The organism is Photobacterium sp. GB-1, from assembly GCF_003026165.1.
GTDB lineage: Bacteria > Pseudomonadota > Gammaproteobacteria > Enterobacterales > Vibrionaceae > Photobacterium.
On the sequence record NZ_PYOB01000011.1, the window covers coordinates 57,672 to 114,101 of the forward strand.

Genomic DNA, 56,430 nt, shown 5'->3' on the forward strand with positions numbered 1-56,430 from the left:
TTATTATTGTTGGTTAACGCATTTTGCTACGCTTATATCGGGTGTGTTAGCCGATATCACCGCTGTGTTTCTGTGCTCGTCTCCGCCTTTTTTACATGTATGTTTATCCGTGAATTAGGTTCATTTTTTGATTAATATATTCATCATAGTTTTTGGATCGCATCTGCCTTAATCGTCGTTATTTCCGCAATAGGGTATGCACTAACGGATAGAAAAAACACACTATTAAATTTAGAGTTTTTTTTATAAATAATAGCTTCTCATTACATTGTTTAGGTCTTGAAATATTATTTGTCTTTTCTGTTTATTTTTAATGGGCAGTTTTTTCTTAGGCAATGGGTGATTATTATATAAGGGTTGTGAAAAGTATAGAATAATAAATGTATTCAAAATTGACATGGTTGTTATTAATATATTGAATATTTCAATTAATGAGAAATTCTACCTATTTAGAAAAAGAATGGAAAATAATGTTATATTATTTTCCATTTTTCATATTTTCCATCTTGAATTAAAAGAGATTTAATACCTAAAAGTAATAAATTGACCTATTATTGACTTGGAAATGACGTCATTAAGACATAGGTTTATCTAGTAGATAGATACTGTCAGGGTCATATTAAAACAGTATTCGTTACAGGGGTTTGTATGAAAAAAACAATTATCGCGATGACTATTGCAGGTTTATTTTTAGTTGGTTGTGATCAGGCAAAACAAAATACAGCTACAGATAGTACATCTGCTGCCCAACATTCAACCGTTGAAATGAAAGATAAAGTGACGGAACAATCAGGTACGGCGTTAGATGCAACTAAAAATACGGTGTCCGATGCTGCTGACGTAGTCAAAGATCAAACCAACAAAATGGTTGATAAAGCGGCTGAATTAAGTGATTCAGCGGTTACAAAAGCGTCGGAGATGACAGATGCTGTAAAAGAGAAAACAACTGACATGGTTAATAAATCAAAGCAAGTTGTTGATGATTCTGTTGATTCTATGAAAGAAAAAGCATTTGAATTGAAAACCTCTTTAACAAATTCATCAGCCGATGAAAAGACTTCTGCGGCAGTTGCAGAAATGAATAGTTCAGTATCAGAAGTAAAAGATACTGTTGCTGATGATTCAAAAGCGTTAATAGATGTGACAAAAGAAAAAGCAACTGAAGCGTCTGATGCGGTCAATAAAGCTGAAGATTCCGCGGATCATTCAATGGATGAAATGAAACATTCAGCGACAGAAATGAAAGATGCTGCAGTGGATAAAACAGCAGTGACAGAAGATAACGTAAAAAATGCCGCAAATGATGCAATGAAGTCTGTCGATGATTCAGCTCAAGCTGCGCAAAAAAAAGCCGCTGAAATGACCGATTCTGCTGTTGATAAAACAGAAAATGCTGCTGATGATTTAGAGAAAAAAGCATCAGATTTACTAAATTAAGCGTCCTAAAATTTCGAATATTATAGCAAGATACCTTGAAACTCTCAGTTGAGAGTTTCAAGGTATCTTGTTTTTTCTAAGGAGATTAAGATGAAAAAAACATTATTAGTTGCTGCAATTCTCGGTTTAGCACTTGTTGGCTGCGACCAAAGCACAGATAAAACCGCGACAGATATGCAAAACAAGGCATCAGATACCGCAACACAAGTGATTGATTCAACCAAAGCAGTTGCCAATGATGCTGTTGATGCCACAAAGCAAGCGGCTGACGATACAGCAAAAGCGGCGAATGATGTTGCAGATAAAGCAGTTGATGCCACAAAAGAGATGGCAGATGATGCAGGCAAAGCTGCGGACAATATGAAAGACGCAGTTAAGGATGCAACTGCTGAGTAATTGATAACATAGTTTATTATGGTGTTCTGTTTTATGACGTGTACATATCCATAATATCTTGTGTTATTTCAAGGAGATTAAGATGAAAAAAACACTTTTAGCTACAGCCCTTCTTGGTTTAGTACTTGTGGGTTGTGATCAAGCTTCAGATAAAACGTCATCAACGGCATCTGCGGCGAATGATCAAGTTACAGAATTATCACAGGCTGCTGATAATGCGAAGAACTCACTTGATTGGATGGGGGAATATACAGGTATTGAGCCTTGTGCTGATTGTTCTGGAATTGAAACAAGCTTAACGCTAAAAGACAATGGCACTTACATTTTAGATCAAACTTATCAAGATAAAGAAACCAAACCTTTAACTACAGAAGGTAAGTTTGACTGGAATGATAAAGGCGATACGATCACCTTGAATTTAGGTGGTGGTCAAACAGCTCAGTATTTCGTGGGTGAACAACGTATCTTCCATTTAGATAAAGATGGTAAGCGTGTCCAAGGTGATCTTGCTGATGCGTATACATTAAAAAAACAAGATCACAAATAACCCATTATGCTCGGAACACTTTGTTGTTAGCATATATATTAAGCCCTGATCACAGGGCTTAATTATATCTAGTGCTAGGATAGGCGATGAAGATCGCGAGTACTACTGAGAGCGTTGGATTTCATCATCTACCCAGCGTAAGAGTTGCTTAATCGCTCGTGAAAGCACTTGGTTTTGACGCACGATATATCCCAAACTGGTTGTCGGGAAATCAGGCAGTGGTGTTATTTGTGTTTGTAAGTGTGGTTTTGAATGTAAAGAAAAACTCGGTACTATTGCGACACCAAATCCCGCTTCCGCCCAATCAATCTGCGCATCTACACTGCCTACTTCCATTACATGGTATTTTTTTAATTTTAATAAAGGCAATGCCATATCAATTAATTCACGGGTTCGGGTATCGTGGCCGAGCAAAATCAATGTTGGTTCTTCTGCTGCGAGAGGTTCGGCTGGGATGATTTGTGAAGGGTTAGCCGACAATGCCTGCCAGCGTGATAAGCCATTACCTAATGCGCACCATTTAACTTGTCGTAATTCAGTAAAATGCAGTGGTTGACTCTCTTTCTGTGCAATAACGAACCCAAGATCCGCCTTCGCGCTTTTGACTAACTCGGTTGCTTGAGATGAAGTGGTATTAAAAAGAGACAGATCAATCCCTGGATATTCTTTCTTGAAAGACTGAAAAGGGCTAATTAATAACAAACGAGAAATAATATCACTGGCTGCTATGGTTAAAGTACCGCGATTAAGCTCATTGATAGCGTTCAGATCGGCCTGACAAATTTGCAGTTCCATTAAAGTATTTTCTGCACTTTGTAACAGACGTTCACCGGCTTGAGTTAAACGAAAAGGGTTACGCTCAATTAACTTAACCCGCGTGGTTTGTTCTAATTGCTTGAGATGAAGGCTTACATTAGGTTGCGTCATATGTAGCGCAGCTGCAGTTTTACCAAAGTGCTGGTGCTTTGCCAAAGCGACAAAGGTATTGAGCCAGTGGATATCAATCATATTCGCAATGATTTCCTAAGCAGTAGATGATATTTATTATCATACATAACATATTGAGTAGAGAAGATTAACCATACTCCATATATGATATTCTTATCAAGTTAATAACGATTATTAATTATTCTTATTGACTAGATGAGCATAGGATAGGTGTCATTGCTTTTGAGGAGATTTAAATTATGTCGTCTATTGTTGTTGTTGGTGCTAACTGGGGTGATGAAGGTAAAGGTCGTATTGTTGATTATTTAGCAGACCAAGCTTCAGCAAGTATCCGTTTCCAAGGTGGTAATAACGCAGGTCACACTGTTGTTAACGATTTTGGTACGTTCAAATTGCACCAATTACCTAGCGGCGTATTTAATCCTGATTGTATTGCTGTGTTAGGCCCTGGCATGGTGATCAGCCCTGAAAAACTGTCTTTAGAAATCGAAGAAGTAGCAACATCAGGTGTTGAAGTGAAACTTTGCATCTCAGATCGTGCAACATTATGTCTACCGCTTCACGCACTGGAAGATACCTTAGAAGAACAACGTCTAGGTGATGGTGCTTACGGTTCAACACGTCAAGGTATCGCTCCTGCATACGGCGATCGTGTAATGAAAAAAGGTATTCTTGTTGGTTGGTTAAAACAACCTGCAGTGTTACGTGAACGTATTCAATTCATGATGGATTGGAAACTTCCTCAACTTAAAGCGCTATACCCATCATTTGAATTCACCCAAACAGCAGAAGAAATGACAGAGTGGCTATTAGAGGTTTCTCAACCTTGGCGTGACAGTATTTGTAACGTAACAGAGCCACTTAAAGCACTACAAAAAGAAGACAAAACGTTGTTGTTTGAAGCACAACTGGGTGCGGGTCGTGACTTAGTTTACGGTGAATACCCATGGACAACATCTTCAAACGTAACTGCAGCTTACGCTGGTATTGGTAGTGGTTTACCTGCTCTTCATCCTGAGCGTGTTATTGCAGTAGCAAAAGCATTCAGCTCTTCAGTAGGTACGGGTACGTTGATCACTGCAATGGAAGATCAAGATCAATTCCGTGAAGATGCAAAAGAATTCGGTGCAACAACCGGTCGCCCACGTGATATGGGTTACTTCGATGCAGTGGCTACTCGTAACGGTGTTGAACTACAAGCAGCAACTGAAATTGCACTAACTAAGATCGACTGCCTAACAGGTATGAAAGATCTGAAAATCTGTGTGGCTTACAACGGTGAGCATACTGAAAACCCAATTTGGCCTCAAACTGCATCACTAACGGCTGTATACGAGCAAATGACTGGTTGGGAAGAAGATATTACAGGTTGTCGTACATTTGAATCGCTACCTAAAGGTGCACAAGAGTACGTACTTCGTATTGAAGAGCTAATGGGCGTGCCAGTTAAAATGGTTTCTGTTGGTCCTGAGCGTGATCAAATGATCCTTCGCTAATATACGTTCAAAGTAAAAAATAAAAACAGCGGTCGTGTTAATTATTAACACGACCGCTGTTGTATTTGTTATTCTAAGCCGCCGCTGTTACTGTTTTTTTCTGTTGTATCTTTTGCATAAATAATACGCGTTAATTTAGGCGCAATAAGTAATGTAATTAGAGCTATTGCGGCTGTACCAACACCAATTTCATTAAACACTTTGCTATATATGATAAGTGTCTGATGTGGGTCATCAATATTACTCGGTACTGCTGTTAATGATGCTACCCAGCCACCGATAACAGCCGCTGTTGCAGAGGTTAAGAACCACATTCCCATAGCAAAGCCCATCATACGTTGTGGTACAAGCTGTGCCACCATGGCTAAACCTAGACCTGATACCAATAATTCACCAATAGACTGGAATAGGTAAGAGACCACTAGCCAACCAGAATTAATAATGCTTTGGCTATTTGCAAACTTAGCACCTACTGGAAGGACTAAGAAAGCAAGGCTACATAGCACCATACCGAATGCAAATTTGAACGGCATTGAAAAGCGTTCGCCTAGCTTATTGTAAAGAATCGCTAATAGTGGGCTTGCAAGCATAATCCACATTGGGTTTAGTGCTTGGAATTGTTCTGGAGCAACGGATATTCCGAAGATGTTATGTTCAACATTGTGAATGGCGAAGAAGTTCAATGATGTCGGCATCTGGAAGTAAAGTACGAAGAACACAACCCCCTGAAGCATAAGTACAAAAGCAACGAGCATTTTTGCTCGTTCGTTGCCTGATGTTGAAAAAGCTTCTTTAAAGTACAGTGAAACAATAGCAATACCTGCAACGACTAGAATGGCATGTGCGTAAAATAAATGCTGAAGCAAGAATGAACTCACAAAGCTTAAAGCGACTGTACCAATAACAACACATAAAAAGTAAAAGCTATTCATGGGTTTCATATCAGCTGGGGAGCCAAAATCTTGAACGGTTTTTTTGCTCACAATAAAGTTTGCAATGGTAATGATTAAACCAATAGCACTCACTGAAAACGCAAAGTTATAACCGAATTTGTCAGCAATCCATGGTGTTAAAAGCATTGAAAAGAACGAGCCTAAGTTAATCGCCATGTAATACATGGTAAAAGCACCATCTAAGCGAGGGTCATTTTCACCGTATACTTTCGCCAGTAAGCTTGAAGGGTTAGCTTTAAATAAACCATTACCCATAGCAATGAAACCCATTGCGATATAAATCATAGATGGGCTACCATTACCGTGACTCGCTGAAAGACCAAGTAATGCATAACCTATTGTCAGGACGATTGCACCAAGCGTAATTGTACGTTTGGTTCCTAAAACTTTATCACCAACCCAACCGCCAAGCGCTACTGAACCATATATCAATGCTGTAAAGGCACCAAATAATGTAAAGGAAGCAGACTCTGGCATATTAAGAATTTTGACCATATAAACAGTCAAAATTGCATTCATTCCATAAAAGCCAAAGCGTTCCCAAAATTCGATGGAGAATATCAAATAGAAGGGTTTTGGTTGTTTAAATATATTAACGTCAGACATTACATTCCTTAGTTTGCATTGTTATTTTTTTGTATCTTTGTTGTGATAAGGTTGCATTCTTGACGAAGCTACTATTTTGAATAGTCATCAGCAATTGGGTAAATATAAGTTATTATTTTTGGTTGATTGCAATTAATGGCTTTATGTTTTTTATTTATAACATAAAAACAATAGGTTACATTTATAATGGTCAACTTTTTTATTGTTAAAATATAATAGAGAAAAAAGTTATAAATATCGAGTGACTGAAAAATATCAATTACACAGTGTTTAATAGGTTGTGTATTACTTAAAATTGCACCAAAAATGAATAAATATAAAACTTTGTTTTATATTGGGAGCGATGCGTAATAGGGGGAGGTAATAGGTTTATATAGGTTTAAAAAAGCAGAGTGATTTCCGAATTAATGATAGCGAAGTAGCTAATATGCAATATTGAGATGGCCTTTGTTATCACAATAAATGAGCGTGTTAATTATCAACTCGCCCATTTTCTTTAAACTAATGAAAAGAAGGGAAGATATTCCATTCTTTCATTTTTATGAATACCTAGAAGGTGATACCTGCCTTCATTACTATGCCTACCATCATGGCAAAGTAAGCGAGAAATCCTAAAAAATTACCAACCCAAATTGTCGGGTTTTTATGGTAGAGACCATAAATAAACCAGAGCAAAGAAATAAGCGCATACATAGACCAGGTGGTTAACGATAAACCATGGGCATGATTGGGATGGGATATAAAAAGCTTATATAACTGAGGCAATGTTGCAATTGGGCTTACTAACCCCATAAACAACATGAGCGGTTCAAGTTTCTTCCCTAAACTCTCCAACAGCGACATATGAATTAAACTCCTAAACAACTAATAATAAATAATATTTTTAAAAGTTTAGCTATATTGCTGATAAAATGCTAAAAATATACCCAAGTAATTTCAAACTACAAGGCCTATCGTATTATCAAAACCTGTTGTTTGAAGCTGCTTGGGTACATTGTTCAAATTTTCGTTAAAAGAAATCGCTAGAAAATATTATGCTGCAGCAGTTTCTTCTGTTGTCTCTTTAGCGTAGATCACGCGTGTTAGTTTTGGCGCAATAATTAGGGTAAGTAGAGCAATCGCGGCAGTAACATAGCCAATCACCCCAAAGACATGGCTATAAATGGCTAATGTTTGTTGTGGATCCACAATCTTGCTTGAATCTGTTGTTAGTGTTGCTACCCAGCCAGCAAGAACCGCAGCCGTTGCTGATGTTAAGAACCACATACCCATCGCAAATCCCATCATACGTTGAGGAACAAGCTGAGCGACCATCGCTAATCCAAGACCAGATACTAGCAGCTCACCAATAGATTGGAAGAAGTAAGATAACACTAACCAGTTAGAGCTGATAACACTTTGGCTATTGGCAAAGTGCGAACCAAAAGTCAGTACTAAGAAAGAAAAGCTACATAGCACCATGCCGAGTGCAAATTTGAATGGCATAGAGAAACGATCACCAAACTTATTATAAATAATGGCAAGGACAGGGCTAGCAATCATGATCCATAGTGGATTCAGCGCTTGAAATTGTTCTGGCGCAACACTAATACCAAACAGATCATGAGAGATATTATGGATAGCAAAGAAATTAAGCGAGGTTGGCATTTGGAAATACAGTACAAAGAAAACAATGCCCTGTAACATTAATAAAAATGCCACCAACATTTTAGCGCGTTCAATACCAGATGTTTTTAATGCTTCTTTGAAATACAACGCAACAATAGTGATTCCCACTACCACCAAAATAGCGTGTGCGTAGAATAAATGTTGTAGCAAAAAAGCACTGACGAAGCTCAGCACAATTGCACCGACTAATACACTAATATAATGCACAACATTAACAGGCTTCATATCAGGTTTTGAACCAACGTTTTTCACGGTAGAGTGACTGATTATAAAATTCACAATCGTGATCACCAAGCCGATAGCACTGACGGAAAACGCCAAATCATAGCCAAATTTTTCTGCAATCCAAGGTGTTAATAGCATTGAGAAAAAAGAGCCTAAATTTATCGCCATGTAATACAAGGTAAAGGCACCGTCTAAACGGGGATCATTCTCGCCATAAACTTTGGCTAATAAACTTGAAGGGTTCGCTTTAAATAAACCATTACCCATAGTAATAAAGCCCATCGCCATGTAAATCAGCATTGGACTGCTATTTTCATGGCTGGCTGAAAGCCCAAGAAAAACATAACCCGCAGTAAGAATAATGGCACCCAGTGTGATTGTACGCTTGGTTCCTAATACTTTATCACCCACCCAGCCGCCAATCGCGACAGATCCATACACCAGTGCTGAAAAGGCACCAAATAAAGTAAATGACGCAGATTCCGACATACCAAGAATTTTAACCATATACACAGTTAAAATCGCTTGCATACCATAAAAGCCAAAGCGTTCCCAAAATTCAATTGAAAATATTAAATAGAAAGGTTTTGGTTGTTTAAATATATTTACTTCGGACATTGCGTACCCTTAAATTTTATAATTATTTTATTTTCTGTATTTTTAGCTATTCAGTGTTAGAAAAAGACACCTATTTGAAAAAGTACTAGTATTATCCGTCATCAGCAATTACCTAAATATAAGTTGTTAATTTTGGTTGGTTGCATTTAGTTGTCACTAGTTTTTATGTGTAGTTAAAACAATGGCTTGTGTTAGTTTTTTAGCTGCAATCTTATTATTAAAATACAGTAATAAAAAAGAGTTAAAAAATTCGAGTGGCTGCCAAATATCAGAAAACAAATGGCGAAAAATATAAAGGCGAGCATGTGTGAACGATTGTGTATTAGCTATATATGCAAATAAAGTGGGTAATTATTAAATATAGTTATACGTTTTAACGAGGGATGTAAAGAAGGATGTTAATAGGTTGAATATGGATTTAAAATAATAGCAGAGCGATTTACGATTACGAATTAACGATAATGATTAGCTAACAATGGATAGGAATTACCTAAGATATTTACTTGCAAAGATGCTCGGGCTTGTCTAACACTCTTGATAGGTGCCGATTGAACGACACCTATATTTATCTGTTAAGCAAGTGTTCCTGCAATCAGTGAGGTTTTTTCTAGCCACTTTAATACCGCTAATGCAGCGGTAGAACACAGGCTTTCATCGGTACTATCAATGAATCTTTGTTCTTCGATTTCAGCTGCAGGTATAAGATCCCCAGAATAATCAGCAAAGTAACACGTCAGTTTTACTGAGATGCCTTCTGCCTTACCATCGGCCTGAGCCGTAAATGTTTCCATGTACTTAATGCTGTTTGGTATAAGATCAACGGACAGTTCTTCTTTGATTTCACGGGTTAGTGCTTCAATGTCACTTTCACCGGCTTCACGTTTACCACCAGGAAGGTAAAACAGCGCTTTACCTTGAGATCTTACTACTAAAAATTTACCGTCTTGAATTAAAACCCAAGCGAGCTTATCAATTACTTTACTCATTTATTTACTCAATAATTTGCTGTAAAAACGTTGCGCCATTTTTCATTCTTATAGTTTAAGCACTTAGACAGGTCATTACTTCTTCTATCACAGCTGCAACGCGGTTAGGAATAAATCGGTTGGCGTGAGTGCCTAAGTATATATTCTCGCTGACTTCATTGTTAAATAAATGGATATTTACATGCGCTTTATCTTGAAAGGCATCCACAGCGTAACGAGGTAAAATAGTAAACCCTAGTCCTCGTTTCACGGGTTCTAAAATAAGGTTAATTTGGTTAGAAAATCCTGACCGCTTAAATTGGTTAATATGCTTAAACTCAGGGTAATTAACACTGAGTAACTGGCTTGCATGATAAACCCCATCAGGGTGATCAATAAAACCTAACTCAGTAAGCTTGTCCCAACTTGGCGATGAAATAGAGGCTGGCGTAACCAGCAAAAGCGCTTCTTTACCCATGGCATTCAGGGTTATATCGGCTTTATTTGAAAGGCGTGTCATAAAGCCAATATCGATACGCTGCTCTGCAAGTAAGGTTTCTATTTCATGGTTAGGTGCAAAGCGATAATCAATAACTAATTCAGGATATTGTTGTTGAAAAGCCAGCAAATGAGGGTAGAGCTTCAAACCAATGCTACCAGGAGAAGCAATGCGTACCATGCCTTCATAACGAGGATCAATACTGATCCTTTTATCTAAATCTGTAAGCGACAATACAATTTGGTTAGCTTCGTTGTACAAGCGTTCACCAGCGTGAGTCAACGTGAATTTTTTTCCGTGGCGAGTGAGCAGAGGTTGCTCTAAATATTGCTCTAATTTCTTTATATGTTGGCTGACACCGGATTGCGTCATATAAAGCTTTTCAGCGGTATGAGTAAAATGTCCAGTTTCTACCAAAGTACAAAAGCTACGTAACCAAATGGGATTAATCATTACAAAACGTACTCATTTTTATTATGAATGATAATTTTACTTAATAACATGTGATTTGTAATCTACTCACATCAACAATAACGATGAAGAGAACAAACCATGACAAATCAGACTTACCCACGTAGCTTTTCTCATATTGGTATTTCAGTACCTGACCTTGATGCTGCGGTTAAGTTTTACACCGAAGTTCTGGGGTGGTATGTGATCATGGAACCAACAGAAATTATTGAAGATGATTCCGCGATTGGTGAAATGTGCACAGATGTTTTTGGTAGTAACTGGGAGCGTTTTCGTATTGCACATTTATCAACAGGTGATCGTATTGGTATCGAACTGTTTGAGTTTAAAAACCAAACCAATCCTGAAGATAACTTCGAGTATTGGAAGACAGGGGTATTCCACTTTAGTGTTCAAGATCCTAATGTTGAAGAGCTTGCAGAAAAGATCGTTGCAGCTGGCGGTAAAAAACGTATGAAAGCACCACGTTTTTATTACCCTGGTGAGAAGCCATACCGTATGATTTACATGGAAGACCCATTTGGTAACATCATTGAAATTTACTCTCATAGCTATGAATTACACTACAGTGCTGGTGCATATAAATAAGCGTTAAGTGTTAGCTTTGTTGTAAATAATACGGTGTTGTTATAACCAAAATCCGGCTTTACATTTTCTTTGAGGAAAGGTAAATGAGTCGGATTTTTTATATTTCAGTATTTGTTTTGGTTAATCAGCTTTAATAAAAGAGGTGACTTCGTCTTTGGTTAGGTAACGCCATTGCCCGACTTCAAGATCAAGCGTCACCTCGCCAATCGCTTCACGGTGAAGAGACACGACGCGATTACCAACAGCGGCAAACATGCGCTTAACCTGATGAAACTTGCCTTCAGTAATCGTCAGCAATACTTCTTTCACTGAAATAATGGTTAATATCGCTGGTGCGGTTAACTTTTGTTCGCCTTGTAATTTGATCCCTGCTTTAAATTTTTCGGCCACGTCTGCCGCAATATCTCGAGACAAACCAACCCGATAAACTTTACTGCATTTTTGATTTGGTGATGTGATGTTAAATGACCAACGCCCATCATCAGTGATCAGTACCATTCCTGTGGTATCCGCATCTAAACGCCCTGCAATGTGTAATTCAGCGATATTTTCAATATCAAGGTAGTTAAATAGAGAGGGATAAACTTCATCAATATTTGAGCAGATAGTGCCCGCAGGTTTATGCATTAGGATATAGCGAAACTCACGCGCAATTAGCCTTTTGCCATCCATGATAACGGTATTATTCTCATGTACTTGTGTTGTTTCATTGATAATTACAGCATCGTTGACGCTAATATTACCGGCGTGTATTCGCTCTATGGCTTCTGCTTTAGTCAGTTGGGTACTTTTACAAATAAATTTATCAAGACGCATAACACTGAACACAAGTAGGGAAACAAGCGCATTATTATCCGTTATCATTTCTATTTAGCAATCCTGAACCTTAATTTAGCGAGTGTTTTTTATGCGAAAGAGCATTATCACTTTACAGGTAAATATCCATTTTTATCTTCTATGCGAATAAATATAGTGGTCTGATACACAAACACTGACAAAGTTGGTTAATAAATTGTTACTTATTTGTTTGTTATGCTAAAAACAACTTTCCTCATCGAGCGAATAACCATGAAAAAAACACCAAATAAAAATTGGAACCCCATGATTATTTTACTTCACTGGTTGGTTGCGCTGACTGTCGTTGGATTATTTGCGCTTGGCTGGTGGATGGTTGATTTAAATTATTATCATGCTTGGTATAACACTGCGCCTGATACTCATAAGAGTACTGGTTTGATCTTATTCTTTGTATTGATCGTAAGGTTGCTATTAAGAGCATTAACTGACGCACCAGCCACTCTTTCTAGTCATGCTCAATGGGAGCAATGGCTCGCACAAAAAACGCATTGGCTATTGTATCTGCTGTTATTTGTGGTGATGTTCAGTGGTTACTTGATCTCAACTGCCGATGGAAGAGAGATCAGTATCTTTGGTGTATTTGATATTCCAGCAACGCTTACAAGTATTCAAAATCAAGAAGATATCGCGGGTACTATTCACTGGTATGGTGCTTGTGTGTTGATTGGTTTTGCTCTTTTACATGCTATTGGCGCGTTAAAACATCACTTTATAGATAAAGATAACACGCTAAAACGCATGCTAGGCAAAGCATAATGACAAAATTAGATAAGACGTATTACGACATAAACGGAGATTATGATGAAAAAGCGCCTACTAAGATCTTTTATTCCTTGCACACTTTTGGCTGCGGCTAGTATGTCATCAGTAGCGCTAGCAGACGATTATAAAATCGATACTAATGGCTCACATGCATCGATTCAATTTCGTATCCAGCATCTTGGTTACAGTTGGTTGGTAGGGCGTTTTAATACCTTTGATGGTGAGTTTAGTTATGATGAAAAGCAGCCTGAAGCATCAAAAGTTAAAGTGAATATAGCAACGGCGAGTGTGGACTCCAACCATGCTGAGCGTGATAAACATTTACGCAGCAGTGATTTTTTAAATGTTGAAAAATTTCCAGAAGCGACTTTTGTTAGTAGCTCTTTTAAAGAGTTGGGGGATGGCAACGCTACCATGACAGGTGATTTAACGTTAAATGGCGTTACAAAGCCGGTTACGATTGATGTTAAACATGTTGGTGCAGGTAATGATCCGTGGGGCGGCTATCGTCGTGGATTTGTTGGTACTACAATGATCTCATTGAAAGATTATGATATTAAAACAAATTTAGGCCCTGCTTCTACAGAGGTTGAGTTAGAACTCAATGTTGAAGGGATCCGCCTTTAATTGAGTAAGGTAGACGAGTTAGCATTTATATAAAATGTAAGCGCTAACTCGTTAGTGATAGATATTGGAGCTATAGAAATTCAGTACGCTCATCAACACATTCGTAAGAGCCCATTTCAAATTCGCGGCAAATCCAAGGACGGTTTTCATAAATCGTACACATGAAGGTCTCTCTATCAAGTGCAGAGCACCAACCATCAGCGAGTCGAAGCATAGTTTCACCTCCCCACATATCTCGTTTGATATGCCTTTCTGGTACACCTGTATCTGAGATAATCATCACCTCTAAACGGCAGCAGCATGCTTTACAGTTAGAGCATGAGACTTCAGGTGTGGTTTCATTTTTAATTGGGATGTTCATAGCTTGAAAAACACAGTTATCTTTAAGTAACTCAATGCCGCATCATACCCCAAAACGGCATTGCTATCTTATGTTTTCCAATCTTGCGCCATGTTATAAATATCGTATATATCAGATGTCGTTATATATTAGGTAATTGCATTGTACCTTTTATGGTTGTAATCGCTGAGCCTATGAGTTTTATACGTCCATTGGGTAATAACTCGGTACTGACATATCCACCACGCGCAGATGCTTGATAACCATTAAGTTTTACTTTATTGAGCTTTTCTGACCAGTAAAGTGTTAAAGCACAGTGTGCTGAACCTGTTACGGGATCTTCATTAACGCCAACCCAAGGGGCAAAAAAGCGAGAGATAAAATCAAGATCATCACGCTGAGTTGGTGCAGTAATTAACACACCACGACCATCAATTTTTGTTAGGCGATCAAAGTTTGGCGCAAGATTTAATACAATCTCTTCGTTATCAACTTCAATAAATATCTTCGAATCAAAAATACCATAAGCAATAACATGTGTAGCTTCAATGCCTAAAGACGCTAACAATTCTGTGGATGGTGTGATATTAAAATCAAGTATTGGTGCCGGAAAATCGAGTTCTATAGTTGATGATCTAATTAAGGCGCTTAATGATCCTGACAGGGTATTAAATGTCACGGTATCATTAACGTTAAAAAGTTTTTTTTCTTTTAAAATATGAGTAACGGAAAGTGTACCATGGCCACATAGTTTGACTTCAGCTTGAGGTGTAAACCATTTTAAGTTCATGTTATTTAATGATAAAAAAGCGGTTTCTGATACTGCCATTTCCGCTGCAATCGATAGCATTAAATCTTTCGATAACGTTTCTTTTGTAATGCAAACACCCGCAGGATTACCTTTGAATGTTTCATTGGTAAAAGCATCAACTTGATAGATCTCGATATCCATTATTTCCTACTCTTCTTTCTCTTATTTATTATTATCGTAGCAAGTCACCCTGCGTATGTTGTTAACTCATTGTTAAGTTTCTGATATATGGTTTTTTATTCATCCATATATAGATGATTTTAATTATCTACATCAGGGAACAACAAGAAGCGAACCATAAGATATTTGGTTAGAAAAAATCAGTTTACAAATCCGAATAAAAATGTTTGTGTGGAAGTTATGCAATAATTTTGGTATTATGTAAACAAGTCTTTATATTACTTTTAATGAATTGAATAACTTCACCAGCAAAGCCATATATTGACCTCCTAGCTTATCTATATCTTTCCATATCATGCACTATTGTTGCTTGATAACGGCAATATTCAATTATCGACCGATATAGCTATTTACGATTATGTATTAACAGAGAGACATTCATGACAAAGCAAACTGACATCAAACGAACAACCACAGAAGCTAAAACAAAAAGAAAAGTAGCACCAAAGACAACAGAAAGAAAAGTGAGTGTTCGCGAGCGAATTGAAAACTTACACATGCAGCGCGAATGGGATAAAGAGTGGGAGCTATGATCAATAGCTCATTAATTATTCAGAAGATTAATGATGCATGCATTATTACTCTATTTTGAACGTTAAGCCATTGGGAACAAGACTACCTTAGCAATTTATATCAAAGCCTTATACATTATGACCAAGTATCTGAGAAACAAATAGCGATATGCTCTCAGATTTTTGGGCGCCGCAAACTTCCTCTGTTATTACCGTAATTTTATTGTTTTTTCTATTGCATTTTTCTTCTGTCGTTTTATTTCAACTAGACAAGTTGCTTATTAATTCAAGTATTTGTTACTTTTTAGGTTGGCTGATGACGGTTTAAAATGTAATGATTGGCTTAATAGGCTTCATATTTATCACTGTTTTGGTTTCAAATAATTGTTTTAGAAACACGACATCATTATTAATAGATACTGCATTGATTGCGAAGGGAGACTGGGCTCTCGGTATTGAGCTTACTAACGTATCAAGATCGACCAACTTTTCTAAAGCGTAAAATTTATGCACGTAATCAACGGTTTCATTCGGTAAGCGTAGAGCTGAAAAATGTTTATCCACGACGCGTTTTAATGCCCGTTTTACACGTCCTTCCCCTGAATTATAGGCTGCTAAAGTCAGCTTTAAATCTTGATCAAATTTGTTATAGAGAAAGATCAAATACTGTATAGCAGCATCGGTACTACGGGCAATATTGAATCTTTCATCTTTAGTCTTGGAGACAGTTAAACCAAAACGCTTTGCTGTTGCGGGCATGAGCTGCCAAAGACCAGCCGCTTTTGCGTGAGAGACGGCATGGCGATCGAATGTCGATTCAATCATTGGTATTAATACCAGATTACGCGGTAGCTTTTTAGCATCAAGCCGTTTGATTATATGCTGTACCGTTGTTTGATGGCGCGTGAACTGTTTATTTATCACTTTTTTATGCGGTGATAATCGTTGATAATGTTTACTGACTTGTTGTTCAAATTGCGTTTGGTACTTGGTGGGTATTGGCGTGGATGCTTGGTTTGGATTTGCAAACAATAACAAAATCAGCATGATGAACATACTGAGAGGTAGAGAGAGAATAGTGCATTTTTTATTGCCCAAATGATACCTCATTAGCCTTTAATTTTAATACTGCATTAAATGCGGTGAGCTATAAGCGTTATTGTCATTATGTTGGGGCATTTGAGTATACACTTGATTGAGCAATTCGCTGAAGTTCGCTGATAATATTCCGTTGCGCTGATTTAAGTCATGGCACTGTTTTACTAAGGTTTCTAACGTTTGCCATTGTTGCTGAAGTTTGCTTTTTATTGCATTTGGTAAAGCATGGATCAGTTTATTCATGCTTTGATTATTAATGGGTAAACCGAGCTTATGTAGTTGTTGTGCGCGCTGTTGGCTTCGTTGTGTCAGTTTGCTTAGCAGTGGCAGTTGTTGTTCCGTTAGCTGCGAAAGTAACATACCATCAAATTTCAAATAGCATTGGTGCTGTTTTAACATCAGTTGATAAAGCTGGCGGTAATCAACAATATCGCACTGAATGTCTTTTATAAGTACAGTGAGCATTTGCTGTTTATTGTGAGGATTAGGCATGTTTTACTCCATATAATATTAGCAATGTGTTTATTCATGACCGGTATGAAATTGCAAAATCGCACTCGAAAGCGCTTCAATATCGAGGTTGATTTCCCCACGGTTTAGAGCATTTTTGATTTGTTCCACTTTTGCCATATCCACATCAGGTAGGGCATTTAACGGTTGCTGTGCTTGTGCTAACAGTTGGCTATCAATGGTGCTGGGTGTGTTTATGACGTTATTTTTGATGGGCAGAGTACTTGGCTGTTGTTCTGCTGGTTTTAACTGGGTATGGGAAAACTGCGCGGTTGCAATTTTATCTATTTTCATCGTTTTAATTCCTAAACAAGACGCTTAGTTTACTTAGGCGACCAAACTCATAGGAAGATTAAATAAGAAATGACAGTTTCAGTATTTTTATCGAAAATAGTGTTAGAGCGTATACGATAGATAACGTTCGTGGATATAGTAATCGAACGGTCTCGAAGAAACAAAGCTGTTATGCATACCGAAAACTCATTGTGATTGTTTAAAATCACGCATGGCTTAATCCATTTTCATGTTGAGCGTCTTGAATGAAAAAAAGTAAAGGTTTCACACTGATAGAAATCGTCGTTGTTATTGTTATCCTAGGAATATTAGCTGTCGTTGCAGTCCCAAAATTCTTAAATATTCAGCGTGATGCAAGAATAGCTACCCTAAAAGCGACAAAAGGGGCCTTAGAGTCTTCATTTGCTATATTTGCAGCAAAGACGGAATTACCATCTGCAAACATTTATACTGATAAGTATGGCTATAGGTTTATGCTTAGTGGAAGCTCCACTACACCGAGTAATGAAAATAAAGGCATTCGTATATCAAATTATGATAATTACCCGTGGTTTAGCTCTATTAGCTCTAAAACTGAATATTCAGGCATCGAAGCAATAAAAAAACTGGCTAATATTGACGTATACCCTCTGGATAACAAGGGTAATGCAACACACAAATTAAACATTGAATTTTATACAAATAGAGACGGTGATTTTAGAATTTTCCCACAAGTAAATGATTACTATAGTCACCCTGAACAAAAGAAATGCTACTTACAATATAACGTTGATAATCTAGCTAAACCACATTTTACATTGTTCACATCTGATTGCTGATAACCGAAACGTTAAGTAGCCCTATTCATTAAAAGAATAGGGCTTTCTCACAGAAGTATAATCATTGTTGATTGTTCTTATGTAATGTCGGGATGCGAAGCATAAAACAACAAGTTGAGCTCTATTTATTATCAATGCTTATATTTAATGTAGCGGTTATTTTTACTTATTTTAAAATATTGTTTCTACTTTCCCTTGTGCAACAACACGAGCATGAATGACTTTTTGAGTTGCTGTATTCTCTACTTTAATTTGTTCGTACATTTTTCCATGTTCTAACGCCATTCCTTTGGTTGATGCTTCAAATTTACCTTTCTTAGCGACAATCAGTACTTGATCCCCTTTATTAATCAGAAACGGCTTTTTTAACACGTTTTCAGTAATCAGTTGTCCTTGGCGAATTCGACGGATGGCATGTAACCCTATCACTTGATCCGCATCAGTGATGATGTTCTTAGGTGCTTTTAGTTGCAGTTTTTTGCTGTCGAGCATGTCCATTGTAATAACCTCGTCGCGATGGATTAACGTGCGGGCTACCATTACTGGAAGTGTTAATTGGACATAAACCGTTGCATTGAGTCGCCAGTTCACTGTTGGGCTTTCACACTTAACTTGTCTTTTTAATCTGCCTACGGGTTGCGATTGATTATCTTGTGCAGTAAAACGAACAGGTTCAGGGCAATGAGGTAATGATGATATGGCCTTCGGAATATTGACATTTATATTTGGAACCACTTTTTTCCAGCCATGAATATCACTGTAATGCTGGATTTCATTTTTTATTTCGTCTACCAAGGCGCTTTTAATTTTCTGTATATTAACGCTATTTGAGGTTATTAATTTAACCTCTTGTAAATTATCAGCAAAAACGCTAAAAGGTAAAAATATAACTAGAATTATTAAATACGTTAAACTCACAAATGCTTTTTTTGCTGGGTTTGACACCACTTCAAGTATCTTCAACATGTTCACTCTTAGTTACATTATTAATGTTAAATTAGCATGCCTTTAATAGTCGCTTTCTACAAAGGCATTAATTAGATGAAGTTATCTGATTTATTGATGATAACCTTATGATTTAATAAATAATTTAGGTTTAAGAGTGCTCTTGTAAATATTAAAACTCAATTATTAATAATAACTTAGCATCAATAGTAAGTCATGATATATAACTTTGCTAAAGGGTTTGATGGTATCTCTTCTTCTTTGATACTAAAACGGCTTTTATCTGACTTGATATCATCTATATTCTTGATTTTGCTTGATATTATTCTTTCTGCGGGTTCCGTTACTTTTCCTATAAATGTTATGGTTATCTCTTCACTAAAACTTGATTGTGATAAGCATAATAAAATAAAACTAACTATAAATTTAAACATTTTTCTCTCGATAAGTTTTTTGTATTAATAATTAAGAGCAAGATTAGTGCCAATACTTATTAGACTTATATTTCTATGTGGATGATGTGGTTTGAGAGCGGAAAATAACTTCATACCTAGTGTTTAGTCAAGCTTTTTATGCAGGTATGTCTAGATATTTATTATATTTAAATGTTGAGATAGAGATAGTTAAATATAAAAACTGTTATTAAGTTTGAAATAGATTCATTAATAGTATCAAAGGAATAATTACATTTAGTTCAATCGTGTTATTTCCTTTCCGATTATTTCCCCTATGGGAAGTTAACTTTCCGCATTTAAATATAACTCCCTGATAATATTTAAAAAATATTTTGGCACGCATTTTGGATTAATACACTCTATTGCAATCTTGGTTGTACTGTCTAAGGAGTGGTTAATGGCAATAAGTTTTGAAAATGCACTTGGTGTTCATCCTCAAACGCTCGATTTTCGGGTGCAAAGAGCCAAAGTGCTTGCCAGTAATTTAGCAAATGTAGATACCCCTGGATACCTAGCAAAAGATATTCGTTTTGATGCCATTGTAAGTCAAATGGGTTTTGGAAAAGTACAAAAAGCCCCGACACAACTTGTGGTGTCTGATGGTTACGCTGTGCCTTACCAGAACTCAAAAGATGGCAATACGGTAGAGCTCAGTGTCGAGCAGGCAAAGTTTACTAAAAACAACATGGATTTTCAGAGCAGCTTAACGTTTATGAATATGAAATTTAAGGGCTTAGCTGCCGTGATTAAAGGACGTTAACAATGGCATTTACTGATATTTATTCCATAGCGGGTTCTGCAATGAATGCGCAAACCATACGTTTAAATACTGTCGCAAGTAATTTAGCGAATGCCGATGCTGTTGCCGCTAATCCTAACGATGCTTACAAGGCGTTAAAACCTGTATTCGCCACCGTTTACAACAAAACTCAATTAACAGGGGATCAAGCAGATTACCCGAGTGCTGAAGTGCGCATTATGGATGTGGTTCAACATGCTGGAGAGGCTGAAAAACGCTTTGAGCCGAGTAACCCACTGGCCAATGAAGAGGGGTATGTTTATTACCCTGATATAGATGTAGTCGCAGAGATGGCAGACATGATGTCAGCTACCCGCAGTTTTGAAACCAATGTAGAAGTGCTGAGTAATGTGAAAAGCATGCAGCAAGGGTTGCTTCGTTTAGGTGAGGGTAACTGATGACCATTGCACAATTTAACGCACTGAGTACCGATGTGCCTGCGATTGAGTCGACCAATATGGCTGTCGCGGGTAACCCGAATAATGCCAACGATGCTAACTCATTAAAAAATGAATTCATTAATTTAATGGTGGCTCAAATTCAAAACCAAGATCCGTTAAATCCGCTTGATGGCACTGAATATGTCGGCCAATTAGCGCAATTTTCTCAGGTTGAAAGTACCGAGAATATGGCGAAGTTGATGCAAAACAGCATGGTTTTACTGGATAACATGCAAGTCCTTTCAACGGCAGGGTTAGTAGGGCAAACCGTTTATGTTGAAGGTAATGAGGTTGCATTAACGGATGCTAAGCAGCAAGGACGGATCGAATTAGACCATGCATCGAGTACCGTCTCGATTGTTTTAACAGATCAACTTGGTAATAAAAAAGTGATGCCGTTAGGCCCTAAAAATAAGGGGGAAGTAGAATTTACGATTGATCCTAACGCGTTGGGTTTAGCTAAAGGGCAATATCAAATCAGTGTTGAGGTGGCGAAAGATATACCACAACCCAGTGTTCTGCTCGCAGGAGAAGTATCGCAGGTCCGCGTGCCCTCTAATGGCGGTGCCGCGTTGGTAAATGTTGAAGGTATTGGTCGAGTACCGTTTTATCAAATTAGCCAGTTTGGCGAGTAAATCTATTTAAGCTTTCGCTTGGTTTAAACCGTGAACGAAAGTAATCAAGGAATGAAGAGAAGAGGAAGTTATGAGTTTTGATATCGCATTAAGTGGATTAGACGCAACCAATGTTCAGTTAAATACTATTAGTAATAATATTGCCAATGTTTCTACCTCGGGTTTTAAGGAGTCACGTACTGAATTTTCAGCGGTATACAATGGTATGCAAGCCGGAGGGGTTGAAGTTGCCGCTATTTCGCAGAACTTTGATAAAACAGGTTCAATTACCGGGACTGGTCGACCGTTAGATCTGGCAATTTCGGGAAGCGGCTTTTTTGTTACTAAAGATCATACTGGGCAAACCTTATATACCCGTTCAGGCGTGTTTGGTTCTGATAAAGATAACAACATTGTTAGTAATAATGGCGCCAAGCTTCAAGGCTATACCGTTGATGCGAATAACAATTTACAAGCTGGCGCAGTCGGTAATTTAAAAATCACCACCGGTTCACTGCCAGCAAAAGCGACAGATGAGCTTGCTTTTGTGGCTAACTTAGATGCCCGTTCTAGTGTGATTGATCCTGCCATTAATCCTTTCGACCCTAATGCGACTGACAGCTTTAACTCTTCTTATACTTCTAAAGTTTATGACTCTTTAGGTAACCCCCACACCGTTACACAGTACTTCACCAAAACCAATGCCAATGAGTGGCAGGTAAATGTGGTCGTTGATGGCGCGGCTACCCCGACGCAAACCCAAAATGTTGTTTTCAATACCGACGGTACATTGCAATCACCAACGGCTCCTTTTGTTGTGAATTTCAACCCTGCAGGTGCGGATGCGGCGAATATCAATATTGATATAGCTGGGACGACTCAGTTTGGTGCGGATTTTGGCGTGAGTACCAATGCGCCGAATGGCTATACCTCGGGTGAGCTTGCTGGTGTGCGTGTTGAAGATAATGGGATGGTGTTTGCTACTTACACTAATGGACAATCTCAGTTACAAGGTCAAGTGATGCTGGCTGATTTTGCCAACCCTCAAGGATTGGTAAAAACCAATGGCACTTCTTGGATCCAAAGCTTCAGCTCGGGTGCCCCAGTTAATGGTGCGCCAAGTACGGGGACCTTAGGTGGATTAGTTGCTGGCGCTTTAGAAGGCTCAAATGTTGATCTCACCAGTGAACTGGTAAGCCTAATGACCGCTCAGCGCAACTATCAAGCGAATGCCAAAACTATATCGACGTCAGATAAATTAACGCAATCACTCTTTAACGCGGTGTAGTGAGAGGCTGTTATGGATAGTTTTTTATATACCGCAACCAGTGGCGCAAGCCGAGTGATGAAAGCGCAGCACGTGCGTTCAAATAACTTATCAAATGCTGACACAGCAGGTTTTCGTGCTGATATGGAGCGAGTGAAAAGTATCCCGTTACAGGGCGCGGGATTTGATGGTCGCACTATGGTTGTAACTAACTCAGCAGCGACACGCTTTGATGCAGGGGATGTGATCAAAACAGGGCGCGCACTGGATATTGCGATTAATGGTGATGGCTTTTTTACCGTACAAACTGTCGCTGGTAATGAAGCCTATACCCGTGCTGGCAACATTCGTGTTGATGATCAAGGCATGATGCGAGTTAACGGTTTTCCATTGATGTCAGAAGGGGAAGCCTTAGTGCTACCAGAACATCAAGATGTGGAAATCAGCGATAAAGGTGTGGTGACTGTGGTGCCTCCTGGCGGTGGTGCCAAGCTTGAAGTCGGACAATTAAAGTTGGTTAATCCGGAGTTTAATCAACTGCAAAAACAAAGTGATGGCTTATTACATCCAGTAAATGGCCAAGTCTTTGCTCAAGACCCGAGTGTAGCGATGACGGCTGGGCATTTAGAAGGCAGTAACGTGTCGGCGATTAATGAGCTGGTTAGTGTGATGTCGCTAACTCGTAACTTTGAAATGCAAGTGCGAATGATGAAAACCGCAGAAACTTTAGCACAAGCTGGAACCCGCTTAATGAACCCACGTTAATCACGTAGGTAAACATAATTACAAGGAGAGTCATCATGCATTCAGCACTTTGGGTCAGTAAAACAGGAATGGCAGCACAAGATACAAAAATGACTGCGATTTCCAACAACCTTGCCAATGTTAATACGGTAGGTTTTAAGCGTGATCGTGTTGTTTTTGAAGATTTGTTTTACAGCATTCAACGTCAACCAGGGGCGCAAGTTGATCAGTTAAATCAATTACCGAGTGGAGTACAGCTTGGTAGTGGTGTGCGTGTAGTCGGTACACAAAAAGTGTTTACGCAAGGAAATTCACAAAATACCCAACAACAGTTGGATCTTGCTGTAATGGGCTCGGGTTTTTTCCAAATAGAAAATTCCGATGGTGAAGTGATGTTTAGCCGTAATGGCCAGTTTCACGTTAACTCTGAAGGCTTAATGGTGAACGGACAAGGTCTGCCACTTCAACCGCAAATTCAAATACCTGAAGAAGCGAATACGATATCCATTGGTGTTGATGGCCTTGTCACGGCGACGCTAGCAGGGGATCCAGAGCCGCAAGAGTTAGGGCAAATTACCTTAGCGAAATTTATTAATCCAGCAGGCTTAGAAGCGGTGGGCGGTAACCTTTATAAAGAGACACAAGCCAGTGGTCAGCCGCAAGAAATGATTGCAGGCACTGATGGCGCAGGCAGTTTGAAACAAGGGGCGCTAGAAGGTTCGAACGTGCAAGTAGTTGAAGAAATGGTTGATATGATCACCACTCAACGCGCTTATGAAATGAATGCCAAAGTCGTTTCTGCCGCTGATGACATGCTGAAATTTGTCGCTCAAGCCGTGTAAGGAGTGAGGATGAAGACGCTTTTAATGCTGCTATGTTTGCTCTCATTTGTATCCGGTTGTGCGGTGCGTGAAGAGTTTATTCCGCCTGAACCTAATGATGCTGCATTTGCGCCACCGGATCTTGATTACAGCTTACCTGAAGCCAAGCATGGCAGCTTGTATCGCCATAATTTTTCGATGACCTTGTTTCAAGATCGCCGTGCCTATCGGGTCGGCGATGTATTAACGGTGGAGTTGGATGAGCAAACGCAGTCAAGCAAAAAAGCCAATACCAAGTTTGGTAAATCTTCCTCTATTGAATTTGCAGCGCCGACATTAGGTAATAAAACCTTTGATGATCTCTCAGCCAGTGTTAGCGGTGATCGTGGTTTTGATGGTACTGCTGCAAGCACTCAAGGCAATAAGTTACAAGGGGCAATCACTGTTACTGTACATAAAGTATTACCTAATGGCGTGCTGATGATCCGCGGTGAAAAGTGGATTCGACTTAACCAAGGGGATGAATACATACGCTTAACGGGCGTGGTTCGGGTTGATGATGTTAATCGTCATAACCAAGTGTCTTCTCAACGTATTGGTGATGCGAGGATCACTTATTCTGGCAGAGGCGCACTGGCTGATAGCAATGCTGCTGGCTGGTTAACACAATTTTTCACTAGCCCATGGATGCCTTTCTAATGAAAAAAATAGTTTATTTTATCCTGTCTTTTTTGTGGGTGACGTTGGGTTGGATGCCGCTTAACGTTAGCGCTAAAACAGCAGTTCCTATGATGGATTTAGTGGATGTGCAAGGCATACGCTCAAATCAGCTGGTGGGTTATGGTTTGGTGGTAGGTCTTGATGGCTCAGGAGATCGAAATCAAGTGAAATTTACCAGCCAGTCTATCACCAATATGCTGCGTCAGTTTGGGGTACAAATTGGCGATAGGATCGATCCAAAGCTAAAAAATGTCGCTTCAGTGAGTGTGACAGCCACCGTTGAAGCGATGGCGGGACCCGGTCAAGAGCTTAATGTTGTTGTTTCCTCTATTGGTGATGCAAAAAGCCTACGTGGCGGTACTTTATTATTGACGCCACTGAGAGGTATCGATGGTGAAGTTTATGCTGTTGCACAGGGGAATGTCGTCGTTGGAGGGGTAAAAGCAGAAGGGCAAAGTGGTTCAAAAATCACGGTCAATACACCCACAACAGGGCGAATTCCTAATGGTGCCACGTTAGAGCGAGAAATACCGACGGACTTTAATAACAGCAGCATCGTCACGTTAAATTTACGCCAACCGAGTTTTACCACCGCGAAAAATATTTCCCGTGCAATCAACGCGACTTTCGGTCCAAAAGTGGCGACTGCGGTAAGTAAAGGTCGAGTGGAAATGCGCGCGCCACAAGACTTACAACAACGTGTGACTTTTATGTCGATGTTGGAAGACTTAAAAGTAATGACAGGGAGAACAGCCGCGCGGGTGGTATTTAATGCGAGAACAGGAACGGTTGTGGTTGGCAAAAATGTCCGTGTGAGTGAAGCGGCTGTGAGCCACGGTAACCTTACCGTGACGATTTCAGAAAGTGATCAAATCAGCCAGCCTAACGCCTTTAGCCAAGGTACAACAGAGCGAGTCAATAATTCTAAAGTTGATATCAACCAAGATGAGGCACAAATGTACATTTGGCCTGAAGGGACTGAGCTTAATACTATCGTAAATGCCGTGAACAGCTTAGGTGCGTCACCTGATGATCTTATGTCTATTCTACAAGCGCTACATGAAGCAGGCGCATTGAATGCAGAACTGGTAGTGATTTAGGAGAGTTAGATGAAGTTCGACGACAATATCAGCGTAATGAACAAAAATAATGTTCTATACCATGATAATAATGGTTTGCAGCAAATCAAACATTCGCTATCTGATGAGCAAGGTTTAGAGGTGGTTGCTGGGCAATTTGAAGCGATGTTTTTACAAATGGTTTTACGCCAAATGCGAAGTAGCAGTGATGTCTTGGCTGATGAAGATAATCCATTTTCCAGTAAACAACAGAGCGTCTATCGCGACTTTTATGATGGCCAGTTAGCGATTGAAATGGCGAAACAACAGCAAACAGGCATTAAAGAAATGTTGTTGAAACAGTTAAATCCTAACCAAGGATTTAATGATGTTCCAAATAGTGCCGCATTAACTCATCAAGTACTGGAAAAACAAGACACACCAAAGCCTGTTAACAATGAAGCGGCCAATCAATTGGCAATGCGAACGTGTACTGCTTTTCAACAATCATTGCAATCTTACAAGGAGCAGTAATCGCTATGAATATGATTAATATTGGTTTAACAGGATTAAATGCCAATAAAACGGCGCTTGATGTTACTGCTCATAATGTTGCTAATGTTAATACGCCAGGATTTAGTCGACAGCAGGCAATGATGAGTGCTCTTGCTGGCAACGATATATTAAGTGCGGGAAGTGGTGTTGACGTTGCCAGCATACGTCGTATTTCAGACCAATTTATTGTAAAGCAAACATGGGCAGCAACCAGTCAACAAGCAGCAAGCAATGCGAATTTAGACAATATGACGATGCTCGAAAGCCTTTTAGGTGGCGAGGGCTTTAACATTAGTGCTGGTCTTGATTCTTTATATTCGGCGCTAAATGACGCGACGCTTAAACCTGAATCTACCCCTAATCGCCAGCAAATTATTAATGAAGCTAAAGCGTTATCTCGTCGCTTTAATACCTTGTCTGAATCTTTACATGGTCAAGGTAAACGTATCAGTGACAAGGCCACGGCGTCGATTGAGCATGCTAATAGCTTAATGAACAACATTGCTGATATAAACCATCGCGTTGTTGAGACACAAGCGACAGGCGGTAATCCTTCTCAGCTTATTGATGAACGTGATGTATTAATTAAGCAACTTTCTGAAGTGGTAGAGATCAGTTCAACCCAGCAACCAGATGGTAGCCTACAAGTCACTCTGGCATCGGGTCAGCCCTTGATCTTAGGCAGTGATGCTGCGCAACTCAAATCCACTCCGATAGTTAATGAGCCGTTTATTAAGAATATTGAAATTAATTTTTCTGGGCAAACCTTTGCAGTTACAGGTGAGTTAGGAGGGCAGTTAGGAGCATTTGATAGCTATCTTAAAGACACCTTAAAACCGACCCAACAAGCCCTTGATGAGATGGCACAAAACCTAGCAACCGAATTTAATCAGGTACTCGCGACGGGTTTTGATTTAAACGGTAATCCAGGCCAAGCATTGTTTTCATTCGATCCCAATTCACCAGCGGCCAGCCTTGATATCACCGCGATCACACCGGCTGAGCTGGCATTATCTTCAGATGGGACGCCCGGTAACAGTGATACGTTACAAGCCTTGATCAATTTGTCGACGAAACCAATGGCGATCACAGGGTTAGGGAGTGTGACCTTGAATGATGCATTTGCTTCTATGGTGGGTAAAACGGCAATAGAAACGCGACAAGCCGCCGTTGACCAAAAAGCCGCAGAAACCTTATTTAGTCAAGCCAACGCAGCACGAGATAATTTAAGTGCGGTTAACAGTGATGAAGAAGCGGCAAACCTAATGACATTTACTAATGCTTATCAAGCAAACATGAAAGTGATCAGTACAGCCAATGAACTGTTCGACTCAGTATTACGATTATTGTAAGGGATGAATGATGAGAGTCAGTGATACGCAATTTAGCCAGCTAATGTTAACTAGCCTATCAAAAAATAACCAAGGCTTAGGGGAAGTGTTAGCGCAGATGTCGACTGGTCAGCGCTTACTCAAATTATCTGATAACCCAATTGATTCTATTAACTTATTGAATTTAGATCGTGAAAATAGCGCGATAAATCAGTACCAAGACAACATTAATAATGTGAAAACCGCGTTATCGTCGCAAGAAGTTCATTTAATGGCTGCAAGTGATACGTTAAAGGATATGCGAGATACGTTGTTACTAGCGTCAAATGGTGCCATCTCAGATGCTGATAGAGAAAGTTATGCGAATAAATTAGTCAGCTTACGCGATGCTTTTATGTCTTCATTTAATGTTCAAGATGAAGAGGGTAATTACCTTTTTTCCGGTACTCAAAGTGATGTCCCAGCGATTACAGCACAACCTGCTGGTGGTTATATTTTTGAAGGTAATAGTGATAAGCGGGTAGTGACGGTAGCCAAAGGCGTTACGATGGAAGCCAATTTTGCTTCACAAGAAATGCTCGATCTTGGCGGTAATAATATCTTAAATCAGATTGACGCCGCGATAACCGAGTTACAAGCCCCGACAGCAAATCTCAATAACACCTTACAAGCAACGTTAAATACTCTAGATACGACGCATGATAATGTATTAGCAGCAGTAACCGATATTGGTGGGCGCCATAATAATTTAGATTTAATGGAAACCAGCCATGGTGATAATAAGTTATTTGTTGAAGCCGTAACCAATGATCTAGAAGCGTTGGATTATGGTGAAGCATCGGTTCGTTTAAATAATTACATGGCTGCGCTTCAGGCTACACAGGCAAGCTATATGAAAATTAACGACCTTTCATTGTTTAAGCGATTGTAAGGTAGCAAAGAATTATGGTGACAAGTACATCGGAAGTCAGAACTCAGAGTATAAATTTTGCTAATGCGAGCAAGCAAGCTGCCATTGTTCCGTCAGCCGCAGACACAATCGATACCAAGAAAATTGCGGGTTCGAACTTAAAACAATTAAGCTATCAGCAAGATGGATATACGGTTTCTAAAACCTTACTTGCCAAGGGGCAGCAGCAAGTAACATCGGTACAAATAGCACAACAAGCTTTAGGCGTTGTAGGGCGTGACTTACAAGCCATAAAGAAGATCTTAAGTACTGAGCTTATTGCTCAACGTGCAGTTTCTCCGTCAGCTCAAAGCAATGCGAATCATCATCTTGATTCAATTAAACACACATTGAATAACGCTAAGAGCGACGGACTTCGTGTTATTGATGCAGAGCTTAAAGTTAATATTGATAGACCAATAACACGTACATTTTCTGTTCCCGGTCTGAATGTTCAGCGTCAGCGAGAGCACAGTGAGCTTATTAAATTAAGCTTTCAACAGTTGGGAACGGTTGTTGTGAATATGGATGCGAAATTAAGCGATAAAGCCTTAGTTTCGCAAATAGATCGTCATGTGATCCCTTTTGGTCTTCGAGCATCGCAACAAGATAACGGCGATATTGTATTTCGAGCCAATGAGCAAAGCTTTCAAGGGTTGGAAGGAAAAGTACAGGTAATTGGTCAAGGGCATCGATACCCTGCAGGACAGGCCAATACACTCACGATTAAGCCTGAGCCTGAAGGTATTGAAGATAGTCAATTTACTTTTAATAACCGTGAGCAAATTCGCGATACTTTAGTAAAAGTGAACCAACATTTACGGCAAGTGCAACAAAGCCTTGATGATATCAAAGCTTATCAGGCGGTATTGGCTAAACAAATGGCAGATGCGAAGGCAAACACGTCGCTGGGAGATGTTAAGCAAGTAGAAGAAAAGCTTAGCCAACTCTCGGGGGCTGGAAACCAGCAATTTAGTGCAACGTATCGCTCTTTAGCAGCACAAGCAAATGTACATCGTCATACGGTTGTCGCTTTATTGAAATAATGTCACTGACTGCATGTTTATTGCTGATTTTCGTCTGCACAACATTCATCTTGTAGATAGGCGATCACAGAATCCAGCTTCTGATATTCAGCGACACAAAACAAAGTTCGTCCTTCTCTGCGTTGTGAAATGAGCCCAGCAGAGGCCAGCCCGGCAATATGATGAGAGAGGGTTGAGCCAGGAACAGAAAGCTTTTCTTGTAATCCCCCAACAGCAATACCTTGATGACCCGCTCTAATCACTGTTTTGTAAATCATCAATCGTGTCGGATGTCCTAATTCTTTCAATGCCTTAGCAATGATCTCTGTATTCATTGTTAATACCCTCACTAAATTTATATTTCGATATTACTGGAAATGTCTTGATCTAGCCAATAAAGATCAATTATATTTCGACTATTCTAGAAATATAGATTGGTGTTGTGATGTTCAAAGATACGTTAGAGATGTTCCTCTTTTTGGCGACTGAGTTAACGCTACTGTTTTTGTTGATTAGCTTTTTGGTTGGTGTGTTACAAAGTTATATACCACCGGAAAAAATTCAGAGGATATTAAGCGGAAAGAAAGGTAAGGGTTATGTTGTTGCTGCATTATTAGCAGCTATTACTCCGTTTTGTTCTTGTTCGACAATTCCGTTCTTAAAAGGATTACTCAGAGCTAAAGCGGGTTTTGGCACCATGATGGTGTTCCTTTTCGCGAGTCCACTGCTTAACCCCGTAATCATTGGCTTATTTGTTGTAACCTTTGGTATTAAAGTTGCGGCATTCTATTTTGTGATGGCGATGGGTGTATCTGTTATTGCCGGCGTGCTATTAGAAAAGCTCAATTTTGAGCGCTTTGTAAAACCAGAAGCCTATATTGAACCTGAATCATCATGTGGTGCTAAAAGCTGTGGTGGAGTGAAAGTTGAAACCAATAAATGGAAAAAAATTTGGAATACAACATGGAAAGATTTCAAAAAAGTACTGCCATACTTAATCGGTGGTATTGCTATTGGTTCATTGATTTATGGTTTTATGCCAACTGAATTCATCGCAAAAATAGCAAGTGATAATAATCCATTTGCCATTCCGGTAGCGGCTGTCATTGGTATTCCATTATATATTCGTGCAGAAGCTGTCATTCCATTAAGTGCCGCATTAGCTGCAAAAGGAATGGGATTAGGGGCGGTGATGGCATTAATTATTGGTAGTGCTGGCGCAAGTTTAACAGAAGTTATCTTATTGAAATCAATATTTAAAACACCAATGATTATTGCTTTTGTTGCGGTTGTTTTAACCATGGCTATGAGTTCAGGTTACTTATATAGCTGGATTTTTTAATCCTTACCATGGAATTTCAGTGCCATCGTAGATAAATAATTTTCCATTATCTTTATAGTATTATTGTGAATTAAATATTACATATTTATGACGCGTGTGTTTTGTCTGGTTTTTTATATCATGTTGACGCTTTATGGTTAACATTTAATAAGAATAAATATTAAATTAAATATTAATATTGCGTATTAAAGCACCTTTAAGTAGTTAAAGGTGCTTTAAATCTGTTTTTATTTGGTGATATGTTTTTATTATTATTTTTTGAAAGAGGGGTGTAATAAAAATTTTATCTATGAATTGCGTCTAATATTTTAGATACATTTTGATAAATAACTTTTGATTATTAAATACCTTGATAATATTAGTTTTAAGTTAATCAACTAAATGGTTTAAATCCTTGATCGCGATTATTAAAGTCCCTGTTAGTAAAAGAAATTCATTGTTTTTAGATAGGAATCAAACAGGAAAAGGAAAAGAACAAATATGTTATTAAATTGGTCTTTTGATTGAAGTTGCTATTAAAAACAAAAAAATAGTAATGTGAATATATCTTCTTTCTTGAACTGGGTTAAACCTGCAATTCTTCATGATCAATTTTTCTTAATAAGAGAGAAAGGAAAGTTAGAATATTCTGGTTACGTAGGCATGGGTTGATGACAATACTTATTCAGATTTCATGATTGAAAATAGGTATGTTCTCCAACCAATGTCATGGAATGAAGGTGAAAATTTATTTCTTGATATATAAGGAGAAGAGACTACAAATGAAAAGTTGTCCTAACTGTTTTAATAAAACGATAAGTATATATGATTTATATAAATTATCTGTTCGAAAAAAGGTAGTGTGTTCTAAATGTAATTCTGAAATAAAGTTTAAAAATTCTTATTATTTTTACATTGCAATATCATCTGTTTGTATAAGTTTTATTGTAATTTCTAAATTTCCTTTCTTTACTAAATTAATATTAATATCAATAGTGGCGTTTATACCAATGTTCATTTCAAAAGTTTGTTGCCATAAAAGAGTTATTCGTTAATGTAACGAGAATGTGTATGATATTTTTATATTATAATTTTAAATGATTGTAGTGTATTTATAATATAGAAGGAATAATTTAACTGTAGATGAAATATCAAGAGTGGATGCTGGAGGTGATGGCGGTTTTATACAAAATGCTGTTTATGGTGCCGTTTCTGCTGGTGCCGAATATTATGCAGCAGCTTTTGGACCTGTAGATGCTCAATACCAAGGCCAGTAGTACGTCCCCCTTTTGAATCAGGAAAGTGGGTAGTGGCCACTTCTTATTAGTATGGATAATTTTTTAACTACCATGGAATTTCAGTGCCATCGTAACTGAAGAATTTTCCATTATCTTTTAAGCTCAGTCGCTGTAGCAAGTTAATTAATGCTGCAGCGACTTTTTCTGGCGTTTGTAAATTACCTTCTGGCACGTTGCGCTGAAAAGGCTTTGATAAGTTTGTGTCTGTTGTGCCAGGGTGAAAAGCGAATACACAGGTATTAAATTTTTTATTTTTCCATTCAATACTAATGGTTTTCAAAGCCATATTTAATGCTGCTTTTGAACTTCGGTAACTTATCCATCCACCCAAATGATTGTCTTCAATACTGCCAATTTTTGCCGAAACAGTAACAAAGTAATTCAATGTTTTTGATTTTAATTTAGGAGATAAGTGCTTAGCGATGAGCAGTGTAGGTAATACGTTCGTTGCGATATTTTGATTGAAAAAATCACTATCAAATTGAGTAATCGTTTTTTCTGGCATCATATCGCCATTGTGTAACATGCCAACCGTATTGATCACGATATCAAGCTGGCCAACTGTTTCTGATAATTTAGCCACATCAGAATCTTTGCTGACATCAGTACGATGCCAAGTAAGTTGAGGGTATTCAATAGTTGGATGGCTGTTGTGGTATGTCGCATGGATATGATTGACTGCATCTTGGCTTAGATATGCTTTTATTAAGGCTGAACCAATGCCACCTGTGCCACCTAATATCAATATATGCATAAAGAGAAACTCATCGTATTGAAATAACAAAGTATCTATACGATGAGTTTAGCTAAATAGTTTTGTTTTAATTACTTACGCTTAAAGTAATCTCGAATAGATTCGAAAATGAGTAATACACTATAAAAGGGATTATCAGCTTTGTTATATTCTTCTAATACGTAGATGAAGTTCGACTTATAGTGCTCTACTGCTTCTTCACTTGTTTCTGCATAAATCACATCATCTAACACTTCAAAGCCTTGAGACAGTAATGCTTCTTTCTCTTTCAGAAATGTCGAAGATGACATATCTATAAAAGTGTATTGTTTTCTGTCGTTGTTAAGCGTAAAAAACTGAAATTTAATCGCCATAATTATTCCCTTATATTTCACCAAGCGTATAAAAATTGAAAACGAAAGTTTGAGTAATACGTCTTTGGTGCTGCTAATACATTGAAATAATATTTAGCTATAGCGTTCTAATTAAATTTAGCTGTAAAAGTATGCTTTTATCCTATGTGAAAGGTGAGTTTATAAGCAAGGCTTTGAACTCACGTTTTATTTTGTAACGGGATGTAAAAAATAAAATGTAATCTGATGTATTAGGTGAGCTTTAGCTTAGCGTTTTTGGAATACATCCAAGCAATATTGATCTCGCGGTTTTTGATTAATCATATTTATCGTTACGACAAAGAAGTGTGTTTTTTAACGATTAGTAATTACTATACTATCCGCGTCAATTACTCCTGTATGGTATATCGAATTGACTACAACATCTTCTACTGCGCTGTACACTGATCTATCTTCTTACTACGATCTCATGTGTGCAGATATTAACTACCAAGCCCAAGCAGAATGTGTTCGTCGACTTCACCAATTATTTGGTAATAAAGGTACGCGACATCTAGATCTTGCCTGTGGAACAGGTCCTCATGTTCGTCACTTTATTGATCATGGTTTTCAAAGTTCTGGCTTAGATATCAATCAGCCAATGCTTGATCTAGCAAAACTTCGCTGTCCAGAAGCCGACTTTGTTTTACAGAATATGTGCGAATTTAAAGTTGATCAGCCATTGGATTTGATTACCTGTTTTTTATATTCGATTCATTACAGTGACGGTCTTGTCAATTTAACGCGCTGTATTGAAAGTGCACATGCGGCATTAAAAGAAGATGGTATATTTTGTTTCAATGCGGTTGAAAAGAACTTAATCAACAACAATTACTTTGTCAGCCACAGTGTGGAACATGATAACAGTCGTTTTACTTTTAGCTCTGGTTGGTATTATCAAGGTGAAGGTGAGAAACAAGCGCTGAAATTGAGTATTGAAAAAGCCGACACACTCAATACTGAAATTTGGCATGATGAGCATCCAATGGTTGCGGTGAGCTTTATTGAACTTCAAGCGCTACTTGAGCCATATTTCGATGTTCATATGTTTGAACATGACTACGAGAAACTTATTCCTTGGAATGGGGAATCAGGTAATGCAATCGTCGTGTGTGTGAAGAAGTAACGATTAAAGGGGCATCCAGCAGTGATTAATGATGACTGCTGGGTAACCCGTTTTAGATTTATCCATTTGTATTTTTCTATTTCTTTAATTGTCTTGCTTCAATTAATGCTGAAGTCATTCTATGGTAATTTATATATTCGTTTATGAAACACAATAACGAATACTGAGCTGATGAATAAAATGAAGCATGTCGAAAATAAACTGGGCTTATTTATTGCCTGCATTGTTTTAATTTGTGTCGTTGCAACAATAGGAAGTTCTTCCAATACGCCATGGTTACAGATGCCATTTGAAGCATTTAATGGCATAGCATTTAGCTTTGGTTATTTCTTTCGTTTATCTGCTATGTGGGCGTACGCATGTAGTAGTGTCTTTTTTATCTCATTGTTTGCGGTTAGCTTTTGGCTGGGGAAAATAGTGGTAAGATTTTTTTGTCGTCGACGTTAAGCCACTAAAAAGAAGAAATACAAGAAGCAGACGAAAGCGAGCAATATAGCCGAGATGATAGGGTAAATAATGTAGCTATCATCTATTCTATTCGCGCGATGAAAACAAAAAAACGCTAACAAACCATTATAAAAGATCAATAACAGGCTGATCATTGTGCCAGTACGTAAATCTAGCGAACCAAGCTGAAATAGAAAAAAAGACAGCAGAACATAATCAATGACGATCAGCCATAGAAAAGTCTTTTGTAAATTATCAGCTTTACGCTGTTTTATTTGTGTATGAGTCATTGGGCACACATCCACTAAAATCTCACCAAAACCAAGCATTGTATTCAATATTTATAAAATATAGCTTATAAATTAGACACGACGGGCTGTATTTCTTTTGGTTGGGTGACTGAATGGTTTATATAGTCGCTTCGTAGCACGGGTTGATTAAGACGCGCTTTTTCGTAAGCTTTATCAACAATGTTATCAGGATTTCCTGTACCAAAAAGAGCATCTACAACACTGGCTGCGGGGGTCGTTAAGATAAATAACTCAATTCGACGATTTTCACTGGCATTAGGGGATTGTTTGTTCAGTAGGGCACGTTCTGCCATTGCTGCAACTTGAAGTACTCGATTGCTTGGCATGCCGCCAGCAATCAGCGTCTGTCTTGCGACATTGGCACGGGAAGAAGAGAGTTCCCAGTTTGATCTATTACTAAACTGGCGTTTAAACGGAGTCGCATCTGTGTGGCCACTGATGATCAGTGAATTGCTGATTTGTTTAAAAATAGGGGCAATGTTTAATAATACATCTTCAAAAAAGGGCGTTAAATCAGCACTGCCACGATGAAACATATTTTGTTTGAAGTCATCTTGTAAAATGATCCTCAACCCTTGCGGTGTCACATCAACTGAAATATTACCTTGAGCTGATACTTGCTTAGCCGTTTCTTCAACAACTGAAGCAAGGATCGCTAATTGCGCTTGGGTTTCAAAACTACCTGGAATTAACGCATCACTTTCAGGGCCATCACCGTTACCATCAAAAAACGATTTTATTGTCATCGCTGCATTGTGAGAACTTAGATCGGCAGCTTCGCCACCGAAATCAATAGGGGATAAGCTGTTGGCGGTATCAAAAGGATTGCCAGCGCCTTCGTCAAAAACACTGGCACTATTTAAATAAGCAACAATGGCTTTACGTTCCTTTTGATCAACCACTTGCATTAACCAAAGCACTAAAAATAGTGCCATAAGAGCAATCATAAAATCAGCAAAAGCGACTTTCCATGCGCCACCGTGATGTTCATGTGAATGTCGTTTTGTTGCACGTTTAAAGACGATCTGCTCTGTGTTCTGCATTATCCCTCCTGTTCAGTTAGCCACCTCTCCATTTCGTTAAATGTAGGTTTAATGTCTAGCTGAATATGTTTTCTTCCTGCGTCAATAGCTAATAAGGTCGGCTTTTTAGCGACATAGGCGACAAGTGTTGCTCTTATACATTCAAATGCTGACATATTGCGTTTAACACGCTGTGCCATGGCATTACTGGCAGGATCTAGAATGCAATAACAGCCAAAAATTCCAAGAAAAGTACCGACTAATGCGGCAGCAACGTGATAGCCAATCATGGCGATAGAGCCATCAATGGCTTGCATGGTAATGATGATCCCCATGACCGCTGCCAAAATACCAAATCCAGGTAAGGCTTCTGCGGTACGTTGCATAGAACGCGAAGGCAAGAGTAAGTCTTCTTCTATTGCACTGATTTCTTGTTCTAGTAACCCTTCAAGTTCATAAGGCGACATTTGTCCCATTGCCATTAAACGTAAATTGTCTGTAATGAAAGAAATAACATGATGGTCATGCTTAATGAGAGGGTAGCGATTAAAAATCGTGCTGCTTTGAGGTGACTCAATATGCTCATCGAGTGCTTTAAAGCCTTTATTACGAACGGTATCAAGCAAGGTTTGCAGTAATGCCATTAATTCCATGTAGTACTGAGCCTCATTATTACGAGGCGAGAGTACTTGACGAAATTGCTGACGCATTTCCTTTAAAACATGCGGTGGGTTACCAATGATCAAGGAGCCCAATGTTGCTCCGGCAATAATTAAAAATTCAGCAGGTTGCCAAATCGCACGTAAATTTCCGCCAGCCCAAACATAGCCACCAAAAACACAAATAATAATGATGATGGCACCGATTAACTTTTGCATATACAGCTCCTAAGCCGATAAATAGTGATTGAGGGATTTCAGTGCTTGTTTATGCAGCTGACAAATACGCGGTGGAGTAAGGTTTAGCACTAACGCGATCTCATGTAGATTGAGTTCATGTTGATAAAACAGGGTCAGCAATAACTGCTCTCGTTTTGATAATTGCGTTAAAGCGTATTCCAGTGTGCGACGCATATGTTCATGTTCAACACCGTTATATTCCAACGGTGCATCTAGCTCTTTACCGGCTTCTAGCAGTTGATCAAGGCTTTGCATTTCACTTGCCATACTGGCTTGTAAACGCAGTTGATAATTTTCACTATCAATGCCAAGCGCAGATGTGATCTCAGCTTCTGTGGGCTGTCGGCCAAGTTGTTTCATTAAGTCACGGGTGATGTCGTTCAGCTCATGAGCTTGTTGGCGTGTATGACGAGAACGCCAATCTAATCTTCGCAGTTCGTCTAAAATCGCCCCACGAATACGACATACAGCAAATGCTGGAAATTGAGGATCTTCGACATCGCCATAACGTCGCGCCGCTTCTAACAGCCCAATTAATCCAATTTGCTGCATGTCTTCATAACTGCAATGTGGGCTAGTATGGTGACGAAGTTGATTAACCACGCGCTTTACTAAAACAAGGTGATGACGGATTAATAAATCTTCATCAATATGATGCTGTTGCGGCGATGGGGCCGTGTCGAGGTTATAGTGAGTGGTTGGGTTGTGATCAAGCATACTCACCTCATTATTGAATGACGTATTTGGTAAAAAGCACATCATCAATATCACGAGCGATCGTGGTATTGGCAAAGGCTGCGGTCAGGGTTTGTTTTACTTCTTGCTGTAATTGATCGATAGATTGTTGGTTTTGTAACTCTTCATACTTTTTCTTGCTGAACATTTTGAGTAATGCATTGCGAACGAGCGGCATGTAGCTATCGATTTGTTTTATTCGTTCGGGATAGTGGGTTTGGACTGCTAGCTCAATCATCACATAATGAGTTTGGCGTTCACCTTTTACACTGACAACGACCTTATCGAGAGGATGAAAGGCAGGTTGTGCCGTAGCTTCTGGCTCTGATTCAAAGACGTTTGTGAACCATACATCGATGTTTGGAGTGGACGTATTCTGTTGGCTATACCATAGAGTGGCGCTAAAAGTGGCAATAGCAACAATAATGCTGATCAGCAATATAATAAACAGGTTAGAAAGTGTTTTTTTATTAGTCATCATCCTGATCCTAAATAAGAAAATTATGCGAGCGTAGATAGCCAATGCTCATTGGTTGTCGATGTTTCAACGTCTGCAGATGACGTGGAAGTGATTACCCTGTGATCGTTATCATCTTGGGTTGAATGTTGTGCGGTTTGATCTGAATGGGAATCTTGCTTACCGTGGCTGATGTTGACATCGACACTGACAAATTGCTGCTGGAGATCATGACGTAAACGTTCAGAGACTTGGTTAAGTGCATCACGTACTGCATTGTTATTAGCACTGATTTGAACATTCAACTTATCGCCATCCATTTTGACGATCAGATCAAGCTTGCCAAGATCTGGTGGATCTAAACGAATACGTGCTTCTTGCATGTTTTGTGTCGCTTGAAGAGAAACGCGATCTTGTAGAATATTCAGCATTTTCTCACCCCATTGTGAAGATTGAGGATCAACACTTATGGGAGCCCAATTCACACGATTAACCGTTATGTTGGTTTGTGTTTGTGTTTGTGCTTGAGCAGATAAAACTTGTTCGACTGCGGTAAGATTTTGAACCAATTGTGGCGCAGGCATTTCACCATTGAAAAGCGGTGTTTTTACCGCGTTTAACGATGACATTTGTTCTAAGGCAGAACTGGGTAGTGAAGTTATAGTTAGTGGTGCGATGACTTCCTTAATAGGATTGTTTGCGTGGTTAAGCGCAGATGTATTGACACCGTTTAGCACCTGATGAGAACTTGATAATGCATTCTGCGTAAATGAAGCAGAGGACAGTGTGCTTGTTGTTGATGGTGTAGCTAAGTGATTAAGTGGAAAATTGCCAATGGTTGGTGTAGTTACGGCTATTTCAATTTCACTTGGCGGTATCGGCAGCAATGTTTGATGTTGCGGTGCTGATGCAGAGTCTCGCTGTTCAAGATCGGTTGTATTGGCATTGCCTGATAGTAGCTCTGGTAACGTACTTTCGCTTTGCTGAGAAAATATTTGTAATGTTTGCGAGAAACCTTCTTGCCCTACCGTAGCGTCTGAGCTTTCAACAAGCATCCCAGCTTGTTTGATATCAGATGATGACGATACATTGTCAATTTTGGTGAGCGCAGTATTAATTAACATCGTTCACTCCATATTGTTGGCTGACTGATAAGCCTCAAGGCGTTCTTTTTCCTTGTCAGCAGTTGCTATTTTGTGTTGCAGTATTTGTTGTGCTTGTTGTAACGCAAGATAGGCTTGGCGATGTGCAGCCATTAACGCCGTTATTTGTCCTTGCTGTTGCGCTGTTTTAGGTTTTGATTTAAGTGGTAGTAACAGCGCACGTAACACTTCATCAAGCTGCTGTAAGCGAGACCAATTTTCAGTCTCAGCAGCTTGCTGAATTTTTGCTGTGAGTACTTTGAGCGATATGGAATTATTTGGCTGCATGCTGCCCAAACCCTTGCCAACCTTCTCGAATATTGTTCATCACTAAAGTGACATTATCGAGGTGGGAGAGATCGTTTTTGACACTTGCTTGGTAAAGCTCAAGCTGACAAAACTCATAAAGATCATGCAAATTAGCTGCAACTTCGCCGCCAAGTTCTAGATCTAACGCACTATCTAGCCCTATTAAGATATTCATGCATTTATTGATACTGATCCCCTTGGCATCGAGTCGTTTTGCTTCGATATGTCCTTGTGCACGGATCAGTTCATCTTGAAAGCCATCAATAAGCATTAAAACTAATTGATGAGGGGAGGCTGAAGCGGCTTGTGCATCCAAGTCGACTTGTTGATATGAATTAAAACCTGCATCTTGCATTAACATTGTTGTACTCCTTTTAACCAAATAAACCTTGGGTTTGCTGCATTTGGGTCATGATTTGATTCATTTGGGTGAATTGTTTGAGGTAGCGGGTGTAAGCCATGTCATATTTACGTTCAAGGTTGGCTTGTTTATCGTCGATACGATCGATGTTGTTTCTCAGGGCATCTTTGCGAGAAGTAAACATGCCTGAAGAAAATTGGAGAAAAGGCTTAAGTGAATCTTCTAATGAATCGAATAAATTACCGTCACCGTTAAACATGGATTCAATGGTTGAACCCATGGTTTGTTGTGCGTTTTTAAAGGTATCTTTATCAACTTCAAGTTTGCCTTCGCGGTTAATACTGATCCCAATTTCAGACAGCCTCTTGCCTTCAAATTGATCGCGTAAAAGGTTATTTAATTGCGATTCTATTGAGCGAAGAGTGGGATCATTTGCCAGTGCACCACGTTTGGTATCTGCTGACCCTGTTTGGGTATAACTATCAAGGTTGGATATCACCTTGTTATAGCTTTCAATAAATGAATTAACTTGCTCCAAGGTGGCATCTTGATCGGCATCGATAGCCATAGAAATGGCTGTATCACCAGAGGTTTGTGCTTTGGTTGCAGTAATATCAATACCATCAATAACATTGGAAAACGTATTACTGCTATTGGTTAGTTTTAAGCCCGTGGTTTCCGCACCAAGCCAAATCACTGCATCTTGTGGCGCACTTATTTCAGTTAAGTTAGTAAAAGCATCATCAAACCATGTTGTGCCTGTGCTCGAAGAAACACTTAATGTGTTCGCAATCCCTGTTTCGTTACTTGCTAGCATGAAATGAGTTTGACCACTGGTACGAACTAACGTGGCATTGACTCCGGGGTTATCGGGGTGGTTATTAATTGCTGTAGTGAGCTCTGATATGGTGGATTGCCCGTCACCATCGCTATCTATTGTCGAAAGATCAAGATCTAGAGTCTGACCATCGACAGTGAATGAAAGGGTTCCTGTATTAGGTACAGACGTTGTTGACTCCAAGTTTGTTGGCATATCAGTTTTGACCTGATGGGCACTGGCAACTTGCTCAACAAAGACTTGATAATTGCCGCTTAACGCTTTTGCATTTGCACTGACGGAAAAGTGGCTGTCGTCACTTAATGTCGCTTTATTTTGAATAATGCTGGCAGTTGAGCTGTTGATGCTTTGAATTGTTGCGCGAAAATCACGTAGGGCAGATTCTACTTTACCCAATGCACTTAATTGGCTCTGGTACTTATCAGCTTGTAATTGATACCGCTGCTGAAATGGCTGTACATCAAAGGTGGCGAGTTGAGTGGCCATTTGAATAGGATCTAACGAATTCATTGATTGCTCCTTAAGTGACTATTTATATTGGCAAGAGCTATGCCAAAACTTTCTCGATATAAAGCATTTAAAAACAGGTAGTTATGATTGTCGCGTTAGGTGGCGGAAATGTGATTTCCGTTTGTTATTTCCTGCTTTATTCCTATGTTCCGTTTATTAACCAAAGGGTTACTAATGGCTAGCTTTCCGACATACCGACTTACTGATATTTAATGATGGCTACAAAAAAGCCTCCACGAAGGAGGCTTAGGAAAAAGAAACTACAGTTTAGCGAAGTAGTGACATTGCCATACCCGGTAACTGGTTAGTTTGTGAAAGTACCGTTGTGCCGGCTTGCATTAACATTTGGTTTTTAGTCATGCTTGAAGATTCAACAGCAAAGTCAGCATCAACAATACGACCTTTGGCTGCAGATACATTCTCAACCATATTGCCCAGGTTAGTGATAGTGTGGTCAAGGCGGTTAATGTTGGCACCCAGTGCTGAACGTGCATCACCAATTTCTTTCAGTAAACCCGCTTCACCGTTAGCACCTGTTAGGGTCGTTAGTGCTGTTTGCGCGTTAGCTGCAGAAGTCAAATCACCTAAAGCTAATGCGCCTGAAGTACCAATAGTTGCATTCACGGCTTGTACTTCAGTTGATACATCAACAGCTAGTTGATCACCTGATTGAGTACCAATCTGGAAGTTGACTGCGCCTGCACCAAATGAGCCTGCATCGGTCAAAATATCTTGTCCACCAAAGCTGGTTGATGCCATTACGTTGGCAAGCTCTTCACCAAGCTGTTGGAATTCTGCGTCCAAAGCTACACGGTCATTGGCTGATACTGTGCCGTTTGATGCCTGTGTCGCAAGGTCGTTCATACGGTAGACGATGTTAGTCATTTCATCCATCGCACCTTCAGCGGTTTGCATCATTGAAATACCGTCTTGCGAGTTACGCATAGCTACAGACATGCCACGAGTTTGCGCATCTAGACGTGTTGCGATTTGAAGACCAGCAGCATCATCTGCAGCTGAATTTACACGGAAACCTGTACTTAAACGTTCCATTGCTGTGTTTAACAAATTGCTAGTATTGCTCAGTGTATTTTGTGTAACCAGTGATGCGTAATTGGTGTGCATAGATAGAGCCATGATAGTTCTCCTTGTAATCAATCTATCGAGGTATTTCCTGCTCACTGTATCTATGCGGTCAGTTGGAAAAGATCATTAATTTTTATTTTTAATATTTTCAAAAAATAAAAGAATTGGAGAATAAATTTGATATTGAGCCAAATAAATGAGGTTTTCTTATTAAATCGTGTTGATATTAAATAAGAAAACCTCATTAATTTTTAAGGGGATGTAGAGATATAAAAGTCATGGTTTTATATTTGATTATTATTCGCAACCTTTTTTTTCATTGATACCGACATTGGTATATCACTGACATAACCGAAATAATATTGCGCGCCAAGTAGACGATATTGATTGAGTTCGTGTTGGCTTCCCACTCGTCCAGCAATAAATAATGTATTGTTTTTACGGATAAAACGAATGACGGGAATCAGGCCTGAGCGCTTATGATCATCATTGAGAATATGCGACGTTTTAATTGCATCAGGTTTAATGTTTTTTATTGTTTCTAAATAGCGGGTGGGTGGAATAATATCTATCCAGAGTTTAACCGCTTTCTTTTTTAATGATTCTAAATTTGCATTTAATGTCATTACGTTATGGCATTCACTATTTTCCATGTCATGAAGTTGAACACAGGGAATAATGTATTGCATTGCAACGGAATGATGTTGAAAAACCTGATTAATAAAGCCTTGTCCAATAGGCCATGATAGCGTTTCTGAATTTATCGGCACCACTAACGGATTAATAATATCTTTATGGAAAGTCGATAGCTGAAACTCAATATGGCGGACGGCTAAATATAAGCTATAGAGATCAAACAGAAATTGTACAGGTTTAGAAACATCAAATTGGTAAACACTTTGCTCGTTATTACTACCAAAACGTAATGTTAGGTGTTGGTAGGTGACTTGATTGGTGGTGGTTTCGCGAATAGCCTGACACACATGACTAACATCGTTTTGCTCAAATGCGTCAAGTAGGATCGCATCGTCGTTATTGCGGGTTAACGATGGGATAATACTTTGAATATAGCTGTAAAGTTCGTCCATGGTGTGTAATGTGTGTTGCGTTGTCATAGCTCGTCCTCGTTCAATTTCACGGGAATGAATTAACCTAAGTTGCCAATGATATTGATATTCTTATTTTCAGGAATTTCGTTATAAGACAATACTGCTAAGCCTTGGGCGAAAGTACGCGCATAGCGAGATAGCAGTGGTCGTAATTGTGGCATTACTAGCAACACAGGGGCTGCGCCTTGCTGTTTTAATTGTTGCTTCGCAAGCGGCATATTTTGTTGAAATTGGCTTAAAATATTTGGCTCAATTGGAAAGCTATCTAGCATCACATTGCCACTGGCTTGTGCTTGTTGAAGTGATGTTAATAACATTTGCTCAAGCTCATCGGATAGGGCATAGACGTTAAGATCTTTCTTATCACCATTGAGTAGATTCACCAAGGTACGGCGTAAGCTGCAACGCACATCAGCAGCAATTAAGATTGGATCTTTGGTGTTTTCAGATGCTTCTAACATGGTATTGGCAATGGTACGGATATCTTTAAGTGGCACTTGATCAATGAGTAATTGGCGATACACCTTAAGTTGCTGAGCAGGCGTTAATGCAGCACTTAAACTTTCCGCTAATTTGGGTGCCTGTTGCGCCAAACGTTGATTAATAAAATCCACATCATCATGGGTAAACAAATCGGCTAAATGTACTTTCATCACTTTGCTTATGTGAGTGGCAATGACGGTAGCGTCATCTACGACTTGGTAACCCATGTTCAAGGCCTTTGCTTTGTTGCTATTTTCAATCCATACCGCAGGGAGTTGGTAAGCAGGATCGTGACCAAGGATGCCATCTATTTCGCCATAGGTATCACCCACGGCAATAGCCATTAAACGCTCAGGCTCAATGCTGCCTTGTTCAATGATCTCGCCATGAACGGCAATAGTATAATGGTTCGGTTTTAAGCTTAGGTTGTCGCGAATATTCACTTCAGGCAGCAAATAGCCGACTTGCTCAGAAAGATTTTTACGAACACCGCGAATACGCTGGGTGAGTGGCGCACCTTGTTCTTTATTCACCAGATGAACTAAACGAAAACCGAGCGATAACGACATACTTTGAACATGAGGAATGTCATCCCATGTTAATGGCGTTTCGTGGTCGAGTTGCATGGCTTGAGAAACGGCTTCAACTTCGTCGAGTTGCTGGTGGTGGTGAGGTTTTTTATATTGTCGCCAGCCCGCAAAGGCTAATACTGCGGCAAAGCTGAAAAATGCCAAGTGCGGCATGCCTGGCACAATACCTATGATGGCCATCACAGAAGCAACAGTGAATAAGGTTGCAGGTGAGGCAAGCAGTTGGTTCTGCATAGCTTGCGTCATGTCATCATCACTGTCGTTAATACGAGTGACAATAATAGCGGCAGAGGTGGCTAATAACAGTGAAGGAATTTGCGCGACAAGACCATCACCTATGGTCAGTAAGGCGTAAGTTTTAAAAGCATCAGAAGCGCTGAGTCCGTATTCAAAAACACCGATGCTGATACCACCAATGATATTGATAAATAGGATCAATAAACCCGCAATGGCATCACCACGAACGAACTTTGAAGCACCGTCCATTGAACCGTAAAAATCCGCTTCATTGGCAACATCACGACGGCGCTGTTTTGCTTGGTTTTGGTCAATAATCCCCGCGTTTAAATCCGCATCTATTGCCATCTGTTTACCGGGTAGGGCGTCAAGGGTGAAACGGGCTGCTACCTCAGAGATACGTTCGCCACCTTTGGTGATCACCACAAAGTTGATGATCATTAAAATCACGAAAATCACCATACCCACAACATAGTTACCGCCAATAACGACTTCACCAAAAGCTTGGATCACTTTACCTGCTGAATCGCCACCATTGTGACCTTCCAGTAATACAATACGTGTTGAGGCCACATTCAAAGTGAGTCGCATTAATGTCGCGACTAATAGAATGGTGGGGAAAACAGAAAAGTCTAACGGCCTTTTTGCTGTGGTACTGACTAACAATACCAAGATGGCCAAGACAATATTAAAGGTGAATAAGGCATCGAGCAGCATAGGAGGTAATGGCAAAATTACCATTGCCAGAATCATCAGTAAGGCGATAGGAATACCGATATAACCTTTACTCGACTGTTTGAGTGTTGTGAGCCAATTTAACATGTGAAGTCCTTCATCCAATCCGGTAAAAATGCGCTGAAATTAATGCTGTAAATGTTTTGGGATAACAAAATTGGGTAACGTTTGTGGTTGATTTCCTTTACCTTGTCGAAAGGCTTTAAGCTGTAAAACATAAGTTAATATATGCGCCACAGCGACATAGAGCTGGCTTGGGATCGCTTGCTCTATCTGGGTGCTGTGATAAATCGCACGCGTTAATGGTGGTGAATGTAAGATCTCAACATCGTGCTGTTTGGCAATGGTTTGAATATGCATCGCCGTTTCATCTATGCCTTTTGCTACCACAAAGGGCGCTTCAGACAGTGTGGTATCGTATTTAATCGCAACGGCATAATGGGTTGGGTTGACGATCACCACATCAGCTTTAGGCACTGCTTTATCTATTTTTCTTCGGGCGAACTGCTGTTGAATTTGACGAATGCGTTGCTTGATTTCTGGGCTACCTTCATTATTTTTAAATTCTTCTTTCAGCTCTTGTTTGGTCATTTTCAGCTCTTTGGCGTGCTCCCATTTTTGGTAGGGAATATCAATTAAACCAAATAACAATAGCGCCACGCCCATCAGCAAAATACCATGAAAGAGAATCGTCAGAATTAATGACACGCCTTGTTTTAGTGGCAAGTTTTGCATCCCTAATAAGCGGCTTAAATTGGCATCAAGATAGAGATAGAGCAGGAGGAAAATCACACAGACTTTGAGTGTCGATTTTAAAAGCTCAACCAAAGATCGGGTTGAAAACATCCTTTTTATCCCCGCAATGGGATCGATTTTTGATAATTTTGGCAATACGCCTGCAGGGTAGAATAGCCAACCACCAATCAGTAAACTGCTGGCGATAGTGGTGATTAGAATTAAACCAAATAATGGCAGTAGTAATTGAATAATAATGGCTAAGCTTGTGCCTAATGCTTCAATCGCTAGCCAAGGTGAGCGTAAATCATCACGAGAGATTGTCATGTTCAATGTAAATACGCCATTCAGCGCCTGCCAAATCGCATCAATTTGGAAATAAAAGAAAACCACAACCGCAATAAAAATCGTAGCTGCTGTGAAGTCTTTGGCGCGTGGGATCTGACCTTGCTCTCGGGCCTGACGGATCTTCTGCGGAGTGGCTTTTTCAGTTTTATCTTGTGCCGATGACTGACTCATGCGCCTCCCGAAATATAGAGTTGAAGCTGATCTAGGCTGTAGTGGACTAACTCGACATAACGCGCTGGTACACCGCTGACAGAAATTAAGACACTAAACAGTCCTAACAACATGGTCATAGGAAAGCCTAATGCGTATACGTTCAAACTAGGTGCGGCGCGGTTCATGACCCCGAAACTGATATTAGCCAGAAGCATTGAAACAATAGCGGGCAGAGCGATGGCAAGGGCTGAACTGAACATCCAACCAAAAAGTGCGAGTATTTGTTTTACTGAAGATAGAGCCAACCCACTGCCTACAGGCCAAGAGGTAAAGCTTTGCACTAAAATATCAATAACCAATAAATGTCCATCTAAAGCCAGAAATAACAAGGTAGAAAACAGTAAAAACATTCGCCCAAGAATCGCGACTGAAACACCATTAACGGGATCGTTCATCATTGCCATCCCTAAGCCCATTTGCAGTGAAATGATCTGACCTAACAATGTCATGATGGAAAATAGGAAATGGATAATTAAGCCAAATAACAGCCCCCATATTGCTTGCTCAAAAGCCAGCATAAGTGCCGAGAGAGAAAGTAAATCTGTCGTGGGCATAGCTGGCATCAGTGGCGCGGCAATAAAACTGATAGCAACTGCTAATAAAGCGCGTACCCAAATAGGAATTAACGCATCACCAAAAAATGGCATGGCTAACATGGCAGCCCCAATACGAAAAAACGGCCACCAAAACTGAGCGAGAAGGGCGTTGAGCTCTGCAAACGAGATAGCCATTAGCCAATCATTCCCGGAATGTTATAAAAGAGGTAATCAAATAATTCCATTAAGCGCCTTAGCATCCAATGTCCGGCAAAAATCACCATCAGCAAAGTCATGATTAAACGAGGGAGAAAACTTAAGGTTTGCTCGTTGATCTGGGTCGCGGCTTGAAATACGGCAATCACTAACCCGACTAATAATCCCGGTATAACAAGTACCATTACCATATTAATAATTAGCCAAACCGCATTGGAAAATAGATCGACAGCAAGCTCTGGGGTCATCATTTACTCCTTTCTTTTTTATCCAAAGCTGGCAGATAGCGATCCGACCGTCATGGTCCAGCCATCAGCGAGTACAAACACAATTAATTTGAAAGGAAGAGAGATAATCAGCGGTGACAGCATCATCATACCCATTGCCATCAAAACACTGGCAACCACGAGATCGATGATCAAAAAAGGAATGAACAACATAAAACCAATTTGAAAGGCTGTTTTAAGCTCACTGATCACAAAAGCAGGTAACACGATAGCAAACGAAATATCTTCCACATCTTGGTCTAATGGTTCGTTGGCAATACGCATCATCTGCTCTAAAGCACTTTGATGGGTTTGTTTTAACATGAAATCACGAACGGGCTTTTCGGCAGTATCAAAGGCTTGTAAAAGGGTAATATCTCCGTTGTCATAAGGGACAAAAGCATTATCGTAGACATCAGTCCAGACCGGACGCATGATCAAAATTGTTAAAGAGAGCGCGATACCCACCAGTATTCTATTTGGCGGGCTCTGCTGTAAACCCAGTGCTTGGCGCAAAATAGAAAGTACGATAATGATGCGGGTAAAACTGGTCGCCATTAGCAGAAAGGCAGGGATAAAACTCAGTGCTGTCATTAACAACAAGATTTGTAATTTTACACTGTATTCTTGCTCGCCTTGATCATCTGTAACGGTCAAGAAATTCAGCCCACTATTGGCTTCTGCGCTCGAAGAAAACAGTACGCCGAGCGCAATAAGTAGCAAAGTGAGTAAATACAGACAATGGCGCTGTTGAGATGTTTTTATCAGCAAGCGGTATCCCTGATCGATCATTTTTTAACTATCCATGGTGTTAAGAGGTGATTCGACGACATCAATTAGCCGTAGGCCATATTTATCATTGATCACAACCACTTCGGCATGGCCCATCAGTGACCCATTCACTTTCACATCAAGCGGTTCACCGTTGAGTTTATCTAGCTCAATCACACTGCCTTCACCGGCTTTCATTAACTCACCTAATGAGATTTCTGTGCTTGAGACCTCAAGAGTCACAGTCACGGGGATCTTTTTGAAAAAACTTAAGCTACGTTGCGAAATGCTGCTATTAAGTTGAGGTGTTTCATCAAATTGTTCTAACTGAAGATCGTCGAAATTGAGGTCATCACCATTAAATAGGTCGGATTCGTTAATATCGCTCATGCTTATGTGTCCTTACTGGTGTTGATGATTAAAACAAGTTGACCGTTTTGCTCTGCGACATGGCCGTTAAATAAATGCTCTTGACCAATACTGATCGGAGAGGATTGCAGTAAATCAATATCAAAGATGTCACCGGGCTTTAGCTGCAATACTTGGTCTAAAGGCATCTGTCTTTCACATAAAACTGTATTGAGTTTGACCTTGGTCGATTCAAGTTGCTGACTAAAGAGTGCATTAAGTTCAGATGTGGGTTGTAAGCCAATAACACTGGTTAATGTTTGAATTAATGCGGAATCAATACAGATGATGATGTCGCCAATCGTCTCTTCGCAGGTAACGGAAAGTTGAATGACTAAGCCGATATCATCTGATAGTGAATTATCACAGGCTTGCCACATATTTTCTGGTGCTATCTGGGCTGAAAAAAGTCGTCCTATGCGTTCTTGTAACCGCAAATCACTCGTTGTAATCGTTTGACTTTTAGCACTATTAAGACGATTTACAGATGAGTGATAAAAGCGATCGGCGAGTACAATGAGCAATGGCGCAGAACAGCGAAAATTCATCATACCCCCGTCATTATGGGCTACCGTAAATGCCGCATGTTGTCCCTGTTTTGGCGATTGAAAATCAATACTAGTAACCGACATCGTCAGTTCATGGGTTTTCACCCACTTTTGTATTTGGTCAGTTAATCCCAGTAATGAATTACTTAAAATATTAGCTAATTCATCTTTGATTATATGAATAGGTTTTCCTAGCAATTCCACATTCAATATGGGATATCTATTGTCAAAATCTGATTTTATATATTCCATAGTTATCATAGTTAAGTGGGTAAAAACAAAGTGTAGTTGATGTTTATTCGTAATATATAAATATGTTTATCGCGTTTATAACTATGAAGATATAAATTAAAAATTTTTAAGAGCAAAAATGTGACTTTAGTTCATAGCATTAGTATTTGATGAAATAAAAATTGTTTTAATGTTTAAATTTAAAAAACTTCGATTATGATGAAGTTAAATCAAATGGAAGTGTGTTACTAAACTTATGATTAATAATGGAATAATATTAGACTTTAGTATGACATTAAATCGTTAATATAAACGTCAAAAAAATGCCCTTAAGAGCGTCAAATAATATTTATTCGACTTGTTTTCTATGGTTATTAAATAGATATATTCAAGCGTTAGAATATTAGGGTTAAATATAAAATCGCCATAAGATTTTTTGGCTATAATAAATCATGTGATTAATAGGTAGAGGTGAGTGCTTATTATGACACTCATAAAATATACAATTATATTTATATATTCGATTTTTATTTCTTTATTCTTTTCCATGAGTTCTGTCGCTAAAGAGTTATTTTTACCGATGGATCTTGTTTCGTGGGAATATAAAGGCGATAAATTTAGTTGTTCATTGAGTCAAACCATTAGCCAATTTGGGGCAATTACCTTTGTTGCGAAACCTAAGCAGCCACTTGGTATACAGGTACAAAGCTACCATGTAAAACCGCCTTATGAGCGTGCCATATTGAGCCAAGTACAGTCCCCTTGGGCATTGAATACCGCACCTATCACAGTCGATGAGGTGGATTTAGATAAAAAATCAGGACAAGTCTCTTTTTATACTGATATTGAGCTGTTACTTGAAGCCATGGCGCAAGGTAATTGGTTAGGAGTAAGGCTGTCATCGTCGAACCAAAACAACACGTTTGATGTAACAGTCCCTTCAGTGAATATGACGCAGGCTATGGCTGATTTTAATTTGTGTCGAGCCAAGTTACCTGCAATGGCATACCAAGATGCGAGAGACGTAGTATTGCAATTTAAGTTAGGTCAACGTGTGGTCAGTTCATCACAAAAACAAATCTTGGCTGATTTAGCGAGTTATTTAAAACATGACAAAAATGTCAAACGTGTATTGATTGATGGGCATACAGACAATGTTGGCTCCAATGTTGCCAATTTACAGATTTCAAAAATTCGTGCTGACGATGTAGCCAGCATTCTGCGTGAAAACGGTGTGCGTTCATCGCTGATGGAAATTCGCTCTCATGGTTCTCGCTATCCTGTTGCCAACAACAATACCCAAGATGGAAAAGCTAAAAATCGTCGCGTGACTATTCGCGCTATTCGCAAGGAAGATGCAGTAAAAAGGAAGGGTAGCTAATGCAGCCTAACAATATTCAATTAGTCGAGCCAAATTTAAGTGCAGCAAACCAAATTATTGCTGTGCTTGAAGGTAAAGGTTATAGCGTTAATCACTTCACTTCTGGACGTGCTGCGTTATATCAATCTCGCTCAGCTATTACTTTGGTCAGCTCGCATATCACAGATATCTCACTGACTGATTTTATTCGCCAATTCCATCAAAAAGCTGTCGCGACTCACCGTGCTTCCACACCTATTTCTATTGCTATTGTCGATCAAGCGCAAGGAATGATGGCGGCGGATGCAATGAAAGCAGGCGCAACCGATTATTTACTACGTCCTTTTGAATCTGAACAGTTACTTGGCTTACTCGCGCGCGTTGAAGCGCTAGATAAACCCTTAACCAATATCGTGGTGGAATCATGGCGTAGCAAGCAAGTGTTGCAGTTAGCACACCGTGCGGCAGGGACAAACGCGACCGTATTGATCACCGGTGAATCTGGCACCGGGAAAGAAGTATTAGCGCAATATGTGCACCAACATTCTTCGCGTTCAAATGCGCCTTTTGTTGCCGTTAACTGTGCCGCTATTCCTGAATCCATGCTCGAAGCAGTGTTGTTTGGTCATGTGAAAGGGGCGTTTACTGGCGCGACACAAACGCAAACCGGTAAATTTGAAGAAGCCAATGGGGGGACGATTTTATTAGATGAAATCGCTGAAATGTCACCCAGTCTTCAAGCTAAATTATTGCGTGTGTTGCAAGAGCGTGAAGTCGAAAAAGTGGGGAGTCATAAAACCGTTCCATTGGATATTCGCGTCATAGCGTCAACCAATAAAGATCTTCGTGTAGAAATTCAAAAAGGGACGTTCCGAGAAGATCTTTATTACCGTTTAGATGTGCTGCCGTTGCATTGGCCATCACTGCGAGATCGAAGCGCTGATATTCTTCCTCTGGCGCGATTTTTCATCAATAAATATCAAATGGGAAGTGCCTGCCAGTTGTCGGAAGATGCGTGTTTTGCACTGTCTAAATATCACTGGCCGGGCAATATCCGAGAGTTAGAAAATGTCATGCAACGAGCCTTGGTGATGCGTCATGGTGATTTCATTACCGCACAAGATTTAATGTTGCCAATTGATCCTAATGCTGCGCCATCTTTACCTCAAACGGAGGGGGGGAATGGTCGGGTAGAAGCGAAGAAAATGGCAGAGTTTCAATACATTATCAAAATTCTTAAACAATTCGGTGGTAACCGAACCAAGACGGCTCAGCAATTGGGCGTTACTACTCGCGCACTGCGTTACAAGTTAGCCGCGATGCGTGAACAGGGAATAGACATCGATGCTGTATTAGGTTCTGCGGCATAAAAGGAGAGTTAAATGAGCACAAATAATTCGCTACCGTCTGTATCATCTGAACAACTCATGCTTGATAAAATGCAGCAGATGCAGCAACGCACTCAAGCTGATTTCATCGTAAAACCTAATCTGATGCAGGTCGACGCAACCAATACACAGTTTGCCGCTTCGCCATTGTCATTTTCGCAAGCTATGACAGGTGTTTTAAACACCGTTAATCAACATCAAAAAATCGCCAGTGACAAAGTGACAGCGGTTGAATTGGGGAAAAGTGACGACTTAGTAGGCGCGATGGTAGCTAGCCAAAAAGCCAGTTTATCTTTTTCTGCCCTCATGCAAGTGCGTAATAAAGTGGTTGCGTCCTTTGAAGATGTTATGAAGATGCCGGTGTAACTTATGTCTGAAATCATTGCCCAACCATCGATGACAAATACGGCAACAGGTTCAACTGCGAGCAGTGGATTGTCGTCAAATCCGTATATTAATAACCTTAAAAATCTTTGGCATAGTAGTCAGCGCAATCTAGTTTTGTCTGCTGTACTTGCTGCGATTGTGGCTGCCATTATTGTGGTGGCACTATGGAGTTCAAGTCAAAATTACCGCCCGTTATATGGGCAGCAAGAACGTTTTGATAGCGGTGAAATCATCTCGGTATTAGAAACAGAAGGGATCCCTTACCGCCTACAAGAAGCCAACGGACAAGTGCTGGTGGCAGAAGGTGAGGTCGCAAAAATTAGGATGTTACTGGCAGCAAAAGGGATCAAAGCCAAGTTACCGACAGGGCTTGATTCATTAAAAGAAGATTCGTCGTTAGGCACCAGCCAGTTCATGGAAACCGCACGTTACCGTCATGGATTGGAAGGCGAGTTAGTGCGTACTATTATTGCCCTTGATGCTATTGCTAATGCCCGCGTTCACTTAGCCATTCCACGAAAAACCTTATTTGTTCGCCACAATGCGGAAGCGCCAACAGCGTCAGTAATGGTTGAGCTAAAACCGGGTGAAGATCTAAAAACTGAGCAAGTTGAAGCCATCATTAACCTTGTTACTGGCAGTGTGACAGGAATGAAGACAGAAAATGTGTCAGTTGTTGATCAGTATGGGCGTTTACTCAGTGCTGATATTGGCTCGACTGAAATGGGTAAAGTGAATGCTAAATACCTCGACTATCAGAAGAATCTCGAAAAGCAGGTGATCCAACGTGCCGCTGACATGCTAACGCCGATTGTCGGACCAAGTAATTACCGCGTGCAAGTCGCTGCTGATCTTGATTTTAGCCATGTCCAAGAAACCAAAGAGGTGGTTGATTCAACGCCTGTAGTGAAAAACGAGCACCGTATTGAAAATAACAGTATTGATAATATTGCTTTAGGTGTGCCGGGTTCATTAAGTAACAAGCCACCCGTTACTGGCGAAGAAGAGAACAAAGACAGTAAAAACACCAATGAACGAACGGAAATCAATCGTCAATATGCGTTAGGCAGCAGTGTTCGTCATACCCAATATCAACAAGGCAAATTAAATAAACTCAATGTCTCTGTGTTACTTAATTCTACCGCTGCACCAAATGGTAAAGCATGGACAGAAGCGGAAACACAGCAAATTAGCAATATGATCAAAGATGCGGTAGGGATCAGCGCTGCTCGTGGCGATAGTTTGAGTATTTTAAGTTTCAACTTCACACCGATTGCAATTGATGCGCCTCCTGCTATTCCGTGGTGGCAAGATCCAACCGTACAACAACCACTACGCTACATGATCGGCGGTATTCTCGGCTTGTCGATGATCTTCTTCGTGCTCAGACCGCTTATTAGCCATTTAACAGGATTAGATCGTCGCCGTGATGAGTTAACTTTTGCTGAAGAAGATATGGCGCACTCTTACGATGAAAGCCTGCAAACTCGCGAAGAGCAAGAACACGAAGAAACGTTAAATGAGCGTTTAGCCGCAAAAGGGATCAACGGGACGAATAACGCCTTTAATGCCAGCAATGATTTGTTGCCACCACAGGGCTCGCCATTAGAAATCCAACTTAAACACTTACAGCTTATTTCAACCGAAGAGCCAGAGCGTGTTGCTGAAGTCTTAAAACAATGGGTGAATGTTAATGAGTCAATCACAAACAAAAAATCAGACGGATAGTAAAACCCCTGCACTGACTTATGTTGATAAAACAGCCGTCGTATTGTTGGGAATGGGAGAAGATGCCGCCGCGGAGGTATTGAAGCACTTTACCCGTGATGAAGTGCAGCGTGTGACCCGTTCGATGGCGGCATTAAGTGGTATTCAAAGTGATAGTGCGAAAGGGGTAATTCAGCACTTTTTTGAAGATTTTCGTGCACACAGTGGTATTCGTGGCGCATCGAAAGAATACCTTTCAAATACTTTGCGTAAAGCGTTGGGTAATGATTTAGCAAAAGGATTACTTAATAATATTTACGGTGATGAATTACGTAACAACATGCAGCGATTGCAATGGGTGGATGCAGAATTATTGGCTAAATATGTTAGCCAAGAGCACCCACAAATGCAGGCGATATTCTTAGCCTATTTACCGCCAGAAACCTCATCGAAAGTGTTGGCGAAAATGCCAGTGGATTATCATGACGAGCTGCTATATCGCATCGCGCAACTTGATGAAATAGATCATGATGTTGCCGCTGACTTACATGATTTGATTGAACGTTGCATTGCTCATATGTCACAAGCGCAAAATGCACCTATTTTAGGAACTAAGCAAGTTGCCGATATTATCAACCGTTTCGAAGGTGATCGCGGCCAATTAATGGAATTACTCCGTTTGCATGATGAAGATATGGTGCACGAAATTGAAACCAATATGTTTGACTTTATGGTGCTTGGTCGCCAGAAAGAATCGACCATGGATAGATTGGTGCAAGAAATTCCTGTCGCGACGTGGGTGATTGCGTTAAAAGGTGCTGAGATCAGCTTACAACAAGCGATTAAACGTTCAATGCCACAGCGTATGGTGAAATCCCTAGAAGATGAAATGGCGCTAAAAGGTGCAGTACCTGTGAGTGAGGTAGAACGCGCCCGAACTGCCATTATGGATCAAGTGCGTGAGCTGGCAGAAAATGGTGAAATTGATCTTCAGCTCTATCAGGAAATGACGGTGGAGTAATGATGAAGAAAGTAAAAATACATCAGTTATCACCGGGGCAATATCGGCCTCATCGTTTTCCTCCTGTGGCAGAGCCAGTAAATCATGGTTTTAATGATGAATTAGGCGATGTTGATCCTGCGATTAATTGGCAAGACAGCCAGTTTGAATTACAACAAAAATTGGATGAAGGCTTTCAACAAGGGCTAAACAAAGGCTATGACG

At 39.7% G+C, this 56,430-nt stretch carries 64 protein-coding genes (1 of these 64 cut by a window edge); 30 read left to right on the plus strand and 34 right to left on the minus strand.

The genetic code is table 11. The features are described 5' to 3' along the window. Positions 1 to 648 precede the first annotated feature (648 nt). The 3 genes from C9J45_RS12315 to C9J45_RS12325 all read left to right on the plus strand — a co-directional run bounded on the left by C9J45_RS12315 (position 649) and on the right by C9J45_RS12325 (position 2,380). Positions 649 to 1,437, plus strand: a complete 789-nt coding sequence (locus tag C9J45_RS12315) for a hypothetical protein (protein WP_107292586.1) — start codon at positions 649 to 651, stop codon at positions 1,435 to 1,437. A 90-nt stretch (positions 1,438 to 1,527) separates the two neighbouring features. Then, positions 1,528 to 1,833, plus strand: coding sequence for a hypothetical protein (locus tag C9J45_RS12320; protein WP_107208330.1), 306 nt, complete (start codon positions 1,528 to 1,530; stop codon positions 1,831 to 1,833). A gap of 82 nt (positions 1,834 to 1,915) precedes the next feature. Next, entirely contained in the window at positions 1,916 to 2,380 is a 465-nt protein-coding gene (locus C9J45_RS12325) for a copper resistance protein NlpE (protein ID WP_107246790.1), read from the plus strand. Positions 2,381 to 2,482: 102 nt separating this feature from the next. On the opposite strand, the gene C9J45_RS12330 is transcribed toward C9J45_RS12325, so the two are convergent. Beyond that, positions 2,483 to 3,388, minus strand: coding sequence for a LysR family transcriptional regulator (locus C9J45_RS12330; RefSeq protein ID WP_107208332.1), 906 nt, complete (start codon positions 3,386 to 3,388; stop codon positions 2,483 to 2,485). A 179-nt stretch (positions 3,389 to 3,567) separates the two neighbouring features. On the opposite strand from C9J45_RS12330, the gene C9J45_RS12335 reads away from it, so the two are divergent. Next, positions 3,568 to 4,824 (plus strand): adenylosuccinate synthase, encoded by a 1,257-nt coding sequence (locus tag C9J45_RS12335; RefSeq protein ID WP_005364252.1) that lies wholly within the window; start codon positions 3,568 to 3,570, stop codon positions 4,822 to 4,824. Between the two features lie 68 nt (positions 4,825 to 4,892). On the opposite strand, the gene dtpA (C9J45_RS12340) is transcribed toward C9J45_RS12335, so the two are convergent. The 5 genes from dtpA (C9J45_RS12340) to C9J45_RS12360 all read right to left on the minus strand — a co-directional run bounded on the left by dtpA (C9J45_RS12340) (position 4,893) and on the right by C9J45_RS12360 (position 10,811). Then, positions 4,893 to 6,383 (minus strand): dipeptide/tripeptide permease DtpA, encoded by a 1,491-nt coding sequence (gene dtpA / locus C9J45_RS12340; RefSeq protein WP_107292587.1) that lies wholly within the window; start codon positions 6,381 to 6,383, stop codon positions 4,893 to 4,895. Positions 6,384 to 6,932: 549 nt separating this feature from the next. After that, complete coding sequence (locus C9J45_RS12345) at positions 6,933 to 7,226, minus strand: SemiSWEET transporter (protein WP_107208334.1); 294 nt, start codon at positions 7,224 to 7,226, stop codon at positions 6,933 to 6,935. 189 nt (positions 7,227 to 7,415) lie between these two features. Beyond that, positions 7,416 to 8,894 carry a dipeptide/tripeptide permease DtpA gene (dtpA, locus tag C9J45_RS12350; protein ID WP_107208335.1) on the minus strand — a complete coding sequence of 493 codons (1,479 nt, stop codon included), beginning with the start codon at positions 8,892 to 8,894 and terminating at the stop codon, positions 7,416 to 7,418. Positions 8,895 to 9,466: 572 nt separating this feature from the next. Then, on the minus strand, positions 9,467 to 9,880 hold the full coding sequence (locus C9J45_RS12355; protein WP_107246787.1) for an NUDIX domain-containing protein: 414 nt from the start codon (positions 9,878 to 9,880) through the stop codon (positions 9,467 to 9,469). A 55-nt stretch (positions 9,881 to 9,935) separates the two neighbouring features. Next, the gene (locus tag C9J45_RS12360) at positions 9,936 to 10,811 is read right to left on the minus strand and encodes a LysR family transcriptional regulator (protein ID WP_107208337.1); all 876 of its coding nucleotides are present in this window, start codon (positions 10,809 to 10,811) and stop codon (positions 9,936 to 9,938) included. A gap of 99 nt (positions 10,812 to 10,910) precedes the next feature. Between C9J45_RS12360 and C9J45_RS12365 the strand changes: the two genes are divergently transcribed. After that, positions 10,911 to 11,417: a lactoylglutathione lyase family protein gene (locus C9J45_RS12365; protein ID WP_105061909.1), complete on the plus strand. Its 507-nt coding sequence runs from the start codon at positions 10,911 to 10,913 to the stop codon at positions 11,415 to 11,417. 120 nt (positions 11,418 to 11,537) lie between these two features. On the opposite strand, the gene C9J45_RS12370 is transcribed toward C9J45_RS12365, so the two are convergent. Then, on the minus strand, positions 11,538 to 12,233 hold the full coding sequence (locus C9J45_RS12370; protein ID WP_107208393.1) for a pseudouridine synthase: 696 nt from the start codon (positions 12,231 to 12,233) through the stop codon (positions 11,538 to 11,540). 252 nt (positions 12,234 to 12,485) lie between these two features. On the opposite strand from C9J45_RS12370, the gene C9J45_RS12375 reads away from it, so the two are divergent. Together C9J45_RS12375 and C9J45_RS12380 are read left to right on the plus strand one after the other, a co-directional pair. Next, positions 12,486 to 13,031, plus strand: coding sequence for a cytochrome b (locus tag C9J45_RS12375; RefSeq protein ID WP_107292588.1), 546 nt, complete (start codon positions 12,486 to 12,488; stop codon positions 13,029 to 13,031). A gap of 45 nt (positions 13,032 to 13,076) precedes the next feature. Next, on the plus strand, positions 13,077 to 13,664 hold the full coding sequence (locus C9J45_RS12380; protein WP_107246784.1) for a YceI family protein: 588 nt from the start codon (positions 13,077 to 13,079) through the stop codon (positions 13,662 to 13,664). 70 nt (positions 13,665 to 13,734) lie between these two features. Here C9J45_RS12380 and C9J45_RS12385 read toward each other — a convergent pair whose 3' ends face one another. Continuing rightward, positions 13,735 to 14,025 (minus strand): YkgJ family cysteine cluster protein, encoded by a 291-nt coding sequence (locus C9J45_RS12385; RefSeq protein ID WP_107208340.1) that lies wholly within the window; start codon positions 14,023 to 14,025, stop codon positions 13,735 to 13,737. Positions 14,026 to 14,146: 121 nt separating this feature from the next. Then, on the minus strand, positions 14,147 to 14,956 hold the full coding sequence (locus tag C9J45_RS12390; RefSeq protein WP_107292589.1) for a PhzF family phenazine biosynthesis protein: 810 nt from the start codon (positions 14,954 to 14,956) through the stop codon (positions 14,147 to 14,149). Positions 14,957 to 15,375: 419 nt separating this feature from the next. Between C9J45_RS12390 and C9J45_RS21660 the strand changes: the two genes are divergently transcribed. After that, the gene (locus C9J45_RS21660) at positions 15,376 to 15,528 is read left to right on the plus strand and encodes a hypothetical protein (protein WP_199187097.1); all 153 of its coding nucleotides are present in this window, start codon (positions 15,376 to 15,378) and stop codon (positions 15,526 to 15,528) included. 303 nt (positions 15,529 to 15,831) lie between these two features. Here the strand turns inward: C9J45_RS21660 and C9J45_RS12400 are convergent, their stop codons facing one another. From C9J45_RS12400 to flgM, 3 genes are all read right to left on the minus strand, one after another. Then, positions 15,832 to 16,554 carry a lytic transglycosylase domain-containing protein gene (locus tag C9J45_RS12400; protein ID WP_107292590.1) on the minus strand — a complete coding sequence of 241 codons (723 nt, stop codon included), beginning with the start codon at positions 16,552 to 16,554 and terminating at the stop codon, positions 15,832 to 15,834. 75 nt (positions 16,555 to 16,629) lie between these two features. Beyond that, entirely contained in the window at positions 16,630 to 17,097 is a 468-nt protein-coding gene (gene flgN, locus C9J45_RS12405) for a flagellar protein FlgN (protein WP_107208343.1), read from the minus strand. 30 nt (positions 17,098 to 17,127) lie between these two features. After that, complete coding sequence (flgM, locus tag C9J45_RS12410; RefSeq protein ID WP_107259787.1) at positions 17,128 to 17,409, minus strand: flagellar biosynthesis anti-sigma factor FlgM; 282 nt, start codon at positions 17,407 to 17,409, stop codon at positions 17,128 to 17,130. A 245-nt stretch (positions 17,410 to 17,654) separates the two neighbouring features. On the opposite strand from flgM, the gene C9J45_RS21865 reads away from it, so the two are divergent. Continuing rightward, positions 17,655 to 18,227 carry a prepilin-type N-terminal cleavage/methylation domain-containing protein gene (locus C9J45_RS21865; protein ID WP_107208345.1) on the plus strand — a complete coding sequence of 191 codons (573 nt, stop codon included), beginning with the start codon at positions 17,655 to 17,657 and terminating at the stop codon, positions 18,225 to 18,227. A gap of 171 nt (positions 18,228 to 18,398) precedes the next feature. Here the strand turns inward: C9J45_RS21865 and flgA are convergent, their stop codons facing one another. Continuing rightward, positions 18,399 to 19,193 carry a flagellar basal body P-ring formation chaperone FlgA gene (gene flgA, locus C9J45_RS12420; RefSeq protein WP_233217735.1) on the minus strand — a complete coding sequence of 265 codons (795 nt, stop codon included), beginning with the start codon at positions 19,191 to 19,193 and terminating at the stop codon, positions 18,399 to 18,401. Between the two features lie 831 nt (positions 19,194 to 20,024). Here flgA and flgB point away from each other — a divergent pair. The 12 genes from flgB to C9J45_RS12485 all read left to right on the plus strand — a co-directional run bounded on the left by flgB (position 20,025) and on the right by C9J45_RS12485 (position 29,971). Then, complete coding sequence (gene flgB / locus C9J45_RS12430) at positions 20,025 to 20,387, plus strand: flagellar basal body rod protein FlgB (protein ID WP_107246777.1); 363 nt, start codon at positions 20,025 to 20,027, stop codon at positions 20,385 to 20,387. A 2-nt stretch (positions 20,388 to 20,389) separates the two neighbouring features. Beyond that, positions 20,390 to 20,824, plus strand: coding sequence for a flagellar basal body rod protein FlgC (flgC, locus tag C9J45_RS12435; RefSeq protein ID WP_005364289.1), 435 nt, complete (start codon positions 20,390 to 20,392; stop codon positions 20,822 to 20,824). After that, positions 20,824 to 21,501: a flagellar hook assembly protein FlgD gene (gene flgD / locus C9J45_RS12440; protein ID WP_107208348.1), complete on the plus strand. Its 678-nt coding sequence runs from the start codon at positions 20,824 to 20,826 to the stop codon at positions 21,499 to 21,501. The genes flgC and flgD overlap by 1 nt, the downstream gene beginning before the upstream one ends. Positions 21,502 to 21,571: 70 nt before the next feature. Next, positions 21,572 to 22,768: a flagellar hook protein FlgE gene (gene flgE, locus C9J45_RS12445; protein ID WP_107208349.1), complete on the plus strand. Its 1,197-nt coding sequence runs from the start codon at positions 21,572 to 21,574 to the stop codon at positions 22,766 to 22,768. 12 nt (positions 22,769 to 22,780) lie between these two features. Further along, positions 22,781 to 23,512: a flagellar basal body rod protein FlgF gene (locus tag C9J45_RS12450; protein ID WP_107208350.1), complete on the plus strand. Its 732-nt coding sequence runs from the start codon at positions 22,781 to 22,783 to the stop codon at positions 23,510 to 23,512. 35 nt (positions 23,513 to 23,547) lie between these two features. Continuing rightward, on the plus strand, positions 23,548 to 24,333 hold the full coding sequence (gene flgG / locus C9J45_RS12455) for a flagellar basal-body rod protein FlgG (RefSeq protein WP_107208351.1): 786 nt from the start codon (positions 23,548 to 23,550) through the stop codon (positions 24,331 to 24,333). 9 nt (positions 24,334 to 24,342) lie between these two features. Next, positions 24,343 to 25,011, plus strand: a complete 669-nt coding sequence (flgH, locus tag C9J45_RS12460; protein ID WP_107292591.1) for a flagellar basal body L-ring protein FlgH — start codon at positions 24,343 to 24,345, stop codon at positions 25,009 to 25,011. Beyond that, positions 25,011 to 26,132, plus strand: coding sequence for a flagellar basal body P-ring protein FlgI (locus C9J45_RS12465; RefSeq protein WP_107290752.1), 1,122 nt, complete (start codon positions 25,011 to 25,013; stop codon positions 26,130 to 26,132). The genes flgH and C9J45_RS12465 overlap by 1 nt, the downstream gene beginning before the upstream one ends. Positions 26,133 to 26,141: 9 nt before the next feature. Continuing rightward, positions 26,142 to 26,624, plus strand: coding sequence for a rod-binding protein (locus C9J45_RS12470; RefSeq protein WP_107292592.1), 483 nt, complete (start codon positions 26,142 to 26,144; stop codon positions 26,622 to 26,624). 5 nt (positions 26,625 to 26,629) lie between these two features. Further along, the gene (gene flgK / locus C9J45_RS12475; RefSeq protein WP_107208355.1) at positions 26,630 to 27,997 is read left to right on the plus strand and encodes a flagellar hook-associated protein FlgK; all 1,368 of its coding nucleotides are present in this window, start codon (positions 26,630 to 26,632) and stop codon (positions 27,995 to 27,997) included. Positions 27,998 to 28,007: 10 nt separating this feature from the next. Beyond that, the gene (gene flgL / locus C9J45_RS12480; protein WP_107208356.1) at positions 28,008 to 28,907 is read left to right on the plus strand and encodes a flagellar hook-associated protein FlgL; all 900 of its coding nucleotides are present in this window, start codon (positions 28,008 to 28,010) and stop codon (positions 28,905 to 28,907) included. A gap of 14 nt (positions 28,908 to 28,921) precedes the next feature. Beyond that, positions 28,922 to 29,971, plus strand: coding sequence for a flagellin (locus C9J45_RS12485; RefSeq protein WP_107292593.1), 1,050 nt, complete (start codon positions 28,922 to 28,924; stop codon positions 29,969 to 29,971). 17 nt (positions 29,972 to 29,988) lie between these two features. On the opposite strand, the gene C9J45_RS12490 is transcribed toward C9J45_RS12485, so the two are convergent. Beyond that, entirely contained in the window at positions 29,989 to 30,285 is a 297-nt protein-coding gene (locus C9J45_RS12490; RefSeq protein WP_107246763.1) for a helix-turn-helix transcriptional regulator, read from the minus strand. Positions 30,286 to 30,395: 110 nt separating this feature from the next. Between C9J45_RS12490 and C9J45_RS12495 the strand changes: the two genes are divergently transcribed. Next, on the plus strand, positions 30,396 to 31,292 hold the full coding sequence (locus tag C9J45_RS12495) for a permease (RefSeq protein ID WP_107292594.1): 897 nt from the start codon (positions 30,396 to 30,398) through the stop codon (positions 31,290 to 31,292). A 1,323-nt stretch (positions 31,293 to 32,615) separates the two neighbouring features. Here the strand turns inward: C9J45_RS12495 and C9J45_RS12500 are convergent. Continuing rightward, positions 32,616 to 33,323: an SDR family NAD(P)-dependent oxidoreductase gene (locus tag C9J45_RS12500; protein WP_107287755.1), complete on the minus strand. Its 708-nt coding sequence runs from the start codon at positions 33,321 to 33,323 to the stop codon at positions 32,616 to 32,618. A gap of 71 nt (positions 33,324 to 33,394) precedes the next feature. Continuing rightward, entirely contained in the window at positions 33,395 to 33,676 is a 282-nt protein-coding gene (locus C9J45_RS12505) for a hypothetical protein (RefSeq protein WP_105062575.1), read from the minus strand. Positions 33,677 to 34,124: 448 nt separating this feature from the next. Between C9J45_RS12505 and C9J45_RS12510 the strand changes: the two genes are divergently transcribed. Continuing rightward, a complete protein-coding gene (locus C9J45_RS12510; RefSeq protein WP_199187102.1) occupies positions 34,125 to 34,820 on the plus strand; it encodes a class I SAM-dependent methyltransferase in 696 nt (231 codons plus the stop codon). A 171-nt stretch (positions 34,821 to 34,991) separates the two neighbouring features. Next, positions 34,992 to 35,267 (plus strand): hypothetical protein, encoded by a 276-nt coding sequence (locus tag C9J45_RS12515; protein WP_107292595.1) that lies wholly within the window; start codon positions 34,992 to 34,994, stop codon positions 35,265 to 35,267. Here C9J45_RS12515 and C9J45_RS12520 read toward each other — a convergent pair. The 18 genes from C9J45_RS12520 to C9J45_RS12605 form a co-directional block, all read right to left on the minus strand. After that, a complete protein-coding gene (locus C9J45_RS12520; protein WP_107208395.1) occupies positions 35,264 to 35,557 on the minus strand; it encodes a hypothetical protein in 294 nt (97 codons plus the stop codon). The genes C9J45_RS12515 and C9J45_RS12520 overlap by 4 nt on opposite strands. 65 nt (positions 35,558 to 35,622) lie before the next feature. Further along, positions 35,623 to 36,621: a flagellar motor protein MotB gene (locus C9J45_RS12525; protein ID WP_107208363.1), complete on the minus strand. Its 999-nt coding sequence runs from the start codon at positions 36,619 to 36,621 to the stop codon at positions 35,623 to 35,625. Then, the gene (gene motA, locus C9J45_RS12530) at positions 36,621 to 37,478 is read right to left on the minus strand and encodes a flagellar motor stator protein MotA (protein ID WP_107208364.1); all 858 of its coding nucleotides are present in this window, start codon (positions 37,476 to 37,478) and stop codon (positions 36,621 to 36,623) included. The genes C9J45_RS12525 and motA overlap by 1 nt, the downstream gene beginning before the upstream one ends. A 9-nt stretch (positions 37,479 to 37,487) precedes the next feature. Next, positions 37,488 to 38,216 carry a FliA/WhiG family RNA polymerase sigma factor gene (locus tag C9J45_RS12535; RefSeq protein ID WP_107208365.1) on the minus strand — a complete coding sequence of 243 codons (729 nt, stop codon included), beginning with the start codon at positions 38,214 to 38,216 and terminating at the stop codon, positions 37,488 to 37,490. A gap of 10 nt (positions 38,217 to 38,226) precedes the next feature. Continuing rightward, complete coding sequence (gene fliL / locus C9J45_RS12540) at positions 38,227 to 38,712, minus strand: flagellar basal body-associated protein FliL (RefSeq protein WP_107208366.1); 486 nt, start codon at positions 38,710 to 38,712, stop codon at positions 38,227 to 38,229. Between the two features lie 23 nt (positions 38,713 to 38,735). Next, positions 38,736 to 39,815, minus strand: a complete 1,080-nt coding sequence (locus C9J45_RS12545) for a flagellar hook-length control protein FliK (protein WP_107292596.1) — start codon at positions 39,813 to 39,815, stop codon at positions 38,736 to 38,738. Between the two features lie 3 nt (positions 39,816 to 39,818). After that, a complete protein-coding gene (locus C9J45_RS12550) occupies positions 39,819 to 40,121 on the minus strand; it encodes a hypothetical protein (RefSeq protein WP_107208368.1) in 303 nt (100 codons plus the stop codon). Continuing rightward, positions 40,108 to 40,503, minus strand: coding sequence for a flagellar export chaperone FliS (fliS, locus tag C9J45_RS12555; RefSeq protein WP_107208369.1), 396 nt, complete (start codon positions 40,501 to 40,503; stop codon positions 40,108 to 40,110). The genes C9J45_RS12550 and fliS overlap by 14 nt, the downstream gene beginning before the upstream one ends. A 13-nt stretch (positions 40,504 to 40,516) precedes the next feature. After that, complete coding sequence (gene fliD / locus C9J45_RS12560) at positions 40,517 to 41,851, minus strand: flagellar filament capping protein FliD (protein WP_107208370.1); 1,335 nt, start codon at positions 41,849 to 41,851, stop codon at positions 40,517 to 40,519. Between the two features lie 267 nt (positions 41,852 to 42,118). Then, positions 42,119 to 42,988, minus strand: coding sequence for a lateral flagellin LafA (gene lafA, locus C9J45_RS12565; RefSeq protein WP_107208371.1), 870 nt, complete (start codon positions 42,986 to 42,988; stop codon positions 42,119 to 42,121). 233 nt (positions 42,989 to 43,221) lie between these two features. Continuing rightward, complete coding sequence (locus tag C9J45_RS12570; RefSeq protein ID WP_107208372.1) at positions 43,222 to 44,052, minus strand: EAL domain-containing protein; 831 nt, start codon at positions 44,050 to 44,052, stop codon at positions 43,222 to 43,224. 32 nt (positions 44,053 to 44,084) lie between these two features. Beyond that, complete coding sequence (gene flhA / locus C9J45_RS12575) at positions 44,085 to 46,178, minus strand: flagellar biosynthesis protein FlhA (RefSeq protein WP_107208373.1); 2,094 nt, start codon at positions 46,176 to 46,178, stop codon at positions 44,085 to 44,087. Positions 46,179 to 46,217: 39 nt separating this feature from the next. Further along, on the minus strand, positions 46,218 to 47,345 hold the full coding sequence (flhB, locus tag C9J45_RS12580) for a flagellar biosynthesis protein FlhB (protein ID WP_107208374.1): 1,128 nt from the start codon (positions 47,343 to 47,345) through the stop codon (positions 46,218 to 46,220). After that, the gene (gene fliR, locus C9J45_RS12585) at positions 47,342 to 48,118 is read right to left on the minus strand and encodes a flagellar biosynthetic protein FliR (protein ID WP_107208375.1); all 777 of its coding nucleotides are present in this window, start codon (positions 48,116 to 48,118) and stop codon (positions 47,342 to 47,344) included. The genes flhB and fliR overlap by 4 nt, the downstream gene beginning before the upstream one ends. Then, the gene (gene fliQ / locus C9J45_RS12590) at positions 48,118 to 48,387 is read right to left on the minus strand and encodes a flagellar biosynthesis protein FliQ (RefSeq protein WP_107208376.1); all 270 of its coding nucleotides are present in this window, start codon (positions 48,385 to 48,387) and stop codon (positions 48,118 to 48,120) included. The genes fliR and fliQ overlap by 1 nt, the downstream gene beginning before the upstream one ends. An 18-nt stretch (positions 48,388 to 48,405) precedes the next feature. Beyond that, positions 48,406 to 49,197, minus strand: a complete 792-nt coding sequence (fliP, locus tag C9J45_RS12595) for a flagellar type III secretion system pore protein FliP (RefSeq protein WP_107290758.1) — start codon at positions 49,195 to 49,197, stop codon at positions 48,406 to 48,408. Between the two features lie 3 nt (positions 49,198 to 49,200). Continuing rightward, positions 49,201 to 49,566, minus strand: a complete 366-nt coding sequence (gene fliN / locus C9J45_RS12600) for a flagellar motor switch protein FliN (protein ID WP_107292597.1) — start codon at positions 49,564 to 49,566, stop codon at positions 49,201 to 49,203. Between the two features lie 2 nt (positions 49,567 to 49,568). Beyond that, positions 49,569 to 50,216, minus strand: coding sequence for a FliM/FliN family flagellar motor switch protein (locus tag C9J45_RS12605; RefSeq protein ID WP_233217740.1), 648 nt, complete (start codon positions 50,214 to 50,216; stop codon positions 49,569 to 49,571). Between the two features lie 727 nt (positions 50,217 to 50,943). Here C9J45_RS12605 and C9J45_RS12610 point away from each other — a divergent pair. The 6 genes in view from C9J45_RS12610 to fliH are tightly spaced (at most 12 nt apart) and all read left to right on the plus strand, a layout consistent with a single transcriptional unit that may run on beyond the window. Then, a complete protein-coding gene (locus C9J45_RS12610; RefSeq protein WP_233217741.1) occupies positions 50,944 to 51,744 on the plus strand; it encodes an OmpA family protein in 801 nt (266 codons plus the stop codon). Continuing rightward, on the plus strand, positions 51,744 to 53,093 hold the full coding sequence (locus C9J45_RS12615; RefSeq protein ID WP_107292599.1) for a sigma-54 dependent transcriptional regulator: 1,350 nt from the start codon (positions 51,744 to 51,746) through the stop codon (positions 53,091 to 53,093). Before C9J45_RS12610 ends, C9J45_RS12615 begins: the two co-directional genes overlap by 1 nt. Before the next feature lie 12 nt (positions 53,094 to 53,105). Further along, complete coding sequence (locus C9J45_RS12620) at positions 53,106 to 53,477, plus strand: flagellar hook-basal body complex protein FliE (protein WP_107208381.1); 372 nt, start codon at positions 53,106 to 53,108, stop codon at positions 53,475 to 53,477. A 3-nt stretch (positions 53,478 to 53,480) separates the two neighbouring features. After that, positions 53,481 to 55,226, plus strand: a complete 1,746-nt coding sequence (gene fliF, locus C9J45_RS12625) for a flagellar basal-body MS-ring/collar protein FliF (RefSeq protein WP_107292600.1) — start codon at positions 53,481 to 53,483, stop codon at positions 55,224 to 55,226. Then, entirely contained in the window at positions 55,192 to 56,226 is a 1,035-nt protein-coding gene (locus tag C9J45_RS12630; protein WP_107208383.1) for a flagellar motor switch protein FliG, read from the plus strand. Before fliF ends, C9J45_RS12630 begins: the two co-directional genes overlap by 35 nt. Further along, a protein-coding gene (gene fliH / locus C9J45_RS12635; protein ID WP_107208384.1) for a flagellar assembly protein FliH crosses the window boundary here: on the plus strand, positions 56,226 to 56,430 show its 5' portion. It continues 593 nt past the right edge of the window; only the first 205 of its 798 coding nucleotides appear in the window; its start codon is at positions 56,226 to 56,228; its stop codon lies beyond the right edge, outside the window. The genes C9J45_RS12630 and fliH overlap by 1 nt, the downstream gene beginning before the upstream one ends.

Bases quoted from the DNA above. Each gene is read 5' to 3' on its own strand.
- C9J45_RS12525 (WP_107208363.1), bottom strand. From the start codon at position 36,621: ATGCAGAACACAGAGCAGATCGTCTTTAAACGTGCAACAAAACGACAT.
- dtpA (WP_107208335.1), bottom strand. From the start codon at position 8,894: ATGTCCGAAGTAAATATATTTAAACAACCAAAACCTTTCTATTTAATA.
- C9J45_RS21660 (WP_199187097.1), top strand. From the start codon at position 15,376: ATGACAAAGCAAACTGACATCAAACGAACAACCACAGAAGCTAAAACA.
- C9J45_RS12605 (WP_233217740.1), bottom strand. From the start codon at position 50,216: ATGTCGGTTACTAGTATTGATTTTCAATCGCCAAAACAGGGACAACAT.
- flgD (WP_107208348.1), top strand. From the start codon at position 20,824: ATGACCATTGCACAATTTAACGCACTGAGTACCGATGTGCCTGCGATT.
- lafA (WP_107208371.1), bottom strand. From the start codon at position 42,988: ATGGCTCTATCTATGCACACCAATTACGCATCACTGGTTACACAAAAT.
- flgG (WP_107208351.1), top strand. From the start codon at position 23,548: ATGCATTCAGCACTTTGGGTCAGTAAAACAGGAATGGCAGCACAAGAT.
- C9J45_RS12545 (WP_107292596.1), bottom strand. From the start codon at position 39,815: ATGTTAATTAATACTGCGCTCACCAAAATTGACAATGTATCGTCATCA.
- C9J45_RS12515 (WP_107292595.1), top strand. From the start codon at position 34,992: ATGAATAAAATGAAGCATGTCGAAAATAAACTGGGCTTATTTATTGCC.
- C9J45_RS12325 (WP_107246790.1), top strand. From the start codon at position 1,916: ATGAAAAAAACACTTTTAGCTACAGCCCTTCTTGGTTTAGTACTTGTG.
- C9J45_RS21865 (WP_107208345.1), top strand. From the start codon at position 17,655: ATGAAAAAAAGTAAAGGTTTCACACTGATAGAAATCGTCGTTGTTATT.
- C9J45_RS12490 (WP_107246763.1), bottom strand. From the start codon at position 30,285: ATGAATACAGAGATCATTGCTAAGGCATTGAAAGAATTAGGACATCCG.
- C9J45_RS12370 (WP_107208393.1), bottom strand. From the start codon at position 12,233: ATGCGTCTTGATAAATTTATTTGTAAAAGTACCCAACTGACTAAAGCA.
- flgC (WP_005364289.1), top strand. From the start codon at position 20,390: ATGGCATTTACTGATATTTATTCCATAGCGGGTTCTGCAATGAATGCG.
- flgB (WP_107246777.1), top strand. From the start codon at position 20,025: ATGGCAATAAGTTTTGAAAATGCACTTGGTGTTCATCCTCAAACGCTC.
- fliF (WP_107292600.1), top strand. From the start codon at position 53,481: ATGTCTGAAATCATTGCCCAACCATCGATGACAAATACGGCAACAGGT.
- C9J45_RS12465 (WP_107290752.1), top strand. From the start codon at position 25,011: ATGAAAAAAATAGTTTATTTTATCCTGTCTTTTTTGTGGGTGACGTTG.
- C9J45_RS12385 (WP_107208340.1), bottom strand. From the start codon at position 14,025: ATGAACATCCCAATTAAAAATGAAACCACACCTGAAGTCTCATGCTCT.
- flhA (WP_107208373.1), bottom strand. From the start codon at position 46,178: ATGTTAAATTGGCTCACAACACTCAAACAGTCGAGTAAAGGTTATATC.
- C9J45_RS12620 (WP_107208381.1), top strand. From the start codon at position 53,106: ATGAGCACAAATAATTCGCTACCGTCTGTATCATCTGAACAACTCATG.
- flgA (WP_233217735.1), bottom strand. From the start codon at position 19,193: ATGTTGAAGATACTTGAAGTGGTGTCAAACCCAGCAAAAAAAGCATTT.
- C9J45_RS12345 (WP_107208334.1), bottom strand. From the start codon at position 7,226: ATGTCGCTGTTGGAGAGTTTAGGGAAGAAACTTGAACCGCTCATGTTG.
- flgN (WP_107208343.1), bottom strand. From the start codon at position 17,097: ATGCCTAATCCTCACAATAAACAGCAAATGCTCACTGTACTTATAAAA.
- C9J45_RS12510 (WP_199187102.1), top strand. From the start codon at position 34,125: ATGTGTGCAGATATTAACTACCAAGCCCAAGCAGAATGTGTTCGTCGA.
- flhB (WP_107208374.1), bottom strand. From the start codon at position 47,345: ATGAGTCAGTCATCGGCACAAGATAAAACTGAAAAAGCCACTCCGCAG.
- C9J45_RS12450 (WP_107208350.1), top strand. From the start codon at position 22,781: ATGGATAGTTTTTTATATACCGCAACCAGTGGCGCAAGCCGAGTGATG.
- C9J45_RS12400 (WP_107292590.1), bottom strand. From the start codon at position 16,554: ATGCTGATTTTGTTATTGTTTGCAAATCCAAACCAAGCATCCACGCCA.
- C9J45_RS12375 (WP_107292588.1), top strand. From the start codon at position 12,486: ATGAAAAAAACACCAAATAAAAATTGGAACCCCATGATTATTTTACTT.
- fliS (WP_107208369.1), bottom strand. From the start codon at position 40,503: ATGTTAATGCAAGATGCAGGTTTTAATTCATATCAACAAGTCGACTTG.
- flgK (WP_107208355.1), top strand. From the start codon at position 26,630: ATGAATATGATTAATATTGGTTTAACAGGATTAAATGCCAATAAAACG.
- flgE (WP_107208349.1), top strand. From the start codon at position 21,572: ATGAGTTTTGATATCGCATTAAGTGGATTAGACGCAACCAATGTTCAG.
- C9J45_RS12335 (WP_005364252.1), top strand. From the start codon at position 3,568: ATGTCGTCTATTGTTGTTGTTGGTGCTAACTGGGGTGATGAAGGTAAA.
- fliN (WP_107292597.1), bottom strand. From the start codon at position 49,566: ATGAGCGATATTAACGAATCCGACCTATTTAATGGTGATGACCTCAAT.
- C9J45_RS12520 (WP_107208395.1), bottom strand. From the start codon at position 35,557: ATGACTCATACACAAATAAAACAGCGTAAAGCTGATAATTTACAAAAG.
- C9J45_RS12570 (WP_107208372.1), bottom strand. From the start codon at position 44,052: ATGACAACGCAACACACATTACACACCATGGACGAACTTTACAGCTAT.
- C9J45_RS12360 (WP_107208337.1), bottom strand. From the start codon at position 10,811: ATGATTAATCCCATTTGGTTACGTAGCTTTTGTACTTTGGTAGAAACT.
- fliR (WP_107208375.1), bottom strand. From the start codon at position 48,118: ATGGCTATCTCGTTTGCAGAGCTCAACGCCCTTCTCGCTCAGTTTTGG.
- dtpA (WP_107292587.1), bottom strand. From the start codon at position 6,383: ATGTCTGACGTTAATATATTTAAACAACCAAAACCCTTCTATTTGATA.
- C9J45_RS12485 (WP_107292593.1), top strand. From the start codon at position 28,922: ATGGTGACAAGTACATCGGAAGTCAGAACTCAGAGTATAAATTTTGCT.
- C9J45_RS12500 (WP_107287755.1), bottom strand. From the start codon at position 33,323: ATGCATATATTGATATTAGGTGGCACAGGTGGCATTGGTTCAGCCTTA.
- C9J45_RS12610 (WP_233217741.1), top strand. From the start codon at position 50,944: ATGGATCTTGTTTCGTGGGAATATAAAGGCGATAAATTTAGTTGTTCA.
- C9J45_RS12315 (WP_107292586.1), top strand. From the start codon at position 649: ATGAAAAAAACAATTATCGCGATGACTATTGCAGGTTTATTTTTAGTT.
- flgM (WP_107259787.1), bottom strand. From the start codon at position 17,409: ATGAAAATAGATAAAATTGCAACCGCGCAGTTTTCCCATACCCAGTTA.
- C9J45_RS12630 (WP_107208383.1), top strand. From the start codon at position 55,192: ATGAGTCAATCACAAACAAAAAATCAGACGGATAGTAAAACCCCTGCA.
- C9J45_RS12380 (WP_107246784.1), top strand. From the start codon at position 13,077: ATGAAAAAGCGCCTACTAAGATCTTTTATTCCTTGCACACTTTTGGCT.
- C9J45_RS12505 (WP_105062575.1), bottom strand. From the start codon at position 33,676: ATGGCGATTAAATTTCAGTTTTTTACGCTTAACAACGACAGAAAACAA.
- fliP (WP_107290758.1), bottom strand. From the start codon at position 49,197: ATGATCGATCAGGGATACCGCTTGCTGATAAAAACATCTCAACAGCGC.
- C9J45_RS12390 (WP_107292589.1), bottom strand. From the start codon at position 14,956: ATGGATATCGAGATCTATCAAGTTGATGCTTTTACCAATGAAACATTC.
- C9J45_RS12615 (WP_107292599.1), top strand. From the start codon at position 51,744: ATGCAGCCTAACAATATTCAATTAGTCGAGCCAAATTTAAGTGCAGCA.
- flgH (WP_107292591.1), top strand. From the start codon at position 24,343: ATGAAGACGCTTTTAATGCTGCTATGTTTGCTCTCATTTGTATCCGGT.
- C9J45_RS12470 (WP_107292592.1), top strand. From the start codon at position 26,142: ATGAAGTTCGACGACAATATCAGCGTAATGAACAAAAATAATGTTCTA.
- flgL (WP_107208356.1), top strand. From the start codon at position 28,008: ATGAGAGTCAGTGATACGCAATTTAGCCAGCTAATGTTAACTAGCCTA.
- fliL (WP_107208366.1), bottom strand. From the start codon at position 38,712: ATGACTAATAAAAAAACACTTTCTAACCTGTTTATTATATTGCTGATC.
- C9J45_RS12495 (WP_107292594.1), top strand. From the start codon at position 30,396: ATGTTCAAAGATACGTTAGAGATGTTCCTCTTTTTGGCGACTGAGTTA.
- motA (WP_107208364.1), bottom strand. From the start codon at position 37,478: ATGCAAAAGTTAATCGGTGCCATCATCATTATTATTTGTGTTTTTGGT.
- C9J45_RS12535 (WP_107208365.1), bottom strand. From the start codon at position 38,216: ATGCTTGATCACAACCCAACCACTCACTATAACCTCGACACGGCCCCA.
- C9J45_RS12320 (WP_107208330.1), top strand. From the start codon at position 1,528: ATGAAAAAAACATTATTAGTTGCTGCAATTCTCGGTTTAGCACTTGTT.
- fliD (WP_107208370.1), bottom strand. From the start codon at position 41,851: ATGAATTCGTTAGATCCTATTCAAATGGCCACTCAACTCGCCACCTTT.
- C9J45_RS12355 (WP_107246787.1), bottom strand. From the start codon at position 9,880: ATGAGTAAAGTAATTGATAAGCTCGCTTGGGTTTTAATTCAAGACGGT.
- C9J45_RS12550 (WP_107208368.1), bottom strand. From the start codon at position 40,121: ATGCAGCCAAATAATTCCATATCGCTCAAAGTACTCACAGCAAAAATT.
- C9J45_RS12330 (WP_107208332.1), bottom strand. From the start codon at position 3,388: ATGATTGATATCCACTGGCTCAATACCTTTGTCGCTTTGGCAAAGCAC.
- C9J45_RS12365 (WP_105061909.1), top strand. From the start codon at position 10,911: ATGACAAATCAGACTTACCCACGTAGCTTTTCTCATATTGGTATTTCA.
- fliQ (WP_107208376.1), bottom strand. From the start codon at position 48,387: ATGACCCCAGAGCTTGCTGTCGATCTATTTTCCAATGCGGTTTGGCTA.